The following is a 57,174-nucleotide window of genomic DNA, read 5'->3' as shown; positions in this document are numbered from 1 at the left end:
CGGCATAGCCGACGAATATGTGTCTGTAGCCGTCGGTCTTGGCCTTCTCGATAGCCTTGTCCATGGCCGGCGCGATGCGGTCCGGATAGAAATGGAACTCCGCCGGCAAGCAGGTCAGGTCGAGATGGTCGAGCCCGAGCTGCTCCTTGACCGCCAAAACTTCGCGCGCAATCATCCCGCAGGCGATGACGAGCAGCCTGTCGCCTTGATCGGATTGTTGTTTTCGCGCGGTAGTCATGGAACCAGTCTAATCCATCTTCGTTGCTGTCCAGCGAATTTATATCCTGAGGGAGACACCATTCATGAAATTGTTCCGCGTCGCGCCAATCGCTATTCTCGCCTGCGCCTTGGCTGTTTCGGCCTGCGCCAACACGGTGCGCGGCGTCGGTAAGGATATCAAATCCACTGCGAAGGCTGTTGACGATACCGTCAAGAAACCCTGATCCGCACGGCTCTAAATATTTGGGAATAAAAAAGCCGCACTGCAAGGCGCGGCTTTTCTCGTCGGTGCCGGACTTATTGGCTCAGGCCGAAGCGCGGACGTTGTGCTTGCGCTTCATGAAGTCCTTGGCGGTCTCGACCGCCACCGCGGCGTCGCGGCAATAGGCGTCGGCGCCGACGGCTTTGCCGAATTCCTCGTTGAGCGGTGCGCCGCCGACCAGCACGACATAGTCATCGCGAATGCCCTTTTCCTTCATCGTATCGATGACGACTTTCATGTAAGGCATGGTCGTCGTCAGCAGCGCCGACATGCCGATGATGTCGGGCTGGTGCTTTTCGATGGCATCGAGATATTTTTCGACCGCATTGTTGATGCCGAGGTCAATGACATCGAAGCCGGCGCCTTCCATCATCATGCCGACCAGATTCTTGCCGATGTCATGGATGTCGCCCTTGACGGTGCCGATCACCATCTTACCCTGCTTCGGCGCGCCGGTGGCGACAAGCAGCGGACGCAGGATGAACATGCCGGCCTTCATCGCGTTGGCCGACAGCAGCACTTCGGGAACGAACAGGATGCCGTCGCGGAAGTCCTCGCCGACGATGCGCATGCCCTCGACCAGAGCCTCGGTTAACACCTTGTAAGGCGCCCAGCCGCGCTCGAGAAGGATATTGGTGCCTTCCTCGATTTCTTCCTTCAACCCGTCATAAAGATCGTCGTGCATCTGCTGCACCAACTCGTCGTCGGAGAGTTCCGAAAGGATGATCTCGTCGTCGGCCATTTTTTCTCAGGCTCCTTGCCGGCTACAACTGTTGCGGCAGCTTAAAAATATCGCGTCAATACCTAACCCGCACGGGCCGGTTGTCCATAGCTGATTTGCGACTTCCCGCAAAACGAAAGCGACCGTAAATCTCTTGGAATTCTTGTCGATTTTGCGACAGGCGTTGGCGCTGGCGGGCCGTTTCGAATAGGGTGCATGGCTACGATCCGGCCAGAGACCGCAATATGCGGCCGCAAACGGATTTCAGGCCGGTGCAAGAGCCCGGCCGGAGTAAATCAGGCCAGAACGAAAGCCAGGGAAGAACGATTATGAGTGAGAACGCGCCGGTCGATCAGGAAGCGTCAAACGCACGGCGCGGGCGCGCTGCCAGCGGTGGCGCCGCAGCCCGACGGGCTGCACGTTCGGGCGGCGGCCCCGGCACACAGCTCACCTATATCAAGCGCAAGATCAACGTCTATGAAGTGCTGGACGAGGAAGGGCTGGCGCTGATCGAAAAGAACACCGACACGGTGCTGGAGGAGATCGGCATCATCTTCCGCGACGACGCCGAGGCGCTGCAGCTTTGGAAAGAGGCGGGCGCCGACGTCAAGGGCGAGCGGGTGCATTTCCCCAAGGGCCTCTGCCGCTCGCTGTTGAAGACCGCTCCGTCCGTCTATACCCAGCACGCCCGCAACGGCGAGCGCTCGGTGCAGATCGGCGGCAACGCGACAGTGTTCGCGCCGGTCTATGGACCGCCCTTCGTGCGCGATCTCGACGGCGTCAGGCGCTATGCGACGATCGAGGATTTCCGGAATTTCGTGAAACTCGCCTATATGGCGCCGTCGATCCATCATTCGGGCGGCACGGTTTGCGAGCCGGTCGACGTGCCGGTCAACAAACGGCATCTCGACATGGTCTACAGCCATATCAAATATTCGGACAAGCCGTTCATGGGCTCGGTGACCGCGCCCGAGCGCGCTGAAGATACGGTGGCGATGGCCAAGATCGTGTTTGGTGACGATTTCGTCGAGAACAACACGGTGCTGACCAGCCTGATCAATGCCAACTCGCCGATGGTCTTCGACGAGACCATGCTGGGAGCGCTGAAGGTCTATTCGCGCCACAATCAGGCCTGCATCGTCACGCCGTTCATCCTTGCCGGTGCGATGAGCCCGGTGACGGTCGCCGGCACGCTGACCCAGGTTTTGGCCGAGGTTCTGGCCGGGGCGTCGTTCACACAGCTGATCCGGCCGGGTGCGCCGGTGCTGTTCGGCACCTTCGCCTCGTCGATCTCAATGCAGTCTGGCGCGCCGACCTTCGGCACGCCGGAGCCGTCGCTTGTCTCGTATGGCGCCGCACAGCTTGCCCGTCGGCTCGGCCTGCCGTTTCGCACCGGCGGTTCGCTCTGTGCTTCAAAAATCCCCGATGCGCAGGCCGCCTACGAGAGCGCCAACACGCTCAACTCGACGATCCTCGCCGGCACCAACTTCGTGCTGCATTCGGCCGGCTGGCTCGAGGGCGGTCTCGCCTCCTGCTACGAAAAATTCATGATGGACATCGACCAGCTCGGCATGACGCAGAAGTTCTCCGAGGGTGTCGACCTGTCGGAAAACGGCCAGGCGATGGATGCCATCCGCCAGGTCGGCCCAGGCAGCCACTATCTCGGCTGCGATCACACCCAGGCCAATTTCCAGACCGCGTTCTACCGCTCCAACATCGCCGATAACAATTCCTACGAGCAGTGGCTGGCCGAAGGCGAAAAAACCGCGCCGCAGCGCGCCAACGAGCTCGCGCGCCGCTGGCTCGAAAGCTACGAGGCGCCGTATCTCGATCCGGGCATCGACGATGGGCTGAAGGACTTCATCGCCAGGAAGAAGTCGTCGATGGCCGACGCCTTCACCTGAAAGGAGCCCGAATCAGGCGGGGCTAAAGTCGCCAACATCATCCACAAGGAAGTCTGGCGGAGTGCCTTCTCCGACCCGGACAAGAAGGGGTGATCCCGAGCGCGGCATGACTGAAACCATCGCGGCAGCGCTTTCCGCCTCCGGCCTCATGCTTCGCGGCGGCTTCAATTTTGCAGGTGGTGAAGAAACACCCTCCGGTCTCTCCGGCGTCGCCGCCAAATCCGTGCTGCTGGTGGGGCAGGCGGGTGCCGCACCTTGGCCGCACTTCCTGCGCTGGTTGGAGAAACAGTCACAGCCGATCGACGATCCGCTCGACAGATGGTCGCGCGAAGTGATCGGCGCGGTGGCCGGAAAATTCGGGGCGCGCGCCGTGTCACCGTCCGACAGGCCTTATCTGCCGTTCCAGCAATGGGCGATGCGTGCGGAGGGGCTGAAGCCGTCGCCGCTCGGCATTCTCATGCATCCGAAATACGGGCTCTGGCATGCCTATCGCGGCGCGCTGCTGTTCGAAAATGAGATTGCGCTCCAAGAACCCCACGACGTGATTCACCTTTGCGATACATGTTTGGAAAAACCTTGCCTGAAATCCTGTCCGGTCGAGGCTTATTCTGCGAATGGTTTTGCACATGAAACCTGTCTGGCCCATGTGCGCGGGCAAAACGGCGCGCCCTGCCGGACCGGCGGCTGCCTCGAACGCAACGCCTGTCCTTACGCTACCGATTATCGCTATCCGGCCGAGGTTCAGGCCTTTCACATGGCAGCATTCGCGCGTCTGTAGCGTCGCCGAATGCCGCACGAAATCTTGAAGCAGATCGCCTCATTACAGCTTGCCGCGACGGTCACCGCGGGTATCTATCGCACGTCAGATCAACGGAGCGGATGATGGCCACGCAAGCGATGCAGATCAAGACAAGCGACGGCATTGCCAAGGCCCGGCTGTACCGTTCGGCGGCCCCAGCCAAGGCAGCGATCATCCTCTACATGGACGTTTTCGGTCCGCGACCGGCGCTTGATCAGATGGCGGAGCGGCTTACGGGCGAGGGCTATGCGGTGCTTGTGCCGGACCTTTTTTACCGCAATGCGCCCTACGGTCCGTTCGATCCCAAGACTGCGTTCGGCGACGAGAGGAGCAAGGCCGCCATCACAGGTCTCCTGGGCGGCACGACCCAGGAGATGACGATCCGCGACAGCGGCGCTTTCCTCGATGTGCTCGCTGCCCAGGGCCTAACCGGGCCGGTCGGCATTGTCGGCTATTGCATGGGCGGAGCGCGGGCGCTGAACGCGGCGGCCAGCTATCCCGATCGCATCGCCGCCGCGGCCACTTTTCACGGCGGCAATCTGGCTGGTGACGCAGCCGACAGTCCGCATCGGAAGGCCGCCTCGGTCAAGGCAAGGGTCTATATCGGCACTGCCGGTGTGGACCGCAGCTTTCCGCCGGAGCAATCGGCGCGGCTGGCCGAAACACTGCGCGCCGCCGAGGTCGATCATGTCATAGAGAACTATGCCGGCATGGCGCATGGCTGGTGCATGCCGGACCATAGTGCCTTCGATGCAGCCGGCGCCGAACGCCACTGGAAGCGGCTGACGACGCTGTTTGCGGAGACGCTCGGCCAAGGCACGCCAACCATTACGACGTGACCGCCCGCCAAAAAATTCTTTCCATCGCCCCAAGGAACCGCCATTAGCCTTCGTCCAACAGGCAAATGATGGCGATGATGCTGGACGAAAGCGAAGCCTCCGACGCCGAACTGATCGGACGGGCGAAGGGCGGAGACCGGGGTGCTTTCGGCAAGTTGCTCGAAAGGCACTATGGTTTCGTCTATCGCGCCGCCTATCGTTGGTGCGGGAAAAAGGCCGACGCCGAGGACATCGCCCAGGAAGTCTGCGTCCGGCTCGGGCGGGCGATCCGCGACTATCACGGCAGCGGTGCCTTCACGACGTGGCTCTACACCATGACGCTGAATGCGGCGCGCGACATGATGCGCAAGACCGCCCGCGAGACGGTCAAGACCGAGGCCTATGGCGCCTATGCGCTGATTTCGGGGGAAATCTCGGCTGAGCCGGAAGACCCGGCCGAGACGCTCTGGGCAGCGGTGCGCAAGCTGCCGGACAAGCAGCGCGATGCGGTGCTGCTGGTTTATGGCGAAGGGCTGAGCCACGCCGCCGCCGCCGAGGCGATGGCGATCTCGGAGACGACGGTTTCCTGGCACATCCATGAAGCGAAGAAACGGCTGAAGACGCTGATGCGTTCAGCCGGGGAAGTGTGACCATGGTCGACGACAACGAACTGAACAGACTGCGCGACATCGCAGCACCGGCGCCGGACGCGGACGCAAAGGCGCGTGCCCTCCAGGCCGCGCTGCGCGCCTATGACATGGAAGAAAAAACTTTGCCGGGCGCCCAAGGATCGGTGAGCGGGCTTCGTCTCACAGAGCGAGCACAAAGGCTCTGGAGCGAAATCATGCAAAAGAAACTCTTCGCCACGCCGGCCATTGCCGGGCTCGTTGCCCTGCCGATCGCCGGATACGCTACCATTTATATGCTGGGGGAATCCAAATTCGGCGGGCCCGAATTCGGCGGGGATAAGATCACCGAAACGCTGGCTGACAAACCGGCGACCGTCAAACCGCCGGTCGTTGCCGAAGCGGACAAGCAGAAGAAGGCGGACGCCGACAGTGAAAGCCGCGACACCGGCGAGGCGCTTGTGGCGCCGACATCGCCGCCGAAGGCGGAATCGACCGCGGTCGGCGGGCTGACGCAGCAGGATGTGCTCAGCCGCAATGCACCCGAACCGGCGCAGAGCGGCGAGTTCGCGTTGGATGGGGGTGCAAGCTCCGCGGCTCCGGCAGTCGATGGCGGCGCGCGGGTCGGACGCGTGCCTGGCACGGTTGCCGAGCCCAAGCTGATGGCACAGCAGCCCGCCGCTGCGCCGGCCGACCAGATGCTGCCGCAAGAGGAAAACCGCGACCGCGTCGAGAATTTCAAGACCAACCCGGTGCATGCCGCACTTGAAGACCCGGTCTCGACCTTCTCGATCGATGTCGACACCGCTTCCTATTCCTTCGTCCGGCGCTCGCTGAAGGAAGGCTTTATCCCGCAGGCCGACACGGTTCGCGTCGAGGAGATGATCAACTACTTCCCTTATGCCTGGAAGGGACCGGACTCCGCCTCGACGCCGTTCCACTCGACCGTCAGCGTCATGCCGACGCCGTGGAACGAGCACACCAGGCTGATGCATGTCGCAATCAAGGGTTTCGACGTGAAGCCGGCCGAGCAGCCCAGGGCCAATCTGGTCTTCCTGATCGATGTGTCGGGCTCGATGAACGAGCAGGACAAGCTGCCGCTCCTGCAGTCGGCCTTCCGGCTGCTTGTCAACAAGCTGAGACCTGACGACACCGTCTCGATCGTCACCTATGCGGGCGATGCCGGTACCGTGCTGGAACCCACCAAGGCTTCGGAAAAGGACAAGATCCTCGCTGCCATCGACAATCTGACATCCGGCGGCTCGACGGCAGGCGAGGCCGGCATCAAGGAAGCCTACAGGCTGGCGCAGAAATCCTTCGTCAAGGACGGCATCAATCGGGTGATGCTCGCCACCGATGGCGACTTCAATGTCGGCCAGACCGACGACGACGACCTGAAGCGGCTGATCGAAAAGGAGCGCAAGACAGGCGTATTCCTGTCGGTGTTCGGCTTCGGCCGCGACAATCTGAACGACCAGATGATGCAGACCATCGCCCAGAACGGCAATGGCACTGCTGCCTACATCGATACGTTGGCGGAGGCCGAGAAGGTGCTGGTCGAGGATGCCTCCTCGACACTGTTCACCATCGCCAAGGACGTGAAGATCCAGGTCGAGTTCAACCCGAACAAGGTCTCGGAGTACCGGCTGATTGGCTACGAAACCCGCGCCTTGAACCGAGAGGATTTCAACAATGACCGGGTCGATGCCGGCGAGATCGGCTCAGGTCATTCAGTCACCGCGATCTACGAGATCACGCCTAAGGGCAGCGGCGGCGAACAGATCGACCAGCTGCGCTACGGCCAGGCCTCGGTGAACAATGGCGGTGTCGCCAATGCCGACGAATATGCTTTCGTCAAGATCCGTTACAAGCTGCCGAACGAGGACACCTCGAAGCTGATCACCACGCCGGTAACGTCAACCAACGAGGTGGCGTCGTTCGACCAGGCCAGCACCGACCAGCGTTTCTCCGTTGCCGTTGCTGCCTTCGGCCAGAAGCTGCGCGACGAGGATGCGACCGCGAAGTTCGGCTACGACAAGATCATGCAGATTGCCACCGCCGCCAGAGGAGCCGACCCGTTTGGATACCGGTCCGAGTTCCTCTCGCTTGTGCGCCTTGCCTCGGCGCTCGGCGGTAACCGGTAGTGGCAATGACGGCCGGTTTCTTCAGATGGGATCGTTCTGATAGGGGGAGCCGGCCTACGGGCGGGTGAGGCAGGCCGGCGAGGGAAACCTTGCCGGCCTTTTTTCGCGGCCGCACTGCTTCGCGCGGACCATGTCGCAGACGAAAGCGTCAGGCGCGTCCGCGGCGCCGCTCGCGGCGGGCTTCGCTGGTCTCGGCGACGTTGACCGTAGCCTGCTTGTTGCGCATCGGGCCGATGCGTTCGACGATCTGCTCGACGGTCGGGCGATCCGACTTGGTGTGCGCATCGAGCGCCTTGCGCATGGCGGCGAGGTGCTGGAACGAGGTGCCGCAGCAGCCGCCGACGATTTTGGCGCCGGCATCGACGGCGAGGCGCACATAGTCGGCCATCAGCTCGGGTGTGCCGGAATAGTAGATCTCGGCACCGCGAAATTCGGGAATGCCGCAATTGCCCTTGACGATCACCGTTGCTTCCGGCTTCGCCTCGGTCATGTCGAGCAGCGAAGCGAGAATGTCGGAGGCGCCGACACCGCAATTGGCGCCGACACCGAGCGGTGTCTGCGACAGGCCGTCGACGACGCCGTGGATGTCCTTCGGCAGCAGTCCCATCATGGTGCGGCCGGCGGTGTCGAAGGAGCCGGTATAGGTATAGGGCAGGCCGACGCGGATGGCGGCTTCGGCGGCGGCGCGGATTTCGTCAGGCGCCGACATGGTTTCGATCCAGGCGACTTCGGCGCCGCCGGCCTTCAGCCCCTCAATCTGCTCGGCAAAGGCTTCGACCGCCTCGTCATAGGTCATGGCGCCGAGCGGCACCAGCAGCTCGCCGGTCGGGCCAACGGAGCCGGCCACGATCACCTTGCGGCCAGCGTTGCCGGCGACGGCGCTTGCGATCTCGGCCGCGCGCTTGTTCAGCGCATAGACGCGGTCCTGCGCGTGGTGCAGCTTGAGCCGATGGCGGGTGCCGCCAAAAGAGTTGGTCAGGATGATGTCGGCGCCGGCATCGACAAAGTTCTGGTGCAGGCTGGTGATGGTGTCGGGCGCGGTCTCGTTCAAGAGCTCGGGAGCCTCTCCGGCCTCAAGGCCCATGGCGAACAGATTGGTGCCGGTGGCGCCATCGGCGAGCAGGACGCCCTTTTCGGCAAGCAGAGCGTCGATCGGATTGGTCATGTGAAATACGCCTTCCCGGAAGAATAACTGAGATAAGGATATAAAGAATTCTTTATGTGCCGTCAATGTCGGCACGTAGAGCAACCGGTCAAAATTGCATCTCCGCCAGCTTTCGTGTGAAGCTGGCCGCTTCATGCGCGTTGACGTCCGCGGCACGGATCAGATTGTCGAAATGGCTGGTCAGGGTGCGGATCGGCTGCGTGGCGTTCAGCACCAGATACATGTCGCCGACGTAAATGGCGGCGCGATAGGGCCCGAAGATGGTGTAGGGGATCGAATAGCGCATCCGCCCGTCATAGAGAAACAGGCGGAAGGTGGGATAGAGGTCGTCGAGCAGCGTCGCCATATGGAGGAGCTGCTGGTGGCGGTCGGCCTCCGGAAAGCGGTCCCACACGCCCAGCCCACGCGCGAAGATCTCCAGCGTGTGGCGCGGCATACAGACTTCCATGTCGGTTTCGGGCCGTCGGTTGTAGTCGATGCGGTACTGCGTTTCGCCGGCCTGTGCCTCGCGGCTCTTGTTGGCGATGACGGCTTCGTAGTCGACAAGCGCCTCGGTGCGCAGAAGATCGGGAATGCCGGCCGGCACGTAGCGGATTTTCGTTCCCGCCGCCTCGGCATGCCAGCGAGCCAGCAGCGTGCGGTCGAAGCCGTCCGGCGCCTCCTCGATCTCAAGGCTCTCGCGGATTTCGCCGGTAACACCCTCGTCGTGGCTGAGGCCGAGCAACCAGTCGAGCGAGACTTTGAATTCGGCGGCGATGTTGAGCAGCGTTTCGGCGCGGGGAAGGCGGGTCGAGGCGCCGGAGAGCAGCTGCGACAGTGCCGAACGGTCGATGCCAACCGCGGCGGCGAAGGCCGACTGGTTCAAATCGGACCTTGTCAAGAGCATTTTCAGGCGCTCGCGAAAGATCGTCGACAGGTCGCGCTTGTCCAAATCTCTACTCTCCCTGACGTGAGCAAAATTTTGCGCCGAAGCGCTCTACATGGCGTTTCGAGCGCAAATGAATCTACGAGCTTGTTTACAATACATAACATATGCAGCTGAAAATGCGCAATCGCAACAGGTTGTGCGCTTTATCGCGTTGCGCCGACGCAACGCTCCTGACACAATGTTGTCAGGAATCAAACGGGTTCCGGCGACTGGAAGGCAGTGGTCGATAGCATGACGAGCATGGGCAACAGGCGACACGGCGCAGCGACCATCGAATGGCCGACCGTATTTCTCGCACTTCTCTGCTACGGCGGCTGGCTCGCTACCGGCTTCCTGCTCTGGCCTTCTTACCCGCTGCTGGCACTCGCCTTTCTGACCCTGATTGCGGCGCTACAATCCTCGCTGATGCACGAGGTCCTGCACGGCCACCCAACCCGGAATGCGCGGCTCAATGAAGCCTTTGTTTTCCTGCCGATTGGCCTTGTCTGGCCGTTTCGCCGATTCAAGACCATTCATCTGCGCCACCATGCAGACGAGCGCCTGACCGATCCGCTCGATGATCCCGAAAGCTATTACAAGGCTCTCTGGCAGCACGAGGAGCTGCCGTCGGCGATGAAATTCCTGCTGAAGGTCAACAACACGATGATCGGGCGTTTGGTGCTAGGCCCGTGGCTTTCCTGCATCGGCTTTTTCATCGACGACGCCAGGCAGGTTGCCGCGGGCGACAATTCCATCCGCAAGGCATGGCTGCTGCATGCGATCGGCCTCGTCGTGGTGCTGCCTGTCGTGCAGTTCGGCTTCGGCATGCCGTTATGGCTCTACATACTGGTGCCGGTGTGGCTTGGGCAGTCGCTGATTTCGATCCGCACCTACGCCGAGCACCAATGGTCTGAACATCCGGAAGGCCGCACGATCATCGTCGAGCGCTCGCCGCTGTCCTTCCTGTTCCTCAACAACAATCTGCATTTCGTCCATCACAAGAGCCCGACGGTGGCCTGGTACAGGCTGCCGAAGGTGTTTCGCGACCGCCGCGACGAATGGCTGCGGATGAACAATGGCTACGCCTATCCGAACTATTTCGCGCTGCTCAAGGCCTATGCCTTCAAGGCGAAGGAGCCGGTCGTCCATCCCGTGCTGCGGCGCATGCCGGAACCAGGACGCGCATTCAAGCCGCGCGTCAGGGCACGCAGCCTCAATGGGCTTGGCAGCGCACCGGTACCCGCCGAGCCGCCGAAAGAATGATTCTTGCGTTGTTGCAGGCGGTGCCGCGCGGACGACGCTTTCCTGACGTTGCCAATTTCCCCGCATAACGGTCAAATCCCGGCATGAGCGAATTCATTGCGGCTTTGCCGATGTACGACTGGCCGGAAGCGCGGGACGATGTCGACGCGCAATGGGCGCGGCTGCGCGATGCTTTCAGACAAAAAGGCATCGATGCGCCGGAGACGATCATCCGCCGCACCGGCGATTTGCCCCCCGTGCCTGGCGGTATTCGCGACGATCAGGGAAAACCCATCGCGCCCGATCCGGCGACATTGCCGCCGGACGAACTGGATTTTCACCAGCTCTGGCTGCATCCGGCGCTGCTCTTTGCGCAAACCTGCTGGGGACCGATGGAACTCGGCCTGTCGCAGCGTGTCCAACTCGTCGGCCAGCCGCGTTACGACGCCTTCGAAGGTGGACAGGGCGAACTCTATTCGAGCGCCATCGTCATGAGGGCGGGCGAGGCACCGCCGGCAAGGGCGCCGGCCGACGGCGGTGCCGTCATTCCGCTCGATCAGCTTCGCAGCAAGCGCTTCACCTTCAACAGCCTCGATTCCATGTCGGGCATCATCGCGCCAGCCCGCGACCTGCAAGCATTGGGCGAGAGTCTGGATATCTTTTCCGCGCTGAGCGAAAGCTGTGGGCACCGTGCTTCGATCGTTGCCGTTGCCGAGGGCAGGGCGGACGTCGCGGCGATCGATTGCGAGAGCTGGGCGCTGGCGCAGCGTTTCGAGCCTGCGGCGCAGAAGGTGACGGTCGTCGGCTGGACAAGGCGGCGCAAAGGCTTGCCGTTCATCACCGCCAGGACGACGCCGGAAACGATCGTCGCCGCGATGCGCGAGGCGATCGCGGCGCTCACGTAAAGCGCGTCGCGTTCGGTCGGCCTCATGCGACGCGCTTTAGATTCTTGTTTTATGCATGTCGTTATCGCAAAGCCGCTGCACACTTTTGCGCGACATGCTAGCGTCGCTCAGCCGCCAAGCAGCCGATTGTCGAGCGGGTAGGTCGAAAGCTTCTCGTTGCCGGTTTCAGTGATCAGGATCTGTTCTTCGATCTTGACGCCTTCGTAGCCGCCAAGCCGACCGATATAGCTCTCGACGCACAGCACCATGCCAGGTTCGAGCACTCCGTCCGGTGTGTCGTCGGTCCAGTCGCTAGCATGCGGCAAAGTCGGGTATTCGTCGGCAAGGCCGACGCCGTGATAGAGCACCCCGTAACGGGCCGGGAAGCAGTCTCCCGGTGGCACTGACGAGCCCTCGACGAGGTCGCGGAACGATATGCCCGACCGCATCAGCTCCGTGTTGTGGGCGATCTGGTCGGCGGCGATGCGGAACAGGTCGCGCTGCTCATGCGACGGCGGCGCGTCACCGCAAAGCCAGGTGCGCGAAAGGTCGGCGCAGAAGCCGTAAGGACCGATCAGGTCGGTGTCGAAAGCGACGAGCTCGCCGGCCTTGATCGTCCGCGACGAACACTCCTGGAACCATGGATTGGTGCGCGGACCCGACGACAGGAGCCGGGTTTCGATCCATTCGCCGCCGCGCGCGATGTTGCCGCGATGGAGTTCGGCCCACAATTCGTTCTCGGAGATGCCAGGCCTCAGCGCCTTCTCCATCTCGCCCATTGCCGCCTCGCAAGCGGCGATCGCCCGGCGCATGGCAAGGATCTCGTCGGGTGATTTTATCAGCCGCGCATTTTCCATCACCGCCTCGCCATTGCCGGTCGAGATGCCGAGACGGGCGAGCTCTTCGATGCCCTCGGGATTGATATGGTCGACGGCGATACGGCGATTGCCGCCGCCATGTTCCAATACCAGGTCGGCGATGCCGGCTGCCCAGCGGCGGACTTTTCCGGTCAGCTCGCCGCTGTACAGATAAGCCCACGACACCGCCGGCCGCACCTCGTCGACGACGCCGGAATGATCGGAAAGGTGCTCGCAGGAGAAATAGTCGAACAGCACCACCGGGCCATCGGTGGCAACGAAACAATGCCTGGTCCGATTGTGTGCGACCCAGAGCTGCATGTTGGTTGCGTCGGTGGCATAGCGGATGTTGACCGGATCGTAGAGCAGGGCTCCCGCATAGTCGCGGCGCTTCAGCTCGGCGCGGATGCGCTCGAGCCGGTATCGGCGCATGGCGGGCAGGTTAGGAGCAGCAATGCCCGCCGCCTGCCATTCGGCTTCCGCCAGCGCTCCATAGCCCAGCGCATGCTGGTTGAGTTCAGCGGCCTTCAGCCGCGATTTTTTGTGCAGCGCATCATTCGAGCCGTCGGGCTCGAACGGCATGATCTTGCGGTGATGACGGGGCCGGTCAGTGGGGTTCCTGTCCACCCTCGGCTCCTCCGCTAACGCCTTCCTTAGGCGCCGTGGCTTCTCCCACCGCCATTCTCTTCAATCTTACATAGGCGCCGGCCCGGGCGGACTTGCCGGTGCCGCGCAACAGCGGAACCATCATTTGCCGTGGTTGGCCGTCCGGCTCATAGCCGGCCGCTTTGAGCTGCTCCAAAATGACCGGCCGCGGATCGTCGCGGTCAAGCCAGACGAGTACGGCCGGCTCCTGCATCAGCGTTTCGAAATTAGGCACTTCCTGGTCAAGTGCGACCAGTTTTTCGTCGACCAGCCGCAGGTTTCCGACCCATGCACCATCAGATATTGCGGTTTTGACCGATCCGTCCGCAGTCAGTTGGCGATAGAGGGCGGGGTAATCCACGCGGATCATCCGCGAGAGGCCACTGGTCCCGTTTATCTGGACGTACCAGGTGGCGGGCGCGAGCAGCACGGCGATGATCGCTCCAGCCGCGATCACCAGCAGCTGCGCATTCCTGCCGCGCGGCGCCAGCCGTTCCATAGTGGCGACGATGGCCAGCGGCAACATGAACAGGACCGGTAGCAGCCAGCGGTCCTTGACCACCGTCACGCCGGTGGCCAGTACAAGTATTGCAAGCATGGCCAAGCCGAGCGCCAAGGTACGCCGCAACAGAATTTCCCGAGCCGGACCTTTCGGGTGCCACTCGGAGAAACGAAACCCGGCCAGCCCGAAAGCCAGCGCGGAAACTAGCACCGGCAAGACCGCGAAATTGAAGGTTCCCATGATAAACTTGCCGGCACCGACAAAGGCCGCCGCCATGCGCCCCCGTTGCGCGTCTATTCCGAACTTCTCGCCTCTCGACAATAAATCGGCGGGATGCATGAGGCTCCAATAGGTGGTTGGCGCCAGCACCAATATCGCGACCGCTATGCTGATGGCGAACTTCGGATCGAGAATCGCACTGCGCCATTCGCGCAGCGACAGCGCGGCCGCAACAAGGGCCACCACGAGGAAGACATCATTATATTTGGCAAGAATTGCCGCCGCGGTGGCCAGGCCAAACGCCGCATAGGCGATCATGCTTCGCCGCTCGAGAAGATAGGCCATGGCCAGCAGGAGCAGCGAGCAGAAGCCGACGACGGCGACGGAATGCGACAAGGCGCGCTGCGATTCCCAGACGATCTGCGGGATCGTAAACAGGCCGAACATGGCCGCCGCCGCTGTCGCCTTGGTGTAGCCGAACCGCCGCATGGCGGCGAACACGCTGCAGGCGGCAAGGAACAGCACGGAGTATTTGACGAGCTTCAGCGTGAAGATACTGGTGCCGAAAACATGCGCGGCCAGCCAGTTGATCCAGGTGTAGAGAGGTGGTTGCGAGCCGCCATATCCAGCCCAGAGATGCGGAACATAGATCAGTTGCTCCGCATCATCGATGCCGACGCCGGTTCCCGCCCAAGAGCTCAACAGGGACAGTATGATGGTCTGCAAGGCAAAATAAGCCGCGACCATGACGATCGCCGCCGGGAAGGGGCCGATCCGTCCCTCGGCCAGCCACTCGGCCCATCTCAGATTGTACTTCAATGAAATCTCATCGCCCTTGCCAGCAGAGTGTTGCCGGCTGCGCTAGCATGAAGAGTATGCTCCGCACAATGCGACCGGCTGGCTGCGCCTACGTCCTCATCTTTTCGCCGCTCGGGTCGAAGGGCGGCTCGACATTGATGCGTGCGGGACGCCGGTGCCCGAGGATTTCGATCTCGAACAGCCCGGCGCTCTCGTTCTCGGCAAGCGCTGCCGGTACATAGCCTTGCGCCATCGACTTCTCGACATAATGCGCATAGCCGCCGGAGGTGACCCAGCCGACCACGCGCCAGTCGCCGTCGACAATGCCGCGCACGGCAGACGCGCCTTCGGCGGCGTTCGAGCCGCGCACTTCCTTGCCGCCCGCGTCGAAGCGCGGCGCGCCATAGCCATGCGGCTTTTCCACGGTGCCGTAATCCTTGCCGCCGACCTTGGCCCAGATCGGCTCGTCGCCCATGACGTCTGCATCCGCGGCATCGACGATGAAGGAGACACGGCGCAGTTTCGGCCCTTCTGCCTGTTCCTTGGCCGCTGCTTCCCGGCCGATGAAGTCGTTCTTCTCTAGCTTGATGAAGCGGTCCATCGAGCCTTCGAACGGTCCGTAGATCGGACGTAACTCGCGGAACCAGGTCGGGAAGTTCTTCTCAAGGCGCATCGAGAGCAAAGCCCGCATGCCGAAATCGACAAGGCCAAACTCTTCGCCAGCCTCCTTGATTGCCTTGTAGACCAGGCGCTGGTAGGCAGGCGCCATCCAGATCTCATAGCCGAGGTCGCCGGTGTAGGTGATCCGGTTGACCATGCAGGGCGCTCCGCCGACCGCCATCTCGCGGAAATCCATGAAGCGGAAGGCCTTGGTCGAGATGTCGACATCGACCAGTTTCTGCAGCAGGTCGCGGGATTTCGGCCCGGCGATCGACAACCCGACCAGCGTCTGGTCGAAGCGGTGGATGCGCACCTCTGACGCCCTTGGACCGTCCTTCGGCAGATGCTTCTCGAACCAGCGCATGTGGTATTTTTGCGCTGCCGAAGAACCCCATATCATGAAGCGGTCTTCCCCACCCCTTGGGCCCGCCTTGGCAATGGTGAAGTCCCCGATCAGCCGGCCGAACTCGTTCAGCATGGGCGTCAGCACGATGCGGCCGGTCTTCGGCATGCGATTGGTCATCAGACGGTTGAGGAAGTCCTCGGCCCCTGGCCCGGAGACTTCGTATTTGGCGAAGTTGGCGATCTCGGTGACGCCGACCCTCTCGCGGGTGGCGCGCACTTCCTCGCCGATCGGGCGGAAATCATTGGAGCGGTGGAAGGACACGACGTCCTTCGGCTCCGAGCCTTTCGGCGCGAACCAGAGCGGGGTTTCGAGACCCCAGCTGTCGCCCATGACGGCGTTGTTGGCGAGCATGGTGTCGTAAAGCGGGGTCGTCTGCGCTGGTCTTGCCGCCGGTAATTCCTCGTTGGGAAAGCGGATGGAGAAGCGGCGCGAATAATTTTCGCGGACCTTTGCGTTGGTATAGCGCAGCGTTGCCCATTCGCCGAAGCGCGCAACGTCCATGCCCCAGACGTCGAAGCCGGGGTCGCCATGGACCATCCAGTTCGACAGCGCCAGGCCGACGCCGCCGCCCTGGCTGAAGCCGGCCATGACGGCGCAGGCGCACCAGAAATTGGTCAGGCCCTGCACCGGGCCGACCAGCGGGTTGCCGTCCAGCGCGAAGGTGAAGGGGCCGTTGATGATCTGCTTGATGCCGGCCTTCTCGATGCCGGGGAAATGCTTGAAGCCGATCTCGAGCGACGGCGCGATGCGGTCGATGTCTGGCTGCAGCAGCTCGTGGCCGAAATCCCAGGGCGTGCTGACCGGCGACCACGGCTTGCAGGCCTTTTCATAGGTGCCGAGCAGGATGCCGTTGCGCTCCTGGCGGGTATAGATCTCGCCCTTGAAATCGAGCACGCCAATCATCTCGCGGCCGGTCGACTTGTTGAATTCCTCGACCTCCGGCATCGGCTCGGTCAGGAGATACATGTGCTCCATGGCCAGCACCGGCAGTTCGACGCCGACCATGCGACCGATCTCGCGCGCCCACAGGCCGCCGCAGTTAACCACATGCTCGGCTTTGACTGTGCCTTGCTCAGTGACGACGTTCCAGGTGCCGTCGACCTCCTGCGTCAGTTCCACGACGCGGTTGCGCAGTACGATCTCGGCGCCTAGCTTCCTGGCGGCCTTGGCATAGGCATGGGTGGTGCCGGAAGGGTCGAGATGACCCTCGACTGGATCCCACATGGCGCCGACGAAATTCGTCTCGTCCATCAGCGGGAACATCGCCTTGGCTTCGGACGGCGTGATCAGTTCGGTGTCCATGCCGAGATAGCGGCCCTTGGCGTGGGCGAGCCGCAAGAAGTCCATGCGCTCGGGCGTGTCAGCCATCATCACGCCGCCGGTCAGGTGCAGCGAGCAGGATTGGCCGGAAATCTCCTCGATCTCCTTGTAAAGCTGCACCGTGTAGGCCTGCAGCTTGGCGACGTTGGGATCGCCGTTCAGCGTATGGAAGCCGCCCGCCGCATGCCAGGACGAGCCGGAAGTGAGCTCCGAACGCTCGATCAGCATGATGTCGTTCCAGCCAGCCTTGGCCAGATGATAGAGCACCGAGCAGCCAACGACCCCGCCGCCGATGACAACCGCTTTTGCATGAGATTTCATGAAGATAATTCCGTTTTTGAAGAGATTGAATCGAGTGAGCGGGGCGCGAAAACAAAGCGGAGATCGGATACAGCGATGTTTCCGGCCAGCCTGCCATCAAGACGGAGTGGGGGTCGACTACTCATCAGATGATCAGAAATCGGTCGGCGCGCCGCCTTCGGCCCGGCGCTTGTCGACGAAAGCGTTGAGCTCCTCCCTGATTGCCGGATCCATGTAAGGCTCTTCATAGGAGGCCAGCCGTTCCTTCCAGACGCGATTGGCCTTTTCGAGCGCCGTCGGCGACCCGGCCTCCGCCCAACTCTCGAAATTGCGCCAGTCCGAGATAATAGGCGCATAGAACGCGGTCTTGTAGCGGTCCTGCGTGTGCTGGGTGCCGAAGAAATGGCCGCCGGGGCCGACGGACTGTATGGCGTCGAAACCGAGTGCTTCCTCGGAAAGATCGAGCGGCGTCAGGAACTCGGCGACCATCTGCAACAGGTCTATGTCGAGGATGGTCTTCTCGTAGGAGCAGCGCAGGCCGCCTTCCAGCCAGCCGGCCGCATGCATCATCAGATTGCCGCCGCCCTGGATGGCGCCCCACAGTGAGAACACGCTTTCATAGGCGGCCTGCGCATCGACCGTGTTGGCGGCGCAGGTGTTGGAGGTGCGGTAGGGGATGTTGTAGCGGCGGGCGAGCTGCCCGCCGACCAGCTGCGCCTTCATATATTCCGGCGTGCCGAAGGCCGGCGCGCCGGACTTCATATCGACGTTCGAGGTGAAGCCGCCGTAGCCGACAGGCGCGCCCTTGCGCACCATCTGCGCAAAGGCGATGCCGGACAGCGCCTCGGCATTCTGCTGCACCAGCGCGCCGGCAATCGTCACCGGCGCCATGGCGCCGGACAGGGTGAACGGCGTCACGATGACCACCTGGCCCTTGCTCGACATCTGGATGATGCCTTCCATCATCGGCACGTCGAGCTTGAGCGGCGAATTGGTGTTGATGATGGTGAATACCGACGGCTCTGCAAGCAACTGCTCATGGCTGATGCCACGTGCGATCCTGGTGATCTCGATGCCGTCGACGTTGCGCTCCTTGCCGAGCGAATAGATGTGGAACATCTTGTCGGTCAGCGTGGCGAGGTCACGGATGCATTCAAGGTGGCGGACGGACGGATGGATGTCGATCGGCTCGACCGGATAGCCGCCCGTGCAGTTCAATATGTTGTGCATCTGCGCAAGCTTGAGGAAGTTGCGGTAGTCCTGCTGGTTGCCCGGCCGGCGGCCGCGGTCGACGTCGGAGCAATTGGGCGCCGACGCCATCATCGAGATGATCAGATTATCGCCGCCGAAGCGCACGTTGTGCGCCGGGTTGCGGGCGTGGATGGTGAATTCCGGCGGGCAGTGCGCAACCAGTTCCAGGATCATGTCACTGTCGAAGCGCACCCGCTCGCTGCCTTCGCGGACATCGGCGCCATGCGCCTTCATGATGCGCCGGGCTTCGTCATGCAGCACGTCGACGCCGATTTCCCGCAGCACGCGCAGAGAGGCGAGGTGGATAGATTCCAGCTCGTCGTCGGAAACCAGCCGGGTCGGCGCCAGCGGGTTCTTCAACTGCCGAAACGGCGGCTGCTCGAACGCCGCCGATCCGCCGGCACGCTTTCCCGCGCGGCCGCCGCGACGGGCGCGGTCGTTTGCCAATGCAGGTTCGGCGGGCTGAAGGGCGGCGGTCATGATAGTCCTCGTACGCTGCGGCAATGCGGCGGCATAATGGACTGCCGGCCGGCCAGCCATTGCGGAGGCGGCGACCACTAGGACGAGGGAAGCGACATGCCTGAAGGGCAGCCGGAGGGATCGTCAGGCTCTTATCTCTTCCGGCTGGCGCAAGCGGTTTTCGTTGCCGGTGCTTACCGCGATGAAAGCGAAACGCTAGTCCTGCATCATGGACCGGGCGAAACAGGACAGCGGCGAGACAGTGCAATGGGCGGCGATCACCGGCGTGATCGCCACCGTCTCGGTGTTCGCCATCGCGCAAGGGCTGAGCTATCCGCTGTTGAGCTTCATCCTGCAGCGCCAGGGCGTTTCGCCGGCCATGATCGGCCTGTCGGCGGCAATGACGCCGATCGGCTTCATCGTCTCGTCGCCGCTGGTTCCGGCGCTGGCGCGGCGTTTCGGGGCAGGGCGCACCGCGCTTACTTGCGCGGCACTTTCCGCGCTGGTGCTGGCGCTGATCGGCTGGACGCAAAATGTCTATCTGTGGTTTCCTCTGCGCTTTTTGATCGGCGCCGTCACCAACCCGCTCTACGTGCTGAGCGAAGTCTGGGTGATCGCACTGGCGCCGCCGACACGCCGCGGCCGCGTCATGGGCATCTATTCGACCATCATTTCGGCGGGCTTTGCGGCGGGGCCGCTGTGCCTGCTTGCGGTCGGCACCGAGGGATGGCCGCCGTTCCTCGTCGGCATCGCCGCATTTCTGTTTTGCGGCGCCTGCCTCGCCTCGGTGCTGGCACGGCTGCCCAAGGTCGACGAGAGCGGGCACCGCGTTTCGGTGCTGGGGTTCGTGCCGCAGGCGTGGCTGCTGTTATCGGCAGTGATCGTGGCCGCCGGTTTCGAACAGGCGGTGCTCGCCTTGCTGCCGGTCTACGGAACACATTATGGCATCGCCGAAGCGCGCATGTCGGCGCTGCTGTCGGTGATGATCGCCGGCAACATCGCTATGCAGGTGCCGCTCGGCCTGCTGGCGGAACGACTGACGGCGCGGCTGGTGCGGTTCATCTGTGTTTCGATGACGGTGCTGGGATGCGTTCTGTTGCCGGTTCTCATCGAGACGCCGCTGATCTGGCCGTGCGTCTTCATCTGGGGCGCGGTTTCCTACGGCATTTACACGATGTCGATCATTGAACTCGGCGAGCGGTTCACCGGCTCGGCACTGGTCGCCGGCAACGCCGCCTTCTCGCTAATGTGGGGCGTCGGCGGCATCGCCGTGCCGCCGCTGGCGGGCAGCGCCATGGATGTTGTTGGCGCCGGCGGCCTGCCAATGACGCTCGGTGCCATTTGCCTGGCGCTGGCAGTTGTAACGGTCATTCGAAGACGGATGGTGTGAATGCCAGAAAGCCGCCGTTTCTGACGAATGGCTTGAATGTAAGCGGCCCCATGTCGATCTTGGCTATGTCGCCACCCGACTCAACCGGAGACCTCATGACCAAATCGAATACCAAGGGCCAGCCGGGTTCGGCGGCCGAAGACCCGTTTCTCTGGCTTGAGGACAGGAGGGGCAAGCAGGCGCTCGACTGGGTGCATCACCAAAATGCAGTTACGGTCGGGGAGCTGCAGGGTGATCCGTCCTATCAGACGTCGTTCGAGACGGCGCTCGACCTGATGACAGCCGAGGATAACATCGCCGTCGGGGCCGCTATCAACGGCTATGTCTATAATTTCTGGCAGGACCGGACGAACGTACTCGGCCTCTGGCGGCGCACCACCGTCGCCTCCTACAAGACCGACAAGCCGGAATGGCAGACGATCATCGACTTCGACAGTCTGGCGGCGAAAGAGGGGGTGAAATGGGTGTTCAGCGGCGCCAGCCGGCTCTACCCCGACTTCAGCCGCTGCCTGCTCAACCTGTCGCCGGATGGCGGCGATGCCAGCGAGATGCGCGAATTCGATATCGAAAGCAGATCGTTCGTCGATGGCGGCTTTCGCGCTCCTGCCTCGAAATCGAGCTTTAGCTGGCTGGACGAGGACACGGTTATCGTTTCCGCCGCCTTCGAGGAGGACGACAAGACCCAGTCCGGTTATCCGCGCGTGGTCAAGCTTTGGCGGCGCGGCACGCCACTGGAAGCGGCGATGCCGATCTTCGAGGCGCTGAAGCAGGATCTTGCCGCCGGCGGGTCCGTCGAATTCGACGGCGACAAGCGTCATGTCTTCCTCGCCCGGACCATCGACTTCTTCGCCTCGCACAGCTTCCTGCGGCTGCCTTCCGGCGGAAACAGGCGCATCCCGTTGCCGGACGACGTCACCGATACGGCGCTGTTCAAAGGCCAGCTCGTCTTTGGCGTGCGTACCCCGTGGACTGCGCCGGACGGCACGCTGTGTAAGCCCGACGGACTCTATTCACTCGATTTCGAGCGCTGGATCGAAACCGGGCTATTCGGATCCCTCGATACCGTGCTCGAGCCGGCGCACCGCGTCTCGATCGCCGGCATTGCCCGCACGCAGGACCGGCTGTTCATCAATTTGATGGACAATGTGCGCGGCAAGGTCGTCGCCGGCAAGCGCAGCGACAGCGGCTGGGAGTTCAAGCCCGTGGCGTTGCCCGAAAACGGCAATGTCGGCATCAGCCATGCCGAGCATTTCGGTTCCAGCGTCTCCTTCTCCTTCACCGATTTCCTGACGCCGAGCTCGATCATCTGGTCGGACGACAACGCCGCGGGGCTGGCAACGGTGAAGTCGCAGCCGGCGCGTTTCGACGCGTCGTCCCTGCTCTCCGAACAGTTCGAGGCGCGCTCGAAGGATGGCACGATGATCCCGTACTTCGTCGTCAGGAGGCGCGACTTGCATGGACCCGTGCCGACATTGCTTTACGGCTATGGCGGCTTCGAAGTGCCGCTGCTGCCCGGCTATGCCGGCGTACGCGGCAGGCTGTGGCTGGAGAAGGGCAATGCCTATGTGCAGGCCAACATCCGCGGCGGCGGCGAGTTCGGCCCGAACTGGCACCAGGCGGCGCTCAAGGCCAATCGCCAGAATGCCTTCGACGATTTCGCTGCCGTCGCGCAAGATCTGGTCAAACGCGGCATCGCTACGCCCGCCACACTGGGCATCCAGGGCGGATCGAATGGTGGCTTGCTGACCGGCGTCTCGCTGACCCAGCACCCGGAATTGTTCGGTGCAGTGATCATCGACGTGCCGCTGCTCGATATGCTGCGCTACACCGAGCTGCCGCCCGGCGCGTCATGGATGGCCGAGTATGGCGATCCGGCGAAGCCGGAAGAGGCAGCCTGGCTCGCCGCCTATTCGCCCTATCAGCATGTAGACACGGATGCAGCCTATCCGCCGGTGTTGCTGACGACCTCGACCGCCGACGATCGCGTCCATCCCGGGCATGCCCGCAAGATGGCGGCACGGCTGCAGGCGGCCGGCCACGGCAAGACGCTGTTCTTCGAGGAGACCGAGGGCGGCCATGGCGGACGCGGCGACCGGCGGCCGCAGGCCGCACAGGCGGCGATGAAGTACGTCTTCCTGCAGCGGGCCCTGACTGGCACCAATTGACCGGCGTCGCTTGACCGGCACGGCTTGAACTGAGGGCTCGAGGCAGCCTAAGGTGCATGCATGGCTCGGCTGGCGAAATCGGGTTGCGCATTTGGGGTGGCGGTGACGCCGTCGTCGCGCACGCTACGCGCCGAGCTGTTGCGGCTCTGCGCTCGCATCGGCTATTCGCCGCCCGCTGTCCTCTGACGAATCCGCCCCGGCGCGAAAGCTGCCGGATTGGTTCAAGAGGAAAGACCAGACATGACCTACCAGAATTATTCGCTGAAGCAGCTTCAGCAGATCGATGCCGCGCATCACCTTCATCCGTTCACCGACCACAAAGAGATGCGCGAGACCGGCTCGCGCATCATCACCCACGCCAACGGGCCGTTCATCTATGATGCCGAAGGGACGGAAATCCTCGACGGCATGGCTGGGCTGTGGTGCGTCAATGTCGGCTATGGCCGCGACGAGCTGGCCGACGCCGCCTACGCCCAGATGAAGGAATTGCCCTACTACAACTCTTTCTTCAAATGCTCGACGCCGACGCCGGTTCTGCTGTCGAAAAAGCTGGCGGAGATCGCGCCAAGGCACATCAACCAGGTGTTCTACGGCTCGTCCGGTTCGGAGGCCAACGACACGGCGCTGCGCCTGGTCCGTCACTATTGGGTGCTGGAAGGCAGGCCCGAGAAGAACCGCATCATCTCACGCAAGATGGGCTACCACGGCTCGACCATCGCCGGCGCCTCGCTCGGCGGCATGGATTTGATGCACAAGCAGCTCGGCGGCGCCGTGCCCAACATCGTCCATGTGATGATGCCCTATGCCTATGAGCTCGCACTGCCCGGCGAAAGCGACCATGATTTCGGCCTGCGCGCGGCAAAAGCGGTCGAGGACGCGATCCTCGAAGCCGGCGCCGACAAGGTGGCCGCCTTCATCGGCGAGCCGGTGATGGGGGCAGGCGGGGTGAAGATCCCGCCGATGAGCTATTGGCCGGAGGTGCAGCGCATCTGCCGCAAATACGATGTCCTGCTGATGCTGGACGAGGTCATCACCGGATATGGCCGCACAGGCGAGTGGTTCGCCGCACAAGCCTTCGATGTCGAGCCCGACACCATCACCACGGCCAAGGCGCTGACCTCTGGCTATCAGCCGCTGTCGGCGCTGCTGGTCGGCGACCGCATCGCGGCGACGCTGGTCGAAAAGGGCGGCGAATTCTATCACGGCTACACCTATGCCGGGCATCCGGTGGCCTGCGCGGTGGCGCTGAAGAACCTCGAGATCATCGAGCGCGAAGGCCTGGTCGAGCGCGTGAGGAACGACACCGGGCCTTACTTCGCCAGGGCCCTGCAGGAACGTCTCGGTGGGCACGATCTGGTCGGCGAGGTGCGCTCGTTCGGGCTGATGGGGGCGATCGAGATCGTCAAGGACAAGGTGACCAAGGAGCGCTTCCTGCCGGCCGGCAGCGCGGCGGTGATGGTTCGCGACCACGCGATTGTCCAGGGCATGATGCTGCGCGCTACCGGCGACACGATGATCCTGTCGCCGCCGCTGATCTGGACGCGCGAGACGATCGACATGGCCTGCGACCGCATCGCCACGGCGCTCGACCTGGCGCAAGCAGATTTGCGCAAGCGGTAAGATGGAACGTTTGCCGGGCGCCCGGTAATCGGGCGCCCGGAGATTGAATGCCGCTTCATGCGAAGAGTTCGCCAGACGAGGATCTTTAAATATCTGTCTCGGGAAGGTCTCACGCGCGAACAATCGGAAGCCCTGGAAAAGGCCGCGTTCTTGATCATTAGCGCGCGGAAAGAAGCCGCGGCGCTACTGGCGCGGGCGGGAGTAACTTTACCTGATGATGGGTTTGGGTTCGGGAACCCTTGCAACGCGCACATAGAGGCGCACGGCAACTGCCCGTGCAACGATTACACGGGCGATGGTGGGCCATGTTTGACGCAGACTACCCTCGATACGGCCTCCCCCCGTCCCGGAGTTGCGGCCATCCACCATCAAAACATCTCTCCACGTAAGGCGTATTGGAGACAGTTGATGCGCACCATTTCTTTGATCCTAGCCTTGGTTATGCAATCGGTCATCACTGTATGTCTTGCGCAGCACGCCAAAACACCTTTCAAAAGGCCGGTTCCAGAAGAGCACAAGGGCTTCGTGGCAGAAATTGAGAGTGTTTTCAGGAAATATCCAAAGGCAATCGCTCGCTACAAACTCGTGGATATCGGCCTCGTAAATATTGGCGAGATGCCGCGCGTGGAGTGCACAGTGGAATGTGTGTTTGATTCTACTTGGGGCGGATGGTGTAAGACCGTTGTGATACGGAACGAGAAGAATAGCACCCTGCCGGTTTCCATTGCCCGGTTGCTAGTCGACAGACACGCGCTTTATGATGGCTGCTGAAGCGCCGATCGGGCCCGTTGCCCGAGATCGTTGTGCGGGAGGGACACTATGGCCAAACAGGAGCAGTGGCAGCTGGAAGGCAGCGCCGCGGACCTCTACGAGCGCTACCTAGTCCCGGCAATCACAGCCCTGTGGGCTGCGGACCTGATGGATCGTGCTGCGCCTCAATCTGGTGAGCGGATTCTGGACGTAGCTTGCGGCACCGGCGTGGTGGCACGCTCGGCTGCCGAGCGTATGGGAAGTGGGCAGGTCGTCGGCCTCGACATCAATACGGGCATGCTCGCCGTTGCTCGGTCGCTCCCGAGAGGCGCTGGAGCGCGTATCGACTGGCACGAGGGAAGCGCGCTCGAAATGCCGTTCCCTGACTCCGCCTTCGATCTGGTTCTTTGCCAGCTCGGACTGCAGTTTTTTCCGGATCGATCTAGTGCGCTCCGTGAGATGTTCCGGGTTCTGGTGCCTGACGGCCGACTGGCTTTAAACGTTTTCAGCGCTATTGAGCACACTCCTGCGGCGAAGGCGCTGGCGGATGCCTTGGATCGACACCTCGGTCCAGGCGCTTCGGCAACGAAAAGGTCTGAGCATTCACTCGCTGATGCGGACGAGCTTTACCGATTGGTGGCCGAGGCGGGATTTCGTCAGGTGACCATCCACACGACGACACAGAACATCCGATTTCCCTCGTCGAGGGAATATGTGCGACTACAATTGGCGGCGACTCCGCAGGCCGGGCTGGTCAGCGGAATGGATGCCGGACATCGGGAAGCAGTCATCGCAGCGATCACCGGTGATCTAAATTTTTCGCTGGCAATCTATTCAACTGAAGGGGAGCTGATGTTCCCCCAAGAGGCCCACGTCGTGCTCGCACGCAAGTAGCGTAGCTGACCGATGAGCCATGGCACCGACGCGCTGGGGGGGTTGGGGCGCGACCACCTGTGGGTCGACGTAGCTCAGGACAGCAGCCACGACGCCGACGATCATCTGGAGACGCGCCAGGGCGATCGCCTCATTGTCCTTGAAGAATGCGAAACGCAAAAACCGCGCTCCATCGGAACGCGGCTTTGCCAGATACGCATGGCGCTTCGCCAACAATACACTTGCGAAACTAACGGCGAAACTTACGGGCTCCGGTACGCGAGACCTGATCCGGAGCGCCGGGCGGATGTCCGCCTCGCAATCCGTTTTAAACGCATATCGTTACTGCAGGGTTAGCAAGAGCTTAAGCAAATCTAAATTTGCCGGCTTTCCGCTTTGGGCAGATCGAAACCTGTGAACTTGGAGCTTACGCCGGGTTACCACGGAGGAAATTAATGATGCCGGAAAAATCCGCGCCGGCATTCCCTTGTGCGTTGAACAGCGCATAGAGCTGGGCTGCCTCGGCGCCGAGCGGCGTTGCCGCACCGACGCTCTGTGCGGCCTCCTGCGACAGTTTGAGGTCCTTCAGCATCAGTGCCGCCGCGAAGCCAGGCTTATAGCCATTGTTGGCGGGCGATGTCGGCACCGGGCCGGGCACCGGGCAGTAGGTGGTCAGCGACCAGCACTGGCCGGACGAGGTCGAGGCGACGTCGAACAGCGCCTGGTGCGACAGGCCGAGCTTTTCCGCCAGCACGAAGGCCTCGGCAACGCCGATCATCGAAATGCCCAAAATCATATTGTTGCAGATCTTCGCCGCCTGTCCTGCGCCGTCGTCGCCGCAATGAACGATGCGGCCGGCCATCGGCTTGAGGATTGGTTCGGCCTTGGCGAAGGCCTCCTTCGAACCGCCGGCCATGAAGGTCAGCGTGCCGGCCGCCGCACCGCCCGTGCCGCCGGAGACCGGCGCGTCGATCGTCAGCAATCCGTGCTTGGCGGCGATGGCATGGGCCTTTCGGGCCGACTCGACATCGATGGTCGAGGAATCGATGAACAGCGCACCTTTTTTCGCCTTGGCCGCGATGTCTGCGTAAACCGACAGAACATGCTTGCCGGCCGGCAACATGGTGATGACCGCATCGGCATCCTTCACCGCCGCAACGGCATTGGCCATGACGACGACGCCGTGCTCCCTGGCAATGACGAGGTTCTCCGGCACCAGGTCGAAGCCGTGCACGGCATATCCGGCCTTGACCAGGTTGGCGGCCATCGGATTGCCCATATTGCCGAGGCCGATGAAGGCGATGGTGGTCATAATGGCGCTCCGTGAGTAGAATAGTGAATAGTGAATAGTGAATAGTCAGTAGTCAGTAGTCAGTAGTCAGTAGTCAGTAGGGATCATGTATTACTCATGGTCTATATGATAGACTCACCATTCACCATTCACCATTCACTATTCACTAAATTCTCTATCGTCCGATCAGCGCGCGAGCGATGATGACGCGCATGATCTCGTTGGTGCCTTCGAGGATCTGGTGGACACGCAGGTCCCGCACCAGCTTCTCGATGCCGTAGTCGTGCAGGTAACCATAGCCGCCATGCAGCTGCAGGGCGTCGTTGGCGACGTTGAAGCCGGTGTCGGTGACGAAGCGCTTGGCCATCGCCGACCATTTCGAGGCATCCGGCGCGTTGCGGTCGAGCTTCGAGGCGGCGGTGTAGAGGAAGACGCGCGCTGCCTGCAGTTCGGTCTCCATGTCGGCGAGCTTGAACTGCAGCGCCTGGAACTGGTTGATCTTCGAGCCGAAAGCCTTGCGTTCGGCGGTGTAGGCGAGTGCCTTGTCGAGCGCCGATTGCGCGCCGCCGAGCGAGCAGGCAGCGATGTTCAACCGGCCGCCGTCCAACCCGGCCATGGCGATGCCGAAACCGGCGCCCTCGACCGACAGCAGGTTTTCCGCCGGCACCTTGCAGTCCTCGAAGACGACCTGGCGGGTCGACTGCATGTGCCAGCCCATCTTGCGCTCGTTGGCGCCGAAGGAAAGGCCGGGCGCATCGTTCGGCACGACGAAGGTGGAAATGCCTTTCGGCCCGTCGGCGCCGGTGCGCGCCATGACGACATAGAGGTCGCTGTCGCCGGCACCGGAGATAAACTGCTTGGCGCCGTTCAGCACATAGTCGCCGCCGCTTTTGACCGCACGCGTCTTCAGCGCCGCGGCATCGGATCCCGAACCCGGCTCGGTCAGGCAGTAGCTGGCCAGCCATTCCATCGAGGTCAGCTTCGGCAGGAAGCGCCGACGTTGCTCGTCGCTGCCGAAGCGGTCGATCATCGATGCCGCCATGTTGTGGATCGAGATGAAGGCGGAAAACGCCGGATCGGCACGCGAAAGCGCCTCGAAGATCAGCACGGCGTCGAGCCGGCCGAGCCCCGAGCCGCCGACGTCGTCGCGGACATAGATGCCGCCAAGGCCGAGCGGACCTGTCTCGCGGATCACATCGGCGGGGAAATGCTTGTTGCGATCCCAGTCGAGTGCGTTCGGCGCCACACGGTCGGCGGCGAAGGCTTGCGCCATCTCCTGGATGGCGCGCTGGTCTTCGTTGAGTTCGAACTGGCTGGTGCCCGCATCGACAGCGGCGTCCATGGCGTGCTCCCTGATGTTTCCGGCCTGCTGGCCTGTCGTTTTTGGCTTTGCGCGCCGTCCAATCTAGACCAATGATGCCGCCGCGCAACCCGATCCGTCTAGATCCAACTATCTGCGCAGCCGCTGTGCGCGAATGCGCTTTGGAGCAAAGTGTGACGACAAATTTCGACGAACTGCTTGGATGCTTCCATGCCTATCTCCAGACGTTCGATAATGCGCTGGTGCGCGACGCCGTGGCCCGGATCGGCTGGGACATGCCGGGCCGGCCGCTCGAACCGCATGCACTGCCTTGTCTCCTTCAGCTCGACCGTATCGTCGAACTCGCTCCCGCTGCGGCCAAGCCGCTGGCGCGGCTGGTTGCGGAGCGTCGCGGCGATCTGCGCTGGGGGCAAACCTATGGCGAGGCGGATTTCGGCAAGGTTTTCATCGACAATTACGGCTGGCTGGAGGTGTTCGGTACACGCGGCCATTTCGTCAATGAAGAGGTTGCGGCCGGCCTGCTGATCCTTGGACCCGACATCGTCTACCCCGATCATCACCATGTCGCGGAGGAGATCTACATCCCGCTGACCGGCGGCACCGAATGGCGCATGGGCGATGGCGGTTTTCACCTTCGAGCGCCGGGCGAGGTGATCCATCATGCCTCTGACGTCAGCCACGCCATGCGCACCGGCAAGGAGCCGCTGCTGGCGCTCTATCTCTGGCGTGGTGGGCCGCTGGCGGCCAAGTCGACGATCACCGCAACCGTTGCGCAGGGCAGGGACTGACATGGCCAAAGCGATCATGCTGCAGGGCACGGGTTCGGATGTCGGCAAGACGGTGCTCGTTGCCGGCCTCTGCCGCGCGGCGAAGAAGCGCGGCTTGAAAGTGCGGCCGTTCAAGCCGCAGAACATGTCCAACAACGCGGCCGTCGCCGATATTCCGGGCGATTCAGGCGGCGGCGAGATCGGCCGCGCCCAATGGCTGCAGGCGATCGCCTGCGGCGTGGCGCCGACCGTCCACATGAATCCGGTGCTGCTCAAGCCGCAGACCGATGTCGGCGCTCAAGTCGTCGTGCAGGGCAAGGTGTTCGGCGAAGCGCGGGCGCGCGACTACCAGGCGCTGAAGGCCCGGCTGATGGATGCGGTGCTGGACTCTTGGGCAAAGGTCGGCGAGGGCGCCGATCTGGTCATCGTCGAGGGCGCCGGCTCGCCGGCCGAGATCAATCTCAGGAGCCGTGACATTGCCAATATGGGCTTTGCGACGCGCGCCGGCGTGCCGGTGATCCTGGTCGGCGATATCGATCGCGGCGGCGTCATCGCCTCGGTCGCGGGCACCCATCTGATCCTGCCGGACGACGACCGGCGCATGATCGTCGGCTATCTCATCAACAAGTTCCGCGGCGATGTCTCGCTGTTCGACGATGGCATCGAGGCGATCGAAAAATTCACCGGTTGGCGCTGTTTTGGCGTCGTGCCGTGGCTGAAGGCGGCGGCGCGGCTGCCGTCGGAAGATTCCGTCGTGCTCGAGCGACTGGCGTCCGGCGAGAAGCGCGCGCTGAAGATCGCCGTGCCGGTGCTCTCGCGCATCGCCAATTTCGACGATCTCGACCCGCTCAAGGCCGAACCGCAGGTCGAGGTGGTGTTCGTGCCGCCTGGCCAGCGCTTGCCGCAGGATGCAGGGCTGGTGGTCATTCCCGGCTCGAAGTCGACGATCGGCGATCTCCTGAAATTCCGTGAGAACGGCTGGGACCGCGACCTTGCCGCGCACAGGAAACGCGGTGGCCATATCGTCGGCATTTGCGGTGGCTTCCAGATGCTCGGCCGTAGCGTGCGCGATCCCGACGGCATCGAGGGCAGCGTTACCGACACACAAGGGCTTGGCCTGCTCAACGTCGAAACAGTGATGGAGCCGGAAAAGACGGTGCGCAATATCAGCGCGCGCTCGGTGCCGTTCGATCTGCCGCTCGAGGGCTACGAAATCCATCTCGGCCGCACCACCGGTCCCGACACGCTGCGGCCGTCCGCCGTTATCAACGGCGTCGATGACGGCGCCATCTCGGCCGACGGCAAGGTATCGGGCACCTATATGCACGGGCTGTTTTCCGCCGACGCCTTCCGGGCGAAATTCCTCGAAAGCCTCGGCGTCAAAGGCGGCGGCATCGACTACCGCGCCGAGGTCGAACGGGCACTGGACGAGATCGCAGCCGAACTGGAAACCCACCTCGACTGCGACGCGATTTTTGGGCTGGCGCGTTAGATACTTTGCTTGAGCATGATCTTGTCCGAAAACCGGTCTCCACTTTTCGGGATCATGCTTTCTCGCTGGCCTTCGGCCAGTAGGTGCCGAACGACCAGACGTTGCCTTCCGGATCGCGGCAGATGAATTCGCGGCTGCCATAGTCGCGGTCGGTGAGCTCTTCCAGAATCTCGGCGCCGGCGGTCTTTGCCCGCGCGTATGCCGCGTCTGCGTCAGCGACCGCAACGTAGATCGACTTGCCGCCACCCGAACCCGGCGCGCCGACCATCTTGCCATAGGCATCGTCGCGCGCCGTGCCGAGCATGATGATCGAAGAGCCGAATGCGAGTTCGGCGTGGTGCACCACGTCGCCTTCGCCATGGCGGGCGCGAACGCTGAAGCCGAAGGCCTCGCACAGCCAGTCGATCATGTTGCCGGCATTTCTGTAGCGCAGCGCCGGATAAAGCCGCGGTGGTTCGGTGGTGTTCGGCATGGCTGATCTCCTTCAACGGGTTGGTCGATCAACCCAGTCTGCGCGAAGGCCGGTTGCGCGTCTTGAAGAAATGTTACCTCGCGGCGACAGTGGTCGGCGTGACGCCTGCGAGGTCGCGGAACTCGCGCACCAGATGCGCCTGGTCGGCATAGCCGCAGCCGGCGGCGATGTCGGCCCAAGCGCTGTTCGCCTGTCTCGACAGGCCAAGCGCATGGTTGAAGCGGACGATGCGCGACAGCGTTTTTGGGCCGGTTCCGATCGCGTCCGAAAATTTTCCGGCAAGATGCTTGCGGCTCCAGCCAAGCTTTTCGGCCAGCGTCGAGATGCGGGTCCGGCCACGCGTCGAGACGATCGTCTCATAGGCCCAGACCATTTCGGCCTGAGTGCGGTCTGCGGTTGCCAATCGATCACCGACGAAGGCTTCGGCGATGGCAAAGTGTGAGCTCCAATCCGGCGCATTGCCGAGCCTTTCGCGAAGTGCAATGCCGTCAACGCCGAGCACGTCATCCAGGCCGACCATGCGGTCGGTCAGTTCGCTCATCGGCCGGCCGAAGAAGCGGCGAGCGCCGAGCGGGGTGAAATTGATCTGCACACAGCAGGTGCCGCCGCAGGATTCGATCACCACCGGCCCGGCGTAGAGGCCGGCGGCAAAACTGGCGAAGCGGTCATTGTCGCCCGGGTCATGGCCGAGCCCGATGGCAAAGGGTTCGGCAAAGCTGATGACCAGCGGCACGGTCAGCGAGGCATATTCGATGGCGCGGAAATGGCCTGGCATGGTTTCGCGAAAGCCGCACATGTCGGTGACGACGCCCTGAAGCCGATGGCTCGGCGCGCGCCGCACCATCTCGAACCGATCGAGGCCTGGGCTTTCGTGGCGGCTGCCGTCTTCGCTGTCGGGCATGCGCTTTCCTTCCGCCACGCGACTTTAACAGACCATCCGTCGGAATCAAAAGCGCCCGGCGTTTGGCCGGGCGCGCCGACTTGCCGGAGATTATGAATTGTCTGGACGTGTTTAGGCGCCGCGCATCAGGCAGCCGGCGGCCAGCACGATGTAAGCGATGACGACAATCCACACAGCAGCTAAAGGGATGAACGCAAGGACGCCAAGCGCGGCGAGAACGCCGATAATGGCGATAACAAGGGATATAATGAAAATAAGCTGGGTAGGCGCACTGAGATTCATGTTCGGTCCCTCCTCAACATGATTCGTACAGCGGCATAGTATCAGGCGCGCGGTCACACACCAATGAGCGCACGCAGCGGGGCTTTTCCACCATCGCACCCCGTTTGCGCAAATCCGATTCCGCGCTACCTTCCGAACGAATCGGAAGGGGCTGATGGCGATGGGATTGCTGGACCAGATACGCTCGATCTTCGACGGCGACCCCGGCGTGCGCAAGGTCGCGGACGATCCGGTGCTGTCGGCGGAGCTGCTCATGCTGTTCCGTATGATCCTCGCCGACGGGTCGGTCAGCGAAAGCGAAATGACCGCCTTCAGGCGTATCTGCCGGGACGCCTTCGGCATTCCCGAAACCAGCATCGACAGCGTCATCGAATATCTCAACGAATTCGGCTACGAGACCAACGGCTCGCAGGCCGTCGCGCAGTTCCGCGACCTCGACGTCGAACGGCGCAAGCTGCTCGCCCGCCACATGGCCGAAATCGCCAAGGCCGATTCGCAACTCGCCGGGAGCGAAATGCAGCTGTTGCACCGCACGCTCGACCTGCTCGACATCAGCCCGGCCGATGTGGTCAAGTCGCAAGACTGAGTCATCGGCTGACTGCTGACGTTCTGAGCGTCATTTTGTCTGTAATAGGCCATCCTCCAGCATAACCTGTCACTGAAATTGCCGTGTCTCACTTACGGGGTGCAGTCCAGCACTGTCATCGCAATTCCCGTTTTGTACATCTGGCGAAAAATTCTCTAAATATCTGATTGCTCTGCTTACCTTGGCGCACCCATCGCAAACTTCTTAAACTCTCCAATAATGCTCGATAAGTTCCTTGCCCCTCCGTGTCCCTTGAAGGTATCGTCCTTTACGGTTACATGAAACCAATCTATCTCGTCGTCATACTGAAAGCTTACGTCTGTAAAATTTCTTCCCTGGAGCTGCGTCCCGCGCAAATCTATTGAAACTTCCCATCCAGGATTGTCGATCGTATCAATTTTTACGCCGTATTGGTGTTCCCAATCGCCGTTGCACTGCCCTTGGTACCACTCCTCCAACCACTCGAGCATCGATAGGTCGACCACTAGCCACTCCTGTTAGTCGGTTGGAACAGAAGGAGGTTATCGCCTCCTTTGTGGGATTTGGCTTTGCAGGGTCTCCGACGCACCGTTTCGCTGCCTTCTTAGCCATTCTAATGTCCGCCATTGTCGCCGGTCGAACCCTGGATTGGCAGCTTGCGCTGCCAACGGATTGGCAAATTTGTATACCTTGCTGCTATTGGTAGTATCCTTTTTGAAAGATTAGCACTGTCTCGACGGGCGCCATGGAATCTTCTTTTGCCAACGGGGCATAAATACTAACCCCTAGGCTAAGAGCGATTGCCCCATCAATTTCTTCTTCGATTTCTTGGCCCAATGAAATAAGTGCACGTTTCGCGATTTCAAACCCTGTTCCTAGAAATCGAACCCCATTCAGAGAAGGAGCGGCAGGACTCGTGAACTCGACCGCGTTCAATTTTCCGGATTTACTATAGTAACAAAATACCCCAATATTTTCGAAATAGTCGCAAGGAAACGTATCCCTGATAGATCGTTTGAATGTTCGAAAATTTGTCCCAAGACGCCGTCTAATCTGATTCGGGGACATTCCAAACTCTATTTCCCCGGCGCCTGTGAAAGGTATGATCTTGAACTCAGTCATCAAAAACCGTGCCCTACGGCTTCGTGCTCTTGACGAGCCGCCGGCTAATGGGTGTCACCGTAATTCGTAATGCGACCGTAGTGCGTAATTCCGGATCATGTCGTAATTCGGAGAGGAGATATGGAAAAGAGTGCGCTGTAATTCCTTACACAGCAATCAGTACGAACTGGTTTGGAAGTAAGGCTAATTGAGCGATGGTCTTCCCATTTTCGCTACTGAATTCAATCTCGTATGCCTCCTCGGGATAAGAATGCTCTTCAACAACGACTCCTAACGCTCCGGCCTGAAGGGATTCTCCCGGCATATCACAAATCAATCTCACAACGTCGTTGATCTTTGGTTTCATAGCGGGACTCTACTTCACGAATAGTGTCATCAGCGACGGGACGTTTGAACCGGGGGCTAAAAATCCACCCGGTGCGAACCTCAACGGTGCCGGCCGGACCTGTAACAGTTACGTCCACCGTATATCGAGCTCCGTATTATCAACAACCCGTCTGGCCGGAGGCATCGCGCACGCTGGTCGTGGTGTGGGTCAGCGTGCCCAGCGTGACGTCCCGGCGGGCGAGCTTGCCAAAGCCGTCATACTTGTTGCCTTGCGTTGCCCCAGGGTTGGTGGAGGTGAGCTGGCCGATGTTGTAGAAGCCGGACGCCGCTATGCGGGCAAGGCGGGCCATGTGGTCAATCTACGTGCAATGATAGCCGGGCGAACGCGATAAAAGTGCACCGAAATTGCGAAATTCTCTCCAGTTCCTGCCGCACAATAGCGGCCACTAAGTAATGACCCGCGTCATAACTAGGATCTGTGAATGGCAACTAACGACCTTGTGCACTGGCCCGATAATCCAACAACTCTTGCATTTCTACAATCTCTTCCCCGTATTGTCCCGTGACCTTAATGGTGTGGGTGTCAAGATCAACCAGACTCTTCAGGAACAAAATGGTGGGCCGCGCGTGCTCAATTCGAACCAAACCTAAAAGCCTTATCGCATAGAGCGAATTCGCATCCCCGCCTCCTTTTTGGGCCAAAGACATTTTCAATTCTTCCTGCAATTTTTCAATATCGTCGTAAATGCCAACATAAGAGTCCGTAAGCGATCGAGTTACTTGATCAAAATCTTTCGTTCTCTCGTCCAATTGCAATGGAGTCGCAAGATTCTTATCAATCAATCTCGTCCATATAAAAAGGTAAAGTGCACCAGTATCCTCATTAAATTCTTCATATTTCGTATTCCAGTCTATGAACTCCTTCGCAATTTCCGAGGTTACGCGTGATATACATTTCTCCTCAACTGCTCGCCAAGTGAACGGCCAATTATCTGCAAAGATTCCATTTGAACAGTTCAGTATCTCAGGAGTTGATGGCACAGTACAGGCCGATCCTCCGAAAACCAAAATTGCAACAAATCCGGCAATTTTCAATGCTATTTTAAAATGCATGATGGCAACTCCTCACGGACCAATTGGGAAATCATTTACCTGTAAACTCGCGCTACCCACCTTATTCGGGCCGATTACATTCATAAGCGAGTTATAGTCTTTATTGTTCTCCACCAAACAACCCAGTGACATCCCTCCTTCACTAGTCGTGGGGCTCCTCCCCGGATGAATAGTCCGCCCGATGCAAATTAGCCGCTGACGCCGCCAAAAAAGTTCCGCGCGGCATTGACGAGAGGCCGGCTAGTGGGAGTCACCGTAATTCGTAATTCACATCGTTACCGTCATTCCTTGATCAATGGGGTTTCAGCTGCTCGATCAGAATCAATTCGACGGCTTGATATCCGTGTAAACCGTCCTGCTCCAAATCGCCCGCCGAAGCTACGCTAGTTTGGCTCTCTAGCTTCGATGGATCAGACTCTGAGTATTTTCGAATAAGAATTCGGTTGGAAAGGCTTTCTTTGTGAACGAAGGTTGGCATAGGCCATTTGTCTTCTGCCCAGCTCTTCATTTGACCAATAATTGGCCAAGTTCCATTTATTAAACCGAGATCGCCACACCGTAGGCACCTGACTGCATTATCTGGACTAAGGTCATTTAATTCATCCGCCTTTGGCAATTCCAGACGCATTGGTCCAAATAGATATGCTAGAATAATCTTTCCCATTGGGGCCATATGAGCTACCAAGCCAAGCCCATAGCCACCTGATCTCAACGGAATGGCAAATAGGGTGCCTTTCTTGTAGGGTAGTTTTCTCACTTTAAGGTTACCTTTACTACAGACGCCGGCGTGATGCGGAAGGCGCGAGTGGTGATTAGTTACGGCTTTGTTGGAGCGCCAAGCTCTCGTGTGTTTGGGGGCTATCCGTTGCTGCCAGTCGTTTTGCTTAGCTTAAGCGCGACGATGCGGAGAATACGCGGCAGGACAAAGCCGAACGGGCGAGGCAGAAAACATACATTAATACCGCAATTTCCAAACCTAAGTTCGCTAAATCTCCTTCGCGCGCAAAGGGACGATCAGGTCCGGGTTGCGCGATCGGCGATCGGCCCAATGGCCCCATATTTTTTCTACTTTCATAGGCTGGCCACAAACAGTCGTCTCCACCACGTCGCCAACCACCGGAGCCTCCTCGTGGGGCGAGCCACCGGTCTCGCCCCGTCCTTCGGACCCCACAGTGGGAGATCGGAAGGCCCGTGCCCCTTGCTGCTCAGCCCTGTTCGTGCAGCCGTTTTGCAATCGCCCGGTGCAGGTCTGGAGCAGCAGTGACCAGCGCCTTGGCCGCCTCGGACTGCGGGTGGTCGAGCACTTCGTTCGTCCTGCCGCGCTCGACGATCTTGCCGTCATGCATGACCATCACCTCGTCGGTGATGGCGCGGGCGACGGTCAGATCATGGGTGATGAACAGATAGGCGATGCCGAGTTTTTGGTTGAGCTCGGCGAACAAATCGAGGATCTGCGCGCGGATCGAGACGTCGAGCGCCGAGACCGGCTCGTCGGCGACGACCAGTTTCGGCCGCGTGATGATGGCGCGGGCGATCGAAAGGCGCTGGCGCTGGCCGCCCGAAAACTCATGCGGGTATTTGTCCATGTCGCCTGGTGAGAGGCCGACCTCGTGCAGCGCATACGCCACCATCTCGCGCCGCGCGGCGGGCGCCGGCCTCTTCTCCAGCACATGCAGCGGCTCGGCCACCAATCTCTCGACCTTCTGGCGTGGGTCGAACGAGCCGTACGGGTCCTGGAACACGACCTGCATGTCGCGCCGCGCCGGCTTCAGCTCCGCCTCGCTCTTGCCGGTGAGGGTGTCGCCGCGGAAGCGGATTGTCCCTGATGTCGGCCTGTCCAGCGCCAGGACCATGCGGGCAAGCGTCGACTTGCCGCAACCGGAGCGCCCGACCAACGCCACCGACTGGCCGGGCGCCATGGAGAAGGAAACATCGTCGACGGCGCGGATGGGAGCCCCTCGCTTGAGCAGCGATATGCGCCGTGCCGGATAGTCGCGCGTCACGCTCTCTACCTCAACCAGAGGTTTTCCTTGGCCGACGCTGTGCCTAGCCCGCGCGGGCACATGCATCGAGGCCTGCGCCAGCTGGCGCGTATAGGGATGAAGCTGTCCGGACAGAATGCGCGCCGTGTCGCCGGCCTCCATCACCTCGCCATGGCGCAGGATGGTGATGCGGTCCGCCATCTCGGTCACCACGGCGAGGTCGTGCGAGATCAGCAGCAGGCCCATGCGGTTTTCCGCTACGAGGTCGCGCAGCAGGTCGAGGATCTGCGCCTGCAGCACCACGTCGAGCGCGGTCGTCGGCTCGTCGGCGATCAACAGCTTGGGTTTCAGCGCACAGGCGATGGCGATGACGACGCGCTGGCGCTGGCCTCCGGACAACTCGTGCGGATAACGCGACAGCGGGAACTGCGCCGCCGGCAGGCCGACCCGGTCCAGCATTTTTCGCGCCCGTTCCTCGGCGTCGCCGCGGCTCGCCCTGGTGTGCCAGCGAATACCCTCGGCGACCTGCTCGCCGATGGTCTTGACCGGATTGAGCGCCGTCATCGGCTCCTGGAACACCATGCCGATGTCGTCGCCGCGCAGCGCGCACATCTGGTCCTCGCTCGCCGCCAGGATGTCGATGCCGTCGAAGGTGACGCGTCCGCTGGCGTGCGCCGCCCAGGGCAGCAACTGCATCACCGCGAGCGCCGTCATCGACTTGCCGGAGCCGGATTCGCCGACCAGCCCCATGACTTCGCCGGGCGCGACGGAAAGTTCGATGTCCCTGAGGATGGGCGTGCCGCCGATGGTCAGCGACAGCTTGTCGATTTCGAGCAGGCTCATCGCTGCCGCCGCGATTTCGGATCGAGAATGTCGGCAATGCCGTCACCAAGCAGGTTCAAGCCAAGCACGGTGATGACGATCGCCATGCCGGGAAAGATCGCCATCCACGGCGCCACCACCATGCGGGTCTGGGCGTCGAACAGCATGCGGCCCCAGCTCGGCATTGGCGGCTGGGTGCCCAGCCCGACATAGGAAAGCCCTGCTTCGGCCAGTATGCCCAGCGCGAACTGGATGGTGCCTTGCACCAGGAGCAGCGTGGCGATGTTGGGCAGCACATGTTCGATGCTGATCAGCGTCCTGCTCTTGCCGGCGGCGCGGGCGGCGAGGATGAATTCGCGCGGCCAGATCGCCAGGGCGGCGGCCCGGGCGACGCGCGCGAATACCGGGATGTTGAAGATGCCGATGGCAATGATGGCGTTGAACGCGCCCGGCCCGAAGATGGCGGTGATCATGATTGCCGAAAGCAGCGCCGGAAAGGCGAAGACCAGGTCGTTCAGCCGCATCAGCACGTCGTCGACGATGCCGCCACGCGCCGCGGCAAAGGCGCCGAGCGGCACGCCGATGCCCATGCCGATGCCGACCGCCACCAGCGCCACGGCAATCGAGTTGCGGGCGCCGACCATGATCATCGACAGGATGTCGCGACCGAAATGGTCGGTGCCGAACCAGTGCGCCAGCGACGGCGCCTGGGTCTTGTCGGATATGACCAGTTTGGTGACATCGTAAGGCGTCCAGAAGAAGGAGAGGATCGCGACCGCGGCCACCAGTGCGGTGATGGCGAAGCCGGCAAGGAACGAACGGTTTTTGAACGCCTTGGCCAGGATGCCGGCAAGATTCTCGTCGGGGATGTCGATGTGCAGCGTCATTGCCGGCCTCTCAGGCGCGGATCGACCACTGCATAGGAGAGGTCGACAACGAAATTGACGACGATGACGGCTGCAACCAGCAGCATGACGACGCTCTCGACCACGATCAGGTCACGCTGGTTGATCGCCTGGAACACCAGGCGGCCGAGGCCGGGCAAGTAGAAGACGTTCTCGATGATGATGGTGCCGGCAAGCAGGAAGGCGAATTGCAGGCCTAAAATGGTGACCACCGGGATCATGGCGTTGCGCAGCGCATGCCGCCACAAGACAAGCCGATAGGGCAGGCCCTTGGCGCGGGCGGTTCGGATGTAGTCCTCGTTCAGCACTTCGATCAGCGCCGAGCGGGTGACCCGGGCGAGGATCGCCGCCTGCGGCAGAGCGAGAGCGACTGCCGGCAGGAGCAGCGACTTCAGCGCCGGCCAGACACCGGCGCTCCAGCCAGGAAAACCGCCGCCCGGCACCAGCCGCAGCCAGACGGCGAACAGATAGATGAGCATCAGCGCGAACCAGAAGTTGGGCACGGCGACGCCAAGCTGGGCGGCGCCCATCGCAATCGTGTCGCCGGCCCGGCCGCGTCTGCTGGCGGAAAACAGCCCGACCGGAATGGCAATGACTGTGGACAGCGCCAGCGCCATCAGTGCCAGCGGCAGCGAGACGACGAGGCGCTCGCGGACCAGATCGATGACCGGCACCGAATAGGTGTAGGAACGGCCGAAATCGAGGCTCAGCAAGCCGCCGGCCCAATGCAGATAGCGCAGCATGACGGGAGCGTTGAGGCCCATCTGGTTGCGCAGCAATTCGATCTGGTCGGCGCTGGCGTTCAGGCCAAGCATCAGCCGCGCCGGGTCGCCGGGAATGATCTCCAGCACGGCAAAGACCACCATCGAGGCCAGAACCAGCGTGACGACGGCGATGGCGAGCCGCTTGAGGAGGTAGGCGGTCATGAGCTGCCTGATGCAAGCACTGGGCGAAGGTAGCGTTCCCGCCCACCCCCCTCTGTCCTGCCGGACATCTCCCCCTCGAGGGGGGAGATTGGCAGTTTCCACGCTGGCACTGTCCTTGCAACGCTAGTGGTTAGCGAAAGCGGCGATGAGGGCTCAATCTCCCCCCTTGAGGGGGAGATGTCCGGCAGGACAGAGGGGGGTGGGACGGAGTGCAACTTTCGCCTTTCTGTCAGCGATCAATCCGTCCACTTCACCTTGGTCAGGTCATTGGCCTGGATCGGGGCATTTTCCCACAGGCCCTGCAGTTTGGCGTCCCAGACGCCGACCTTCGGCAGTTCGTAGAGGAAGCCGACCACGGCGTCATCGGCCAGGACCTTCTGCGCCTCGCCGAGCAGCGTCATGCGCTTGGCCTCGTCGGAGGTAAGGTTCAGCTCGTCGATGATCTTGTCGAAGGCCGGGTTGTCGTAGTTGAAGTAATAGTCCTTGCGCGAATAGATATCGATGTCGTTAGGCTCGGTGTGGGAAACGATGGTCAGGTCGTAATCCTTCTTGGTGAAGACCTGGTCCAGCCACTGCGCCCATTCGACCGGTATGATCTCGAGATCGATGCCGATTTCGCGAAGCTCGGAGGCGATGATCTCGCCACCAAGCCGCGCATAGGAGGGCGGCGGCAGCTTCAGCGTCGCCTTGAAGCCATTCTCCAGGCCGGCTTCCTTCAGCAACTCCTTGGCTTTCTCCACATTGTGCGGGTAGAGGCCGGTGAGGTCGACATAGGCCTTGCTGGCGGGCGACATGTGCGAGCCGATCGGCACGCCGAGGCCGGCCGAGGCGCCGTCGATGATCGCCTTGCGATCGAGCGCAAAGGAAATCGCCTGCCTGACCTGCAGCTTGTCGAAGGGCGGCTTCTTGTTGTTGATCGACAGGATGGTTTCACCCTCGGTCGAGCCGATCACCACCTTGAAGCGCGGGTCGTCCTTGACCTGGGCGACGCTGTCGGGGTCGAAGAACGGAAAGGCCTGAACGTCGCCGGAAAGCAGCGCCGGAACGGCGGCGGCGGCATCCGGAATGATGCGGAACTCGGCCTTGTCGAGGAACACCGGGGCGCCCCAGTAATTGTCCGACTTGACCAGCGTGATCGACGAGCCCTTGGCCCAGTTCTGGAATTTGAACGGGCCGGTGCCGATCGGTTTTTCCTTGTTGGTGTCGGCTGTCTCAGGCGCGACGATAACCGCGTCGCCCCAGCCCATATTGTAGAGGAACGAGCCTTGCGGGTTCTTCAGCGTGACATTCACCGTCGCGGGATCGACGACCTCGACCTTGTCGATGGCGGCGAACAGGCTCTTTTGCGCGTTGACGGAATTGTCGGCGCGGGCACGATCGAGCGAGAATTTCACGTCGTCGGCGTTGAAGTCGCTGCCGTCATGGAATTTCACGCCTGTATGCAGCTTGAAAGTGTAGACCTTGCCGTCGTCGGAAATGCTCCAGCTTTCGGCGAGATCGGGCAGCACCTCGCCGTTCGGGCCGATGCGGGTCAGGCCCTCGAAGACATTGGCATAGAGCACCTCGTCGATCGCCGCCGCGGCGCCCGCGGTCGGATCGAGATGCGGGGGTTCGAGCGTAATGCCGATGACCAGGTCGGTGCGCGCGGCCATCGCCGAGGTTCCGGCGGCCAACGCCAGCGCCGCAGCGGCCAGAATGGTTTTCCACAATTTCATCGTGCAACTCCCCATATGCTAAAACACGTGCTCAAACCCGGGCGGATAGAAGCGTGAATTCGCCGCCGAGTAAATTGCGTTTCGTACCGTCCGCCGTCGCCGGGAGGAATGTTTTTTCGCCCATGGCCGGCTCATAGCGGGCCGGCGTCCCTCAGCAGAACGTCGAGGCCGATGGCCATCACCTTTGCCGAGTCCAGCATGTCGGCAATGCCGACCCATTCATCGGGCCGGTGGGCGAGATCGAGGATGCCCGGGCCATAGGCGATGCAGTCATAGATGTGGCCGATACGGGCGATGTGCTTCTGGTCGTAGGTGCCGGGCGAAATCACGTAATCCGGCTCGCGGTCGAATATCTCCATGATGCCTTTCGCGACCGCCTTCACCACCGGTGCGTCGCGCTCGGTCATCAGCGGCAGCACCTCCATCAGATCGCGGATCTCGTAATCGAACTTTTTGCGCTCGCGCTTCAGCCGTTCCAGGATATCGGTCACCTCGCTCTTGACCGTAGCGAGATCCTCTTCGAGCAGAAAGCGGCGGTCGATGGTCAGCCGGCAGGAATCGGGCACGTTGGGCGAGGGCAGGCCGGGCCGGAAATCCTCCGTCTGGCCGCCATGGATCGAGTTGATGTTCATGGTCGAGCGCTTTGCGCCTTCGGGCACGACCGGCATGCGCGTCATCTTGCGGTCGAGCGCCGGAAACAGCTCATCCTCGAAGGCCCGCAGCACGGCGCCCATATGGCGCACTGCGTTGTCGCCGAGGAACGGCATCGAGCCGTGCGCGATCTCGCCCTTGGTCTCGATCTCCGCCCACCAGACGCCGCGATGGCCAAGGCAGATGCGATCCTTGTTGAGCGGCTCGGGAATGATGACGTGGTCGACCTTCGGCCTGGAGAAATAGCCGAGCTTGGCCAGATGCGCGACGCCGCCAAAGCCGCCGGACTCCTCGTCGACCGTGCCTGAAATCTCGATGGCGCCGGGAAAATCGGGAAAGACCTCCATGAAGGCTTCAGCGGCGATGATCGAGGCGGCAAGCCCGCCTTTCATGTCGCATGCGCCGCGGCCATAGACCTTGCCATCCCTGACGATGCCGGCGAACGGATCGAGGCTCCAGCCGTCGCCGGGCTCGACGACGTCGATGTGCGAATTGAAGTGCACGCAAGCACCCGGCGCCCGGCCATCGAAACGGGCGACGACGTTGACGCGCGGGTAACGGTCAGTGTCGCCGGGCGTGCCTTCGGCACGGATGAATTCGATCTCAAAACCACGCTTCTTCAGCCGCGCGCCGATATATTCGGCACATGGCCGATAGGCTTCGCCGGGCGGATTGATGGTCGGAAAGCGGATCAGATCCGCAGTCAGTGCAACCAGATCATCGGCCCGGTCATCGATAGCCTTGAGGAGCCGTTCGTTCGGTTCGTTCATTCGGCGAATTGAGCAGCGGATGAGGGGGTTTTGCAAGCCCGATGGCGAATTGCGAGGCGATTGCGTGTCGTTACGGCAACTATTGCGGGAAATCGTTCAAATTCGCTGCTTTGGATTGGTGAAATCGTCAGGGAGTAGGTGTTAGCTCGCTGGCTTGCCATCAAAACGCTGGAGAACAGCGTGAGGGCAGGCAGGCAAGGGGCATCAAAGGGGTTTGATTGCATGAAAAACACTGTTCTCATGGCAGCGGCATTGATGGCGATGCTGTTCGGTTCGTCGTTCGATAGCCGGGCGGCCAGCCTGGTCGCGAACATCGACATATCCTCACAGACGATGACAGTAAGATACGGGCTTTCGTATTACCGGTGGAGCGTTTCCACCGCCCGCAAAGGCTACATCACGCCGCGCGGCAGCTATCGCCCACAGCGGACGGCCCGGATGTGGTATTCGCGCAAATACGACATGTCGCCGATGCCCTATTCGGTGTTCTTCCGCGGCGGCTATGCTATCCACGGCACCGGCGCGATCCGGCAATTGGGACGCCCGGCATCGCATGGCTGTGTGCGCCTCCACCCCAGCAACGCCGCCGCATTCTATTCGATGGTGCGCAAAGCCGGCTTCGGCAATACGCGGATCCTCGTGACGAATTAGGGCCTGCTCCTCGGCCCGCAATAAAAAACCCGCCGGAGCGGCGGGTTCGTCGGGGCCAAATAGCACCATACCGAAATTAGTAGCATAGCTGCCGGCACAAAGCAAGAACAAAATAGCGCCTGTGCCCAAAAGATCGTTCCGCTCAGGCGGCTTTGTCGCGCACTGTCGCCGGCCGACGCTTTTTGCGACCGCTGATCTCCCAGCGCTTGTGGAACCACATCCACTGGCCGGGGTCTTCTCGCACCCAGCGCTCGACCACGTCGTTGAGAAGCTGGGTGGTGGCGCGGACGTCGACACTGCCGCCGGCGGTGCGCGGCAAGGTGAGCTTGTCCTCGATCTCGAGCCGGAAACGGTTGTTGGGCAGGCGCACGCAGCGCGCCGGGTAGACATCGCAATCGTAGTGCCGCGCCAGGGTGCCGAGAACCCGGTTGCTCTCGCAGGGGCGGCCGAAGAATGTCGTCTCGAGCCCGCCCGTGAATTTCTGGTCGACCAGCACGCCGATATTGCCGCCTTTCTCGAGGATGGCCGCAAGTGCGAACGAGGCACCGGTCGAAGACGGCAGCAGCGATCCCATGCTCGAGCGGCGGGTCGAGAGGATGTAGTCGGCGAGGTAAGGGTTGTTGGGCGGGCGAAAGAGCGCCGTGATGTTCATGCCGAAGGTCGCCGCTGCCACTGGCAGCAGCTCGAAATTCCCGAGATGCCCAGTGAAGACGATATGCGGCTTGTCCTCGCCGGCAATGCGCACGAAATGCTCCACGCCCTTGACCTCGACACGGCCCGGCTTCGTCGCAGTGGGATCGTAGTCGAACAAAGCATCGAGAAAGATGTATTCGGTGGCCAGGCGGGCCATGTTGCCCCACATGTCGGAAGCGATCGCCTCGATCTCGGCATCGCTCTTTTCCGGATAGGCCTTGCGCAGATTGTCGACAGCAACCTGATGGCGCGCTACCCAAGGGCCGATGCGGCGGGCAGCGCGGTCGGCGAAATTGAGCGCCCTGTCGGGCGGCAGCAGGCGCAGCGCGGAGATGATGATCATCGCGACGCGCGCGACCAGCCAGTAGTTGAACTGGCGAAGCCGCCTGCCATAGCGGAATCCCACGTCCCTGCGGATCTTCCTGAAGGCGTTGCCGATCATTTCAGCCGACGCGCAGGATGATCTTGCCGAAGACGTCGCGGCCTTCCATGCGCTTCAGCGCCGCATCGATGCCGTCGAAGCCAACCTCGGTGTCGATCACCGGCGCGACCAGGCCCGCCGCCATCTTCTGCATGGCGTCGGCCATGTTTTCCATGCGGCAGCCGAACGAGCCTAGCAGCTTCAGCTGCTGCTGGAACAACTGCATCAAATTGATCTGCGTCGACACGCCGGAGGTCGAGCCGCAGGTGACCAGCCGACCGCCGCGTTTGAGGCACAGCATCGAGGCGGCAAAGGTGTCGGCGCCGACATGCTCGAACACCACGTCGACGCCCTTCTTCTTGGTCAGCTTGCGCACGACGCCTTCGAAGCGGTCGTCGCGGTAATTGATGACGTGGTCGGAGCCGAGCGCCTTGGCCTTGTCGATCTTGTCGTTTGAGCCGACGGTGGTGATGACCGTGCAGCCCATCTTCTTGGCCAGCTGAATCGCGGCGGAGCCGATGCCGGAGCCGCCGGCATGGACCAGTATCGTCTCGCCGGGCTGCAGCCGGGCATTGTCGAACAGCATGTGCTCGACCGTGCCGAAGGTGACAGGCGCCACCGCCGCGCCGATTTCGCTCACGCCGGGCGGAGCTGGGACCAGAAGGCGCGCCGGCAGGTTGATCTTTTCCTGCGCAAAGCCGTCGAGATGGAAGCCGTGCACGCCCGAAACATGCTCGCAGAGATTGTCGCGGCCTTCGCGGCAGGCGCGGCAAAGACCGCAGGTGCGGGCGCCATAGATCGAGACCAATTGCCCGGGCACAAGGCTGGAAACGCCGGGGCCGACCGCCTCGACCTCGCCGGAAGCCTCGGCGCCGACGACCAGCGGCAGCTTGCGCTTGGCAAAAGCCATGCCGCGCCAGCCCCAGACGTCGATGTGGTTCAGCGCCACGGCCTTGATGCGCAGCGTCACCTCGCCGAGCAAAGGTTGCGGCGGGGGCGGCAGGTCCACCGTTTCAAGGCGGCGGTCCTCGATAAGTTGCAATGCGCGCATGGTGCCTGTCGGTTCAGTCTGGCTGAAAAAGGTCGCTTAGACCGGTTCCCGCGCCATGACAAGGCAGGTGTTCTGGCCGCCGAAGCCGAAGGAGTTCGACAGGACGGTGCCGACCTCGGCGTTGCGCTTGGTGTTCGGCACCACGTCGAGCACGATTGCCGGGTCGGGATTGTCGTAGTTGATGGTCGGCGGAATGACGCTTTCGCGCATCGTCATCAGCGAAAATGCGGCCTCGACGGCACCGGCAGCCGATAGGGTGTGGCCGATCATCGACTTGTTCGACGAGACCGGCATTGACGAGATCCGCTCGCCGAACACCGTCGACAGCGACAAATGCTCCATCTTGTCGTTTTCGGGCGTCGAGGTGCCATGGGCGTTGACATAATCGATCCCGTTCTCACTCAAGCCGGCATCGGCAAGGGCGGCGCGCACCGCCGCGATCGCCGGTGAACCGTCCGGCTTGGAGCGGGTGCGATGGAAGTCGTCGGCCTTTTCGCCGCAGCCGCGCAATATGCCGAGAATGGTGGCGCCGCGGGCAAGTGCTGTCTCCAGCGATTCCAGCACCAGGGCGCCCGAGCCTTCCGCCAGCACGAAGCCGTCACGATCCTTCGAGAAGGGTTTTGAGGCCTTTTCGGGGATGTCGTTATGGGTCGAGAGCGCCGACAGAAGCGAGAAGCGGATCAGCGCCTCGGCGGTCGCCGAGCCGTCGGCGCCGATCGACAGCGCCCTGTCGCATTCGCCGCGGCGGATCGCCTCGACGCCGAGCTGGATCGCCGTGGCGCCCGAAGCGCAGGCTGTCGACAGCGTGATCGGCAGGCCGCGCGTGCCGAAACGGTCGGCAAGCCGGTCGGCAATCGAGCCGAACTGGGTGGTCTCGAAGATGTCGAGTTCCCTGAGGCCGCGTGCCACCCGCAGCAGCCTTTCGGCGCCGGAATCGTGCCTGTCTGAATTATTGGGCTTGTCGGAATTGTAGAGCGAAAAGCGCTCGCTCCAGTCGAGCTCGACCGGCGGCGAAGCGAGGAACAGCGGTCCGCCGAAATCGCCGGCATCGAGGCCTGCCTCCGACATTGCTTCCTGGGCGGCGGTTTCGGCAAGCTCATAGGTGAGGAGACTGGCGCCCTTGGAGCTCGACGGCAGGAAGTCGACCATGCCGGAGATGCGGGTGTTGAGATGATCGACCGGGAAGCGGGTGATCGGATGGATGCCGGATTTGCCCGATGTCAGCGCCGCCCAATTGTCGGCTTTGCCGACACCGAGCGAGGTCACCACGCCGATGCCGGTGACGGCGACGATCGGCCTGCCCATATGGTCGTTCAGATTGGCCATTTGTTGTCCAAAAAACTGTTTCTCTTGGAGCGTCGGATCGCCCGAAAACCGCGCCACACGTTTCGGTCCGAGGCTCTAGGCGGCTTTGATCAGCGCCATGCCCTCGAATTGGTGATAGCCGATGGCCGTTGCAAGGACGGTCTTCGGGACGCCGGCAAACGGTTTTTCGACTGTGGCGTCGAAGACAGGATAGGCGGCCTTGCGGTCGACAGCCAGTGCCGCCAGCGCAACGGCAAAGGGGAACTGCGCTTCCTTCATGTGGCCGGTCAGCGTCGAAAAGCCGCGTGCGGCGATCGCCGGATTGGCGTCGAGCGCCGATTTCTCGGCGGCGGTCGCGGCATGGGCGCCCGAAGCGCCGGAGATCGCCAGCAGTTCGCCGTCCGGCAATACCGCTTGCTTCAGCAGCGCGGCGATCTCACCGTCGAGTTCGCCCCGCCGGCGCCTGGCACGGCCGGACAGGATCGGGCCGAGTTCCGCATAGATCTTCCGGCCACGGCTTTCCGCATGCTCGCGCTGCTCCAGGACGAGAAACGCGCCGCCGGATCCGGTCACCACGCCGCCGCCCTCGGCACCTTGCCTTTGCCAGACCGGCGTCCACGGACCGCGATGCAGGTAGCCGGCCAGTTCATAGCCGAGCAGCATGTCGGAATGTTCGGTCTGGAAAGCGCCGCCGACCAGTATATGCGTCGACTGGCCGGAGCGGATGCGCGCGGCCGCCGTCTCGACAGCGGCAACGCCGGCACCTTCCTCGCCCATGAAGGTGCGCGACGATCCCGTCACCTTGTGGACGATCGAGATGTTGCCGGCGAGCAGGTTGGAGAGCTGTGCCAGAAACAGCGTCGGGCGCAATTCCGTGGTCAGCTTCTCGTTGAGCAGCACGTCGCGGTCATTGCGGCTTTCCGATGCCGCGAGAATGGCCGCGTCGACCGCCTCGTCGCGCTCGCCGCCGCCGGCGGCCACCACCATGTCCATGGTCGCGCAGAGTTCGTCATTGCCCTTGATGCCGGCATCGTCGAGCGCAAGGCCGGCCGCATAGGTGCCGAGCCTCTGCCAGGTCTCCATCTGCCGCTGGTCGCCACGCTTGGCGATCTGCAGGTTCCAGTCGATCTCCGGCAGCGGGTGGACCGTATAGGGCGAGAAGCGCGAGGCCTCCAGAACCGGTTCAAGGCGCGGCTGGACGAGCTTTTGCCAATGCGCATCCGGACCCTCGCCCAACGACGAGACAAGGCCGATGCCTGATATGACGACGTCGCGGGGGTTCATGGGCGGCTGTTGTGGGTGAGGGCGCGTCAGGCGCTGTGCTTAGATGGCGTTCTTGGCGGCGACGAGCGCGTCGATCTTGGCGCACAGGTTCTTCATGACGAAATAGTCGTCGGTCGAGGCCTTGCCGTCATTGACCTCCTGCGTCCACTTTTCCAACGGCACCTTGATGCCGAATTCCTTGTCGATGGCAAAGACGATGTCGAGGAAGTCGAGGCTGTCTATGCCGAGATCGTCGATGGTGTGGCTTTCGGGCGTGATCGTCTCGATGTCGATCTCGCTGGTGTCGGCGATGATCTTGGCGACTTTGTCGAACGTGGTGGACAAGGGCTTTTCCTTCGATTGCGGGCGGAATCTGTCCGCATGTGTTTTGGGCTGTCTAATCGGTTTTTCCGGGCAGGAAAAGGCCTGATACGCCGGGCGCAGATGGGATTGCTGCCCAGGCAGAGCAAGATGAGATCGGAATCCAACCACGGCTTCTCGTGGCAGTGGCATTTCGGCAACACCTATCTCGCTCGACGCGAGGAGCGACCGGCCCGGTCAGAAGGTAACGCGGCCGAGCACGCGCAATCCGTCGCCTTGCGGCTCGACGACCACGGCTTCGCCTTCGCGCGGCGAGATGCCGGTCAATTCCTTGATGTCTTCGAGATGCGTGACCATGACCAGATTGTCGGAGCCGGAATAGCCGCGGATCTCTGCCAGGATCGCAGCGATCTGAGCGGCCTTCTCCTTTTCGTCGGTCTTCAGCAGGTCAAGCGGTGCGAACGGCTCCGGTTCGCTTTCGAAAGCTATGCGCGCGGTTTCGAGGCAGCGGCAATAGCGGCTGGACAGCACGCGCTCGACCGGTGCCGCGCGGGCGCCAAACAGCGCGCCGATCTTGCGCGCCTGTTGCTTGCCGCGCTCAGAGAGATTGACCTGGGTGGCGCATTTGCCGAGGTCGAAATTGGCCGCATCGGTGGTGCCGGTGACCATGGCATGGCGAAGCAGCACCACATGCCCGCCGTCGCGCAGCAGCGCCCAGCCGGCTTCCGTCGCATGGGCTGTGGCGGAAACGGCAAGCAACAGCAGCGCCAGCACAAATCGAAGCATCAGACATCCTTTTCGGGTGACCGGCAGGCAGGTCCCCGGTGACCGGCATATAGGGACGGCAAAGCCGGCTGAAAGACAAGCCGAGTGCAACCTGCGGCCGAGACGCCTATTTCTTCGCTATCTGCTTCTTCACCAGATCGATCTTGCGGTCGGTCAGCGGGATGGGGAGTGTATAGCCAGCATCGGTAAAGCCCTGCTTGGCGTTCTCGAAGAATTCGATCGCCTTTTGGTATTCGGCATTGCCACCGCCATAGCTGCCGCGGTTCCAGTGGACGTCGCCGAGATTGTTCTGCTCGAAGGCCCATTGCATCGGCTGGCTTTCGCGGGTGAAGACCTTGAGCGTTGCCTCGAAGGCGGCTTCGGCTTCGTCCAGATATTTGCCGGTGCGTTCGAGATTGCCTAGATTGATCAGGCTCATGCCGATGCCGTTCTGCGCGTTCGCCCAGTCGACGGGCGAGGTCTCGAAGGTCAGCACCTCCAGCGCTGCCCGGCGCGCGGCGATCGAAGCGGCCAGTTTGCGGGGATCGGCCTCGCTCATGCTCAGCCATTGCAGCGCCGAGCCTAGACCGGCCTGCGCCAGTGCCCATTGCCGCGGCGTCGTCTCGCGCTTGTATTCGCGAAGTGCATCGCGATAGGCCTCGATCGCCTCCTCGTAATGCACCGGCTTGTCGGTCACGCCGCCGAGCAGTTGCAGCGTGTTGCCGAGATTGTAGTGGGTCATCGCCCAGTCGAGCGGAAACTCCTTCTTGGTGTAGACGCGCCGTGCCGCCCGGTATGCGGCCGCCGATTGCTCAAGCCTGGCAGGATCGCGCGTGCGCTGGCCGAGCGTCTGGTAGATCGAGCCGAGATTGTTCTCCGCCGAAGCCCAATCCGTCGGAAAACGTTGGCGTGTGAATATGGTCAGCGCGTCGCCATAGGCGGCAGCCGCCTCTTCGAGCAGGCCGGTGCCGAGATCGAAACGGGCAGCACTGCTCAGCGCGTTACCCAGATTGAGACGGCTGCTCGCCCAGGAGAGCGGGAAGGTGTCGCGTGTGCGGATTTCGAGCGCGGCGCGGAATGCCGCGGCTGCCTCGTCGATTTTTGCCTTGTCGTTGCGTTGCGTGCCGAGAGACACCAGCGTGTTGCCGAGATTGTTCTGGACCATCGCCCACTGAACGGGCGCCTTTTCGCGCGTGTATTCTTCAAGCGCCAGCCGGTAGGCGGCCTCGGCCTCGGTCAGGCGCTCGCCGTCCGGTTCGCGCTCCGAAAGCGCGTAAAGCGCAAGGCCAAGGTTGCTTTGCGAGGCGGCCCAGTCCAGCGGGACTTTGTCGCGGGGCCGCTTCTCCAGCGTGGCGCGCATCGCCACCACCGCCTCATTCAGGCGTTTCGGGTCGCTCTCGCGTTCGCCGATCTTCAACAGCACATTGGCCAGGTTGTTCTGGGCCGCGGCCCAGTTGATGTCGTCCTTCTCGCGCTCGAACACGGCAAGCGAATCGCGAAAGATTTTCGCTGCCTCTTCCAGCCGGTCGGTTTCGCGCTCGCGCTCGCCGATCGTCTGCAGCACCACCGCCATGTTGTTGCGGGTGATCGCCCAGTCGCGGTTCTGCTCGCCATTGGGGATGAAGTTCAGGATGACGCGGTAGGCGTCGATAGCGTGCTGCAGCGCTTGCCTGTCGCCGGTGGCGTTGCCATGCGCGTTGAGCGCTTCCGCCTCCTGGTTCTTGTAGTTCCAGCGCAGCCTGTCGTCCCATCTCTCGACCAGCGAGAAGGCCTCGCCGTAGTCGTTGGCGGCCGACAGATAGTCGAAGACCAGCGCCGAAGCGTCGGCGCGCCTGGCATAGATCGCCGCGTCGGCAAGACGCTTCTGCCTGACCAGATCCTCTGCCCGATCGACCACGCCGCTGGCCTGCTCGACCCGGCCCACCGCCTGGTCGAGGAAGTTGCGCGCGGTGACGATGGCGCCCTGGCCGATCGCTTTGTCGGCCGAGGCGACGAGGCGGCTGATCTCGGGGTCGTCGGTGCGCAGCGCGTTGCGCTCGGAGATCATCTTCTTCAGGCGCTCGGCCTGCGCATCGAGCAGCTTTTGCAGGTCGGTGGGGTCCTCCGGCATCTTTTCGGTGCCGAGCGCCTTCAGCACGCCATAAAGCGCGTCGAGCGGCACGCCGTCCTGCAGCGAGGCCAGTTCGACCTGTGCCCGCTTGGGGTTCGGCAACTCGGCGATCGTCAGCAGCAATTGCCGCCGCTCGCCGGTGATCAGGTCGTCGTCGCCGGTCGGCTCCTGCGGTGCAACGCCGAAATAGAGCAGCCGGCGCAGGCTTTCATTGACCCATGGCCGCTGCCTTGCCTTGGTGTCGAGATAGACCTCCTCGGTCACCATGCGCATGACCGAGCCGAACTCGGTGCCCTTCATTGCCGCTAGGTGGCGCAGAAGTGCCGCTGCGTAGGGGCTGTTTTCGCCGACGATGCCGTCGAGTGCCGGCCGCCCCGGCTCGGCGGCAAAGCCGATCACCGTTCCCAGATTTTCCGTCGCGGTCGCGTTTGCCAGTGCCCTGGCACCGCGCACCGGCTCCAATCCGCCGGCGCTGATCGGGGAGGCCGAGGCCGTCGGCGCCCGGCGCAGCACCGCATCCGCCGGAAACGGGTTGGTGCGGCAGGCATCGAGCAACATGATCGTTACCGGCACGGTCGTCTTCAATTCGTCCATGACGGCGGAGATCGGCACCAGGGCCTGATCGGCGTCCTTCAATGAAGAAACGTCGGCGTCGACCGGCACCAGATAGTTTTCGCCGCCGGCCTCGATGCCGTGGCCGGAATAGTAGATCAAGGCGACGTCGGCGTCCTCTGCATCCTCGGCGAAACGCTCGAGGTCGCGCTTCAGCTTTGCCGTGTCGCGGTCGGTTACACTGCGCGCGTCGAAGCCGAGGTCGGTCAGCATCTTGGCGATGTCGCGGGCGTCGTTGGCGGGGTTGGGAAGAGCCGCTATGTGCTGGTATTTCGACTGGCCGACGATCAGCGCCACACCCTTGAGGCTCGCCGGCTCCGCGGCATGAGCCGAGGTCACCACGAGGCAAAGCATGGCGCCGACGAAAGCCGTCAGCCACGCCTGCTTGAAGAAGTGCTGATTTCCGACAAGGCCCATTCGCCGCGTGTCCCCCGACAACCCTGTATAGCGCTGGCATCCAACCATGAGCAAATTCGGGCAAGATCCGAGCGGCCGGATTGTTGGCCGGTACATTCGCGAGGGAAGGGCGATTGCGCCGCCGCCGGGGCTCGCCTATCACGGGAAAAATGTCTCCGCTTACCGAAACCGTCCTCTTCGTTTTCAGTCTTGTCGGGCTCGGCTATCTTGCCGGGTTGACCGGTTATTTGAAGCCGGCGAGCGGCGAGGGCGTATCCGAATTCGCCATCAACGTGGCAATGCCGCTTTTGCTGTTCCAGACCATGGTAAAGGCCGATTTCCACGGCGTGGCGCCGTGGTCGCTATGGGGGGCTTATTTCGCGGCGGTCGCGCTTACCTGGGCTGCCGGCCATCTGGTCATTACGCGCATTTTCGGACGAGACGCCCGCGCCGGCGTCGTCGGCGGCGTATCGTCGTCCTACTCCAACGTCGTCCTGCTCGGCGCGCCCTTCATGATCGGCGTGTTCGGGCCGGCCGGGTTCGAAGTGCTGTCACTGCTCGTTTCCATTCACCTGCCGGTGATGATGATGGCCTCGATCATCCTTTTCGAGATGTTCGGCCGCGGCGGCAGCGAGCCTGTGCATCCGCTCCGCGTCGTCAGGAGCTTTCTCAGGAGGGTATTCATCAATCCGCTGATCATCGGCATACTGGCCGGGCTGGCGTGGCGCTTCACCGGTGCGCCGCTGCCGGTGCTTGCGACGCGGCTGAGCGACGCGCTGGCCGGCACGGCCGCCCCGGTGGCGCTGTTCGCCATGGGGCTCAGCCTGCGCCGTTTCGGCATTTCCGGCAATGTAAGGCCGGCGCTGGCGCTGTCGGCGCTGAAACTGTTCCTAATGCCGGCGCTGGTTCTCGGCCTGGTCTGGCTGATCGGCCTGCCGCCATTGACGGCCAAGGTGGCGGTCATGGTTGCGGCGTTGCCGTCCGGCATCAATTCCTATCTCATCGCGGTGCAGTTCAACACCGGCCAGGCGCTGGCGTCGAACCAGATGACCATCGCCACCGCCTGTGCGGTCGTGACCACTGCGTTTTGGCTGACAGTGGTCGTCCATGTTTTTGGATAAGAGCCCGGGTTTTTGGATAAGAACCCGGCTGCATCGCCTCTCGCTTTGGCTGGCCCAAACCCTATATGCCATCTTGTGATTGCTTGCGGGGCTTGCCCTGGGCTAAGAGCAGTGGCTCTAGCGATGCTATCGCGCACGTCCATTCACGAAATCAGCGACCGGCCCGCCAGGTGCCGAACGGAGGCGAGATCATGCTTCAGAAAACCAGCCATTTCATGCGGCAGGCCAATCTCATCAATGGCGAATGGGTGCAGGCCGATTCAGGCCAGACGGTCGACGTCAACAATCCTGCCACCGGCCTCAAGATCGGCACCGTGCCGAAGTCGGGCAAGGCCGAGACCCGCCGCGCCATCGAGGCCGCCGACGCTGCCTTCAAGACATGGCGCAAGACCACCGCGCTCGAACGCTCGAAGCTGTTGCGCAAGCTGCACGACGCGATGATGGACAATCAGGACGTGCTGGCCGAACTACTAACCATCGAGCAGGGCAAGTCGCTGTTCGAATCGAAGGGCGAGATCGGCTCGGCCGCGTCCTACATATTGTGGTTCGCCGAGGAAGGTCGCCGCACCTATGGCGACGTCGTGCCGTCGCCCTGGGCTGACCGCCGTATCCTGGTGACCAAGGAACCGGTCGGCGTCGTCGCCGCCATCACGCCGTGGAATTTCCCATCCTCGATGCTGGCCCGCAAGCTTGGCCCGGCGCTTGCCGCCGGCTGTACCGCCGTGGTCAAGCCGGCGTCGCAGACGCCTTATTCCGGCCTTGCCTGGGGCGCGCTTGCCGAGGAAGTCGGCTTCCCCAAAGGCGTAATCAATATCCTGACCGGCGCTGCCGGTGAGATCGGCGACGAGATCTGTGCCAACCCGCTGGTCAAGAAGATCACCTTCACCGGCTCGACCGAGGTCGGCAAGATCCTGATCCAGAAGTCGTCGGTGACCGTCAAGAAAGTGTCGATGGAGCTCGGTGGCAATGCGCCGTTCATCGTCTTCGACGACGCCGACATCGAGCGGGCCGTCGCCGGCGCCATCACCGCCAAGTACCGCAATTCCGGCCAGACCTGCGTCTGCACCAACCGCTTCCTGGTGCAGGCCGGCATCTACGACCGGTTCGTCGAAAAATTGGCTGTTGCGAGCAACGGACTGAAGGTCGGTTCCGGCCTCGAAGACGGCGTCCAGCAGGGGCCGCTGATCGACGAAAAGGCGGTGGAGAAGGTCGAGGAGCTGATTGCCGACGCTACCGCCAAGGGCGGCAAGGTCGTCGCCGGCGGCAAGCGCCACGCGCTCGGCGGCTCGTTCTTCCAGCCGACGGTGATCGCCAATGCGACGCCGAAGATGCGCTTCATGAAGGAAGAAATCTTCGGCCCGGTGGCGCCGGTATTCAAGTTCGAGACCGAGGAAGAGGCCGTAGCACTCGCCAACGACACCGAGTTCGGCCTGGCCTGCTATTTCTACACCGGCGATCTCGGCCGCGCCTTCCGGGTCATGGAAGGGCTGAAATACGGCATGGTCGGCGTCAATGAAGGGCTCATCACCACCCCTGAAGCGCCGTTCGGCGGAGTCAAGGAATCGGGCCTCGGCAAGGAAGGCGGCCATCAGGGCATCGAGGATTATCTCGACACCAAATATGTCTGCATCGGCGGACTTGGTCTCTAGAAGCCCGATGCGGTAATACCGAAAACGATCCTGGGCCGCTTCGAAAGGCCAGGCTGGCATCGAGCAACGAACTTGCGAGCATGGCGATGAAGGACGGCGAGGTTTTCGGCACGACGCAGGCGGGCGAGGCCGTCCGCCGCTTCACCATCCGGGGCGGCGGCCTGACCGCCAACATCATCGGGCTGGGTGCGATCATCCAGGATCTGCGTCTGGCCGGGCACGACGCGCCGCTGGTGCTCGGCTATGATCGTTTCGAGCACTATGAGACGGACACCGCCTTCTTCGGCACCGTCGTCGGGCGCTATGCCAACCGTATCCGCGACGGCCGCTTCACGCTTGCTGGGAAACGCTACCAGACCGAGCGCAATTTCCTCGAAAAGCACACGCTGCATGGCGGTTCGCAAGGTTTTTCGCGCCGGGCCTGGGCGGTTTCGCTGCATGGCAGGGATTTTGTCACGCTGACATTGCACGACCCCGACGGCACGATGGGCTTTCCCGGGGCGCTCGACGTGACCTGCACCTACCGGCTCAAGATCCCGGGCACGCTCAGCGTCGAACTGACCGCCACCTGCGAGGAGCCGACGCTCTGCAACCTCACCCAGCATTCCTATTTCAACCTGGATGACGGCGGCGCCGGCGACATTCTCGATCACCGGCTGATGCTGAATGCCGGCGCCTATCTGCCGGTCGACGCGGATCTCATTCCGACAGGCACGGTAAAGCCGGTCGACGGCACGCCCTTCGATTTTCGCCAGGCGCGGCCGCTGCGCATGGAGACCGAGGGCGAGCAGCTCCCTTACGACCAGAATTTCTGCCTCGCCTCGACGCGCGGGCCGCTGAAGCAGGCGTCGTGGGCGCAAGGCGCGAATTCCGGCGTCGAGATGGAGCTCTGGACCACCGAGCCAGGTGTCCAGCTCTATACCGGCCAGTATCTGGCACCGTCCTCGCCTGGACTGGGCGGACGCCAGTACAAGGCCTTTTCGGGCTTCTGCCTGGAGCCGCAAATCTGGCCGGATGCGCCGAACCGGCCGTATTTCCCGCAAGCCACGCTGTGGCCGGGCCAGATCTATCATCACGTGACGGAATACCGGTTCAGGCTGCCTTAGGGCATGACCCCCGGAAACCGGCATGGTTTTGCTGCGCTGACCTCCGGTTCGGAAGGATCATGCAAAATTCAAAGTGTTATAGCGTCCTTTGCGCGTCCAATGACGCGCGGCGCTCTGGAGTCAAAACGCAATCACTCTGAACGACCGACTTCGAACCCTCTCGGACCTTTGACGCCGAGAGCCCTGACGACGCAAGTTGACCCGTTGAAGACGTTCATCCGCACCCGGTCGAAAGTCAGGAACGGCTGACGAGCGGTCATTCACCGCGCGGCCAACGGCGCGTTCTGGCTCCGACGCTTCCATGGGTGTAGGGTTGTGCCATAAAGAGGCGCATATGGCGGTTCCCCCTCTCAATCGGAAGCTGCTGGCGATCCTGGCGG

51 protein-coding genes and 1 pseudogene (1 of these 52 only partly in view) are annotated in these 57,174 nt (G+C 62.2%); 22 read left to right on the top strand and 30 right to left on the bottom strand.

Annotated features, from left to right (window positions below):
• Positions 1 to 238: the 5' portion of a DUF1638 domain-containing protein gene (locus NKI70_RS23280; RefSeq protein ID WP_023676508.1), read on the bottom strand. It extends 404 nt beyond the left edge of the window; only the first 238 of its 642 coding nucleotides appear in the window; its start codon is at positions 236 to 238; its stop codon lies beyond the left edge, outside the window.
• A gap of 64 nt (positions 239 to 302) precedes the next feature.
• On the opposite strand from NKI70_RS23280, the gene NKI70_RS23275 reads away from it, so the two are divergent.
• Entirely contained in the window at positions 303 to 443 is a 141-nt protein-coding gene (locus NKI70_RS23275; RefSeq protein WP_023676507.1) for an entericidin A/B family lipoprotein, read from the top strand.
• An 81-nt stretch (positions 444 to 524) separates the two neighbouring features.
• On the opposite strand, the gene NKI70_RS23270 is transcribed toward NKI70_RS23275, so the two are convergent.
• The gene (locus NKI70_RS23270) at positions 525 to 1,223 is read right to left on the bottom strand and encodes a cobalamin B12-binding domain-containing protein (protein WP_023676506.1); all 699 of its coding nucleotides are present in this window, start codon (positions 1,221 to 1,223) and stop codon (positions 525 to 527) included.
• Positions 1,224 to 1,531: 308 nt separating this feature from the next.
• Here NKI70_RS23270 and NKI70_RS23265 point away from each other — a divergent pair, with 308 nt between their 5' ends.
• From NKI70_RS23265 to NKI70_RS23245, 5 genes are all read left to right on the top strand, one after another.
• Entirely contained in the window at positions 1,532 to 3,106 is a 1,575-nt protein-coding gene (locus NKI70_RS23265; RefSeq protein WP_352587662.1) for a trimethylamine methyltransferase family protein, read from the top strand.
• 148 nt (positions 3,107 to 3,254) lie between these two features.
• A complete protein-coding gene (locus NKI70_RS23260) occupies positions 3,255 to 3,884 on the top strand; it encodes a hypothetical protein (RefSeq protein ID WP_352587665.1) in 630 nt (209 codons plus the stop codon).
• A 104-nt stretch (positions 3,885 to 3,988) separates the two neighbouring features.
• A complete protein-coding gene (locus NKI70_RS23255; protein ID WP_023676503.1) occupies positions 3,989 to 4,744 on the top strand; it encodes a dienelactone hydrolase family protein in 756 nt (251 codons plus the stop codon).
• Positions 4,745 to 4,812: 68 nt separating this feature from the next.
• The gene (locus NKI70_RS23250) at positions 4,813 to 5,373 is read left to right on the top strand and encodes an RNA polymerase sigma factor (RefSeq protein ID WP_023676502.1); all 561 of its coding nucleotides are present in this window, start codon (positions 4,813 to 4,815) and stop codon (positions 5,371 to 5,373) included.
• A gap of 2 nt (positions 5,374 to 5,375) precedes the next feature.
• Entirely contained in the window at positions 5,376 to 7,493 is a 2,118-nt protein-coding gene (locus tag NKI70_RS23245; protein ID WP_023676501.1) for a vWA domain-containing protein, read from the top strand.
• Between the two features lie 148 nt (positions 7,494 to 7,641).
• On the opposite strand, the gene bmt is transcribed toward NKI70_RS23245, so the two are convergent.
• Together bmt and NKI70_RS23235 are read right to left on the bottom strand one after the other, a co-directional pair.
• Positions 7,642 to 8,658, bottom strand: coding sequence for a betaine--homocysteine S-methyltransferase (gene bmt, locus NKI70_RS23240; RefSeq protein WP_352454606.1), 1,017 nt, complete (start codon positions 8,656 to 8,658; stop codon positions 7,642 to 7,644).
• A gap of 88 nt (positions 8,659 to 8,746) precedes the next feature.
• A complete protein-coding gene (locus NKI70_RS23235; protein WP_023676499.1) occupies positions 8,747 to 9,589 on the bottom strand; it encodes a helix-turn-helix domain-containing protein in 843 nt (280 codons plus the stop codon).
• 228 nt (positions 9,590 to 9,817) lie between these two features.
• Between NKI70_RS23235 and NKI70_RS23230 the strand changes: the two genes are divergently transcribed.
• Together NKI70_RS23230 and NKI70_RS23225 are read left to right on the top strand one after the other, a co-directional pair.
• Entirely contained in the window at positions 9,818 to 10,828 is a 1,011-nt protein-coding gene (locus tag NKI70_RS23230; RefSeq protein WP_352700440.1) for a fatty acid desaturase, read from the top strand.
• Positions 10,829 to 10,911: 83 nt separating this feature from the next.
• On the top strand, positions 10,912 to 11,712 hold the full coding sequence (locus NKI70_RS23225) for a phosphate/phosphite/phosphonate ABC transporter substrate-binding protein (RefSeq protein ID WP_023676497.1): 801 nt from the start codon (positions 10,912 to 10,914) through the stop codon (positions 11,710 to 11,712).
• A gap of 107 nt (positions 11,713 to 11,819) precedes the next feature.
• Here NKI70_RS23225 and NKI70_RS23220 read toward each other — a convergent pair whose 3' ends face one another.
• The 4 genes from NKI70_RS23220 to NKI70_RS23205 all read right to left on the bottom strand — a co-directional run bounded on the left by NKI70_RS23220 (position 11,820) and on the right by NKI70_RS23205 (position 19,129).
• A complete protein-coding gene (locus NKI70_RS23220; protein ID WP_352724952.1) occupies positions 11,820 to 13,130 on the bottom strand; it encodes a M24 family metallopeptidase in 1,311 nt (436 codons plus the stop codon).
• A 25-nt stretch (positions 13,131 to 13,155) separates the two neighbouring features.
• Positions 13,156 to 14,733 carry an ArnT family glycosyltransferase gene (locus NKI70_RS23215; RefSeq protein ID WP_352700438.1) on the bottom strand — a complete coding sequence of 526 codons (1,578 nt, stop codon included), beginning with the start codon at positions 14,731 to 14,733 and terminating at the stop codon, positions 13,156 to 13,158.
• Positions 14,734 to 14,821: 88 nt separating this feature from the next.
• Positions 14,822 to 17,419, bottom strand: coding sequence for a GcvT family protein (locus tag NKI70_RS23210; RefSeq protein WP_023676494.1), 2,598 nt, complete (start codon positions 17,417 to 17,419; stop codon positions 14,822 to 14,824).
• A 132-nt stretch (positions 17,420 to 17,551) separates the two neighbouring features.
• Complete coding sequence (locus NKI70_RS23205; protein WP_023676493.1) at positions 17,552 to 19,129, bottom strand: trimethylamine methyltransferase family protein; 1,578 nt, start codon at positions 19,127 to 19,129, stop codon at positions 17,552 to 17,554.
• Between the two features lie 208 nt (positions 19,130 to 19,337).
• On the opposite strand from NKI70_RS23205, the gene NKI70_RS23200 reads away from it, so the two are divergent.
• The 7 genes and pseudogenes from NKI70_RS23200 to NKI70_RS23170 all read left to right on the top strand — a co-directional run bounded on the left by NKI70_RS23200 (position 19,338) and on the right by NKI70_RS23170 (position 26,263).
• Positions 19,338 to 20,498, top strand: coding sequence for an MFS transporter (locus NKI70_RS23200; RefSeq protein ID WP_023676492.1), 1,161 nt, complete (start codon positions 19,338 to 19,340; stop codon positions 20,496 to 20,498).
• Positions 20,499 to 20,593: 95 nt separating this feature from the next.
• Positions 20,594 to 22,663 carry a prolyl oligopeptidase family serine peptidase gene (locus NKI70_RS23195; RefSeq protein WP_352587681.1) on the top strand — a complete coding sequence of 690 codons (2,070 nt, stop codon included), beginning with the start codon at positions 20,594 to 20,596 and terminating at the stop codon, positions 22,661 to 22,663.
• A gap of 240 nt (positions 22,664 to 22,903) precedes the next feature.
• Complete coding sequence (locus NKI70_RS23190; RefSeq protein WP_023676490.1) at positions 22,904 to 24,283, top strand: aspartate aminotransferase family protein; 1,380 nt, start codon at positions 22,904 to 22,906, stop codon at positions 24,281 to 24,283.
• A gap of 57 nt (positions 24,284 to 24,340) precedes the next feature.
• Positions 24,341 to 24,607: pseudogene (locus NKI70_RS23185) on the top strand (DUF6422 family protein); the annotation flags it as partial.
• Between the two features lie 84 nt (positions 24,608 to 24,691).
• Positions 24,692 to 25,054, top strand: a complete 363-nt coding sequence (locus tag NKI70_RS23180; protein WP_352644895.1) for a hypothetical protein — start codon at positions 24,692 to 24,694, stop codon at positions 25,052 to 25,054.
• A 48-nt stretch (positions 25,055 to 25,102) separates the two neighbouring features.
• The gene (locus NKI70_RS23175; protein WP_352587688.1) at positions 25,103 to 25,927 is read left to right on the top strand and encodes a class I SAM-dependent methyltransferase; all 825 of its coding nucleotides are present in this window, start codon (positions 25,103 to 25,105) and stop codon (positions 25,925 to 25,927) included.
• A gap of 12 nt (positions 25,928 to 25,939) precedes the next feature.
• The gene (locus NKI70_RS23170) at positions 25,940 to 26,263 is read left to right on the top strand and encodes a hypothetical protein (protein WP_352644766.1); all 324 of its coding nucleotides are present in this window, start codon (positions 25,940 to 25,942) and stop codon (positions 26,261 to 26,263) included.
• Positions 26,264 to 26,333: 70 nt separating this feature from the next.
• Here the strand turns inward: NKI70_RS23170 and mmsB are convergent, their stop codons facing one another.
• Complete coding sequence (gene mmsB, locus NKI70_RS23165) at positions 26,334 to 27,218, bottom strand: 3-hydroxyisobutyrate dehydrogenase (protein ID WP_352624624.1); 885 nt, start codon at positions 27,216 to 27,218, stop codon at positions 26,334 to 26,336.
• A gap of 154 nt (positions 27,219 to 27,372) precedes the next feature.
• Complete coding sequence (locus tag NKI70_RS23160) at positions 27,373 to 28,539, bottom strand: isobutyryl-CoA dehydrogenase (protein WP_352700623.1); 1,167 nt, start codon at positions 28,537 to 28,539, stop codon at positions 27,373 to 27,375.
• 152 nt (positions 28,540 to 28,691) lie between these two features.
• Between NKI70_RS23160 and NKI70_RS23155 the strand changes: the two genes are divergently transcribed.
• Positions 28,692 to 29,306, top strand: coding sequence for a dimethylsulfonioproprionate lyase family protein (locus tag NKI70_RS23155; protein ID WP_352700622.1), 615 nt, complete (start codon positions 28,692 to 28,694; stop codon positions 29,304 to 29,306).
• 1 nt (position 29,307) lies between these two features.
• Positions 29,308 to 30,777, top strand: coding sequence for a cobyric acid synthase (locus NKI70_RS23150; RefSeq protein WP_352700621.1), 1,470 nt, complete (start codon positions 29,308 to 29,310; stop codon positions 30,775 to 30,777).
• A 52-nt stretch (positions 30,778 to 30,829) separates the two neighbouring features.
• On the opposite strand, the gene NKI70_RS23145 is transcribed toward NKI70_RS23150, so the two are convergent.
• The 3 genes from NKI70_RS23145 to NKI70_RS23135 all read right to left on the bottom strand — a co-directional run bounded on the left by NKI70_RS23145 (position 30,830) and on the right by NKI70_RS23135 (position 32,432).
• Positions 30,830 to 31,249 carry a VOC family protein gene (locus NKI70_RS23145; RefSeq protein WP_352724936.1) on the bottom strand — a complete coding sequence of 140 codons (420 nt, stop codon included), beginning with the start codon at positions 31,247 to 31,249 and terminating at the stop codon, positions 30,830 to 30,832.
• A 73-nt stretch (positions 31,250 to 31,322) separates the two neighbouring features.
• Positions 31,323 to 32,150: a helix-turn-helix domain-containing protein gene (locus tag NKI70_RS23140; protein WP_352724935.1), complete on the bottom strand. Its 828-nt coding sequence runs from the start codon at positions 32,148 to 32,150 to the stop codon at positions 31,323 to 31,325.
• Positions 32,151 to 32,261: 111 nt separating this feature from the next.
• Complete coding sequence (locus NKI70_RS23135; RefSeq protein WP_352451984.1) at positions 32,262 to 32,432, bottom strand: hypothetical protein; 171 nt, start codon at positions 32,430 to 32,432, stop codon at positions 32,262 to 32,264.
• Between the two features lie 154 nt (positions 32,433 to 32,586).
• Here NKI70_RS23135 and NKI70_RS23130 point away from each other — a divergent pair, with 154 nt between their 5' ends.
• On the top strand, positions 32,587 to 33,018 hold the full coding sequence (locus NKI70_RS23130; RefSeq protein ID WP_352724934.1) for a tellurite resistance TerB family protein: 432 nt from the start codon (positions 32,587 to 32,589) through the stop codon (positions 33,016 to 33,018).
• A gap of 176 nt (positions 33,019 to 33,194) precedes the next feature.
• Here the strand turns inward: NKI70_RS23130 and NKI70_RS23125 are convergent, their stop codons facing one another.
• From NKI70_RS23125 to NKI70_RS23080, 10 genes are all read right to left on the bottom strand, one after another.
• The gene (locus NKI70_RS23125) at positions 33,195 to 33,503 is read right to left on the bottom strand and encodes an immunity 53 family protein (protein ID WP_352724933.1); all 309 of its coding nucleotides are present in this window, start codon (positions 33,501 to 33,503) and stop codon (positions 33,195 to 33,197) included.
• A gap of 761 nt (positions 33,504 to 34,264) precedes the next feature.
• The gene (locus NKI70_RS23120) at positions 34,265 to 34,465 is read right to left on the bottom strand and encodes a DUF4926 domain-containing protein (protein ID WP_352700619.1); all 201 of its coding nucleotides are present in this window, start codon (positions 34,463 to 34,465) and stop codon (positions 34,265 to 34,267) included.
• Between the two features lie 139 nt (positions 34,466 to 34,604).
• Positions 34,605 to 34,796, bottom strand: coding sequence for a hypothetical protein (locus tag NKI70_RS23115; protein WP_023676475.1), 192 nt, complete (start codon positions 34,794 to 34,796; stop codon positions 34,605 to 34,607).
• A 139-nt stretch (positions 34,797 to 34,935) separates the two neighbouring features.
• Positions 34,936 to 35,559: a DNA polymerase Y subunit UmuC family protein gene (locus NKI70_RS23110; RefSeq protein WP_352724932.1), complete on the bottom strand. Its 624-nt coding sequence runs from the start codon at positions 35,557 to 35,559 to the stop codon at positions 34,936 to 34,938.
• A 292-nt stretch (positions 35,560 to 35,851) separates the two neighbouring features.
• Positions 35,852 to 36,316, bottom strand: coding sequence for an Imm26 family immunity protein (locus tag NKI70_RS23105; protein WP_352724931.1), 465 nt, complete (start codon positions 36,314 to 36,316; stop codon positions 35,852 to 35,854).
• Positions 36,317 to 36,764: 448 nt separating this feature from the next.
• Entirely contained in the window at positions 36,765 to 38,384 is a 1,620-nt protein-coding gene (locus NKI70_RS23100) for an ABC transporter ATP-binding protein (RefSeq protein WP_352724930.1), read from the bottom strand.
• Positions 38,381 to 39,250 carry an ABC transporter permease gene (locus NKI70_RS23095; RefSeq protein ID WP_023676471.1) on the bottom strand — a complete coding sequence of 290 codons (870 nt, stop codon included), beginning with the start codon at positions 39,248 to 39,250 and terminating at the stop codon, positions 38,381 to 38,383. Before NKI70_RS23095 ends, NKI70_RS23100 begins: the two co-directional genes overlap by 4 nt.
• Positions 39,247 to 40,194, bottom strand: a complete 948-nt coding sequence (locus NKI70_RS23090) for an ABC transporter permease (protein WP_352635603.1) — start codon at positions 40,192 to 40,194, stop codon at positions 39,247 to 39,249. The genes NKI70_RS23095 and NKI70_RS23090 overlap by 4 nt, the downstream gene beginning before the upstream one ends.
• 236 nt (positions 40,195 to 40,430) lie before the next feature.
• Positions 40,431 to 41,909, bottom strand: a complete 1,479-nt coding sequence (locus tag NKI70_RS23085; protein ID WP_352635601.1) for an ABC transporter substrate-binding protein — start codon at positions 41,907 to 41,909, stop codon at positions 40,431 to 40,433.
• Between the two features lie 131 nt (positions 41,910 to 42,040).
• Entirely contained in the window at positions 42,041 to 43,330 is a 1,290-nt protein-coding gene (locus NKI70_RS23080; RefSeq protein WP_352724929.1) for an acetylornithine deacetylase/succinyl-diaminopimelate desuccinylase family protein, read from the bottom strand.
• 222 nt (positions 43,331 to 43,552) lie between these two features.
• On the opposite strand from NKI70_RS23080, the gene NKI70_RS23075 reads away from it, so the two are divergent.
• Positions 43,553 to 43,981: a L,D-transpeptidase gene (locus NKI70_RS23075; protein ID WP_352644889.1), complete on the top strand. Its 429-nt coding sequence runs from the start codon at positions 43,553 to 43,555 to the stop codon at positions 43,979 to 43,981.
• A gap of 142 nt (positions 43,982 to 44,123) precedes the next feature.
• Here NKI70_RS23075 and NKI70_RS23070 read toward each other — a convergent pair whose 3' ends face one another.
• The 7 genes from NKI70_RS23070 to NKI70_RS23040 form a co-directional block, all read right to left on the bottom strand.
• Positions 44,124 to 45,116, bottom strand: coding sequence for a lipid A biosynthesis lauroyl acyltransferase (locus NKI70_RS23070; RefSeq protein ID WP_031211715.1), 993 nt, complete (start codon positions 45,114 to 45,116; stop codon positions 44,124 to 44,126).
• Position 45,117: 1 nt separating this feature from the next.
• On the bottom strand, positions 45,118 to 46,146 hold the full coding sequence (locus NKI70_RS23065) for a zinc-binding dehydrogenase (RefSeq protein WP_352724927.1): 1,029 nt from the start codon (positions 46,144 to 46,146) through the stop codon (positions 45,118 to 45,120).
• Positions 46,147 to 46,182: 36 nt separating this feature from the next.
• Positions 46,183 to 47,472 carry a beta-ketoacyl-ACP synthase gene (locus NKI70_RS23060; protein WP_352587728.1) on the bottom strand — a complete coding sequence of 430 codons (1,290 nt, stop codon included), beginning with the start codon at positions 47,470 to 47,472 and terminating at the stop codon, positions 46,183 to 46,185.
• A 75-nt stretch (positions 47,473 to 47,547) separates the two neighbouring features.
• Positions 47,548 to 48,735, bottom strand: a complete 1,188-nt coding sequence (locus NKI70_RS23055; protein ID WP_352700611.1) for a beta-ketoacyl-ACP synthase — start codon at positions 48,733 to 48,735, stop codon at positions 47,548 to 47,550.
• A gap of 39 nt (positions 48,736 to 48,774) precedes the next feature.
• Positions 48,775 to 49,059, bottom strand: a complete 285-nt coding sequence (locus NKI70_RS23050; protein WP_023676462.1) for an acyl carrier protein — start codon at positions 49,057 to 49,059, stop codon at positions 48,775 to 48,777.
• A 213-nt stretch (positions 49,060 to 49,272) separates the two neighbouring features.
• Complete coding sequence (locus NKI70_RS23045) at positions 49,273 to 49,821, bottom strand: histidine phosphatase family protein (protein ID WP_352454578.1); 549 nt, start codon at positions 49,819 to 49,821, stop codon at positions 49,273 to 49,275.
• 106 nt (positions 49,822 to 49,927) lie between these two features.
• On the bottom strand, positions 49,928 to 52,939 hold the full coding sequence (locus tag NKI70_RS23040) for a caspase family protein (protein WP_352505777.1): 3,012 nt from the start codon (positions 52,937 to 52,939) through the stop codon (positions 49,928 to 49,930).
• A 149-nt stretch (positions 52,940 to 53,088) separates the two neighbouring features.
• Between NKI70_RS23040 and NKI70_RS23035 the strand changes: the two genes are divergently transcribed.
• The 3 genes from NKI70_RS23035 (at position 53,089) to NKI70_RS23025 (ending at position 56,794) form a co-directional block, all read left to right on the top strand.
• Positions 53,089 to 54,039 (top strand): AEC family transporter, encoded by a 951-nt coding sequence (locus NKI70_RS23035; protein ID WP_352624606.1) that lies wholly within the window; start codon positions 53,089 to 53,091, stop codon positions 54,037 to 54,039.
• Positions 54,040 to 54,230: 191 nt separating this feature from the next.
• On the top strand, positions 54,231 to 55,688 hold the full coding sequence (locus tag NKI70_RS23030) for an NAD-dependent succinate-semialdehyde dehydrogenase (RefSeq protein ID WP_352700610.1): 1,458 nt from the start codon (positions 54,231 to 54,233) through the stop codon (positions 55,686 to 55,688).
• Positions 55,689 to 55,768: 80 nt separating this feature from the next.
• Positions 55,769 to 56,794 (top strand): aldose epimerase family protein, encoded by a 1,026-nt coding sequence (locus tag NKI70_RS23025; RefSeq protein WP_254818213.1) that lies wholly within the window; start codon positions 55,769 to 55,771, stop codon positions 56,792 to 56,794.
• Positions 56,795 to 57,174: the final 380 nt, after the last annotated feature.

The organism is Mesorhizobium sp. M0500 (genome assembly GCF_040321165.1).
Classification (GTDB): Bacteria; Pseudomonadota; Alphaproteobacteria; order Rhizobiales; family Rhizobiaceae; genus Mesorhizobium.
This window is presented reverse-complemented; position numbering and strand designations above follow the sequence as displayed.

Bases quoted from the DNA above. Each gene is read 5' to 3' on its own strand.
- NKI70_RS23190 (WP_023676490.1), top strand. From the start codon at position 22,904: ATGACCTACCAGAATTATTCGCTGAAGCAGCTTCAGCAGATCGATGCC.
- NKI70_RS23275 (WP_023676507.1), top strand. From the start codon at position 303: ATGAAATTGTTCCGCGTCGCGCCAATCGCTATTCTCGCCTGCGCCTTG.
- NKI70_RS23160 (WP_352700623.1), bottom strand. From the start codon at position 28,539: ATGGACGCCGCTGTCGATGCGGGCACCAGCCAGTTCGAACTCAACGAA.
- NKI70_RS23110 (WP_352724932.1), bottom strand. From the start codon at position 35,559: ATGCATTTTAAAATAGCATTGAAAATTGCCGGATTTGTTGCAATTTTG.
- NKI70_RS23175 (WP_352587688.1), top strand. From the start codon at position 25,103: ATGGCCAAACAGGAGCAGTGGCAGCTGGAAGGCAGCGCCGCGGACCTC.
- NKI70_RS23200 (WP_023676492.1), top strand. From the start codon at position 19,338: ATGGACCGGGCGAAACAGGACAGCGGCGAGACAGTGCAATGGGCGGCG.
- NKI70_RS23270 (WP_023676506.1), bottom strand. From the start codon at position 1,223: ATGGCCGACGACGAGATCATCCTTTCGGAACTCTCCGACGACGAGTTG.
- NKI70_RS23225 (WP_023676497.1), top strand. From the start codon at position 10,912: ATGAGCGAATTCATTGCGGCTTTGCCGATGTACGACTGGCCGGAAGCG.
- NKI70_RS23080 (WP_352724929.1), bottom strand. From the start codon at position 43,330: ATGAACGAACCGAACGAACGGCTCCTCAAGGCTATCGATGACCGGGCC.
- NKI70_RS23035 (WP_352624606.1), top strand. From the start codon at position 53,089: ATGTCTCCGCTTACCGAAACCGTCCTCTTCGTTTTCAGTCTTGTCGGG.
- NKI70_RS23170 (WP_352644766.1), top strand. From the start codon at position 25,940: ATGAGCCATGGCACCGACGCGCTGGGGGGGTTGGGGCGCGACCACCTG.
- NKI70_RS23025 (WP_254818213.1), top strand. From the start codon at position 55,769: ATGGCGATGAAGGACGGCGAGGTTTTCGGCACGACGCAGGCGGGCGAG.
- NKI70_RS23070 (WP_031211715.1), bottom strand. From the start codon at position 45,116: ATGATCGGCAACGCCTTCAGGAAGATCCGCAGGGACGTGGGATTCCGC.
- NKI70_RS23265 (WP_352587662.1), top strand. From the start codon at position 1,532: ATGAGTGAGAACGCGCCGGTCGATCAGGAAGCGTCAAACGCACGGCGC.
- NKI70_RS23250 (WP_023676502.1), top strand. From the start codon at position 4,813: ATGGCGATGATGCTGGACGAAAGCGAAGCCTCCGACGCCGAACTGATC.
- NKI70_RS23040 (WP_352505777.1), bottom strand. From the start codon at position 52,939: ATGGGCCTTGTCGGAAATCAGCACTTCTTCAAGCAGGCGTGGCTGACG.
- NKI70_RS23130 (WP_352724934.1), top strand. From the start codon at position 32,587: ATGGCGATGGGATTGCTGGACCAGATACGCTCGATCTTCGACGGCGAC.
- NKI70_RS23140 (WP_352724935.1), bottom strand. From the start codon at position 32,150: ATGCCCGACAGCGAAGACGGCAGCCGCCACGAAAGCCCAGGCCTCGAT.
- NKI70_RS23255 (WP_023676503.1), top strand. From the start codon at position 3,989: ATGGCCACGCAAGCGATGCAGATCAAGACAAGCGACGGCATTGCCAAG.
- NKI70_RS23055 (WP_352700611.1), bottom strand. From the start codon at position 48,735: ATGAACCCCCGCGACGTCGTCATATCAGGCATCGGCCTTGTCTCGTCG.
- NKI70_RS23045 (WP_352454578.1), bottom strand. From the start codon at position 49,821: ATGCTTCGATTTGTGCTGGCGCTGCTGTTGCTTGCCGTTTCCGCCACA.
- NKI70_RS23260 (WP_352587665.1), top strand. From the start codon at position 3,255: ATGCTTCGCGGCGGCTTCAATTTTGCAGGTGGTGAAGAAACACCCTCC.
- NKI70_RS23230 (WP_352700440.1), top strand. From the start codon at position 9,818: ATGACGAGCATGGGCAACAGGCGACACGGCGCAGCGACCATCGAATGG.
- NKI70_RS23085 (WP_352635601.1), bottom strand. From the start codon at position 41,909: ATGAAATTGTGGAAAACCATTCTGGCCGCTGCGGCGCTGGCGTTGGCC.
- NKI70_RS23090 (WP_352635603.1), bottom strand. From the start codon at position 40,194: ATGACCGCCTACCTCCTCAAGCGGCTCGCCATCGCCGTCGTCACGCTG.
- NKI70_RS23135 (WP_352451984.1), bottom strand. From the start codon at position 32,432: ATGAATCTCAGTGCGCCTACCCAGCTTATTTTCATTATATCCCTTGTT.
- NKI70_RS23060 (WP_352587728.1), bottom strand. From the start codon at position 47,472: ATGGCCAATCTGAACGACCATATGGGCAGGCCGATCGTCGCCGTCACC.
- NKI70_RS23075 (WP_352644889.1), top strand. From the start codon at position 43,553: ATGAAAAACACTGTTCTCATGGCAGCGGCATTGATGGCGATGCTGTTC.
- NKI70_RS23180 (WP_352644895.1), top strand. From the start codon at position 24,692: ATGCGCACCATTTCTTTGATCCTAGCCTTGGTTATGCAATCGGTCATC.
- NKI70_RS23100 (WP_352724930.1), bottom strand. From the start codon at position 38,384: ATGAGCCTGCTCGAAATCGACAAGCTGTCGCTGACCATCGGCGGCACG.
- NKI70_RS23195 (WP_352587681.1), top strand. From the start codon at position 20,594: ATGACCAAATCGAATACCAAGGGCCAGCCGGGTTCGGCGGCCGAAGAC.
- NKI70_RS23245 (WP_023676501.1), top strand. From the start codon at position 5,376: ATGGTCGACGACAACGAACTGAACAGACTGCGCGACATCGCAGCACCG.
- NKI70_RS23120 (WP_352700619.1), bottom strand. From the start codon at position 34,465: ATGAAACCAAAGATCAACGACGTTGTGAGATTGATTTGTGATATGCCG.
- NKI70_RS23150 (WP_352700621.1), top strand. From the start codon at position 29,308: ATGGCCAAAGCGATCATGCTGCAGGGCACGGGTTCGGATGTCGGCAAG.
- NKI70_RS23030 (WP_352700610.1), top strand. From the start codon at position 54,231: ATGCTTCAGAAAACCAGCCATTTCATGCGGCAGGCCAATCTCATCAAT.
- NKI70_RS23115 (WP_023676475.1), bottom strand. From the start codon at position 34,796: ATGGCCCGCCTTGCCCGCATAGCGGCGTCCGGCTTCTACAACATCGGC.
- bmt (WP_352454606.1), bottom strand. From the start codon at position 8,658: ATGACCAATCCGATCGACGCTCTGCTTGCCGAAAAGGGCGTCCTGCTC.
- mmsB (WP_352624624.1), bottom strand. From the start codon at position 27,218: ATGACCACCATCGCCTTCATCGGCCTCGGCAATATGGGCAATCCGATG.
- NKI70_RS23205 (WP_023676493.1), bottom strand. From the start codon at position 19,129: ATGACCGCCGCCCTTCAGCCCGCCGAACCTGCATTGGCAAACGACCGC.
- NKI70_RS23065 (WP_352724927.1), bottom strand. From the start codon at position 46,146: ATGCGCGCATTGCAACTTATCGAGGACCGCCGCCTTGAAACGGTGGAC.
- NKI70_RS23145 (WP_352724936.1), bottom strand. From the start codon at position 31,249: ATGCCGAACACCACCGAACCACCGCGGCTTTATCCGGCGCTGCGCTAC.
- NKI70_RS23095 (WP_023676471.1), bottom strand. From the start codon at position 39,250: ATGACGCTGCACATCGACATCCCCGACGAGAATCTTGCCGGCATCCTG.
- NKI70_RS23220 (WP_352724952.1), bottom strand. From the start codon at position 13,130: ATGCCGTTCGAGCCCGACGGCTCGAATGATGCGCTGCACAAAAAATCG.
- NKI70_RS23210 (WP_023676494.1), bottom strand. From the start codon at position 17,419: ATGAAATCTCATGCAAAAGCGGTTGTCATCGGCGGCGGGGTCGTTGGC.